This window comes from Pseudescherichia vulneris NBRC 102420 (assembly GCF_000759795.1).
GTDB classification, from domain to species: domain Bacteria; phylum Pseudomonadota; class Gammaproteobacteria; order Enterobacterales; family Enterobacteriaceae; genus Pseudescherichia; species Pseudescherichia vulneris.
The window spans coordinates 115,344-169,583 of sequence record NZ_BBMZ01000014.1 but is presented as its reverse complement, the minus strand read 5'-3'; the positions used below and the strand labels follow the sequence as shown (position 1 = coordinate 169,583).

Below are 54,240 nucleotides of genomic sequence, written 5' to 3'. Positions count from 1 at the left end.
TGATGATGATACCCAGCGCAAGGCAGAGTGCGGCGGCGAGAAAAACGCCGATCCACATCACGCCTATCCAGCGGCCGCGTTGGGTACGCTTCAAATAGCTGGCGATGAGGCTAACGATCAGCGCCGCTTCGAGTCCTTCGCGTAACATAATGAGAAATGGCACAAACATGCGGTAAACCTTTGAATGTTAATCAGCGTCAAATGATGCAAAGAAAAGTAAATTTCAATGATAGTGATTATCATTACGCCAGCCGTAAACACAAGTAATTTCTGCGCGGAAGTTTCTCAGAATGTTACGCAGGCGAGGCCGCGTACTGGGAGGTGAATTAAAGGTTGCAGAATTGTAATTAAGAAGTGAGAAAACGCACCGGAAAGCGGCTCCGGTGCGTGTATAACGATTAGTTTGCTACGCGGGGTTCCGGCTTGGTGTGGTAGTGCGCATCCGCCTCGGCAAAGCGCGCCTGCATGCTTGCCGACGGCGCTTTGTCCAGCAGGCTGAAGAGCACAATACCGATGCTGCCGAAGATAAAGCCTGGAATGATCTCGTACAGGCCCAGCAGTTCGAAATGCTTCCAGACGATGACGGTGACCGCACCGATGATCATCCCCGCCAGCGCGCCGTTACGGGTCATGCGTGACCACAGTACCGAGAAGAGCACCACTGGACCAAAGGCGGCACCAAAACCAGCCCAGGCATAGCTCACCAGACCCAGCACGCGGTTTTCCGGGTTAGCCGCCAGGGCGATAGCCACCAGCGCGACCACCAGCACCATGACACGTCCGACCCACACCAGTTCGGTCTGGCTTGCGTGTTTACGCAGAAACGCTTTGTAGAGATCTTCCGTAATCGCACTTGAGCAGACCAGCAGCTGGCAGCTCAGGGTCGACATCACCGCTGCCAGAATGGCAGAGAGCAGCACGCCGGCAACCCACGGGTTAAACAGCACCTGTGCCAGTTCGATGAACACGCGCTCGGCGTTCTGGTTTACCGCCCCAGCCTGCCCCGGGTTGTTGCTGTAGTAAGCGATACCGAAGAAGCCTACGGCTACCGCACCGGCCAGGCAGAGGATCATCCAGGTCATGCTGATCCGGCGAGCGTGAACGATGGTGTGGTGGGAATCCGCCGCCATAAAGCGCGCCAGAATATGCGGCTGACCAAAGTAGCCCAGGCCCCAGCCCAGCAGCGAGACGATAGCCACAAAGTTCAGCCCTTTGAGCATGTCGACGTTTTCAATGCTCTTCTGCTTGATCACCATCAGCGAGTCGTCGAAACCGCCTACGGAGACCATCACCATCACCGGAGTGAGGATCAGGGCAAAGATCATCAGGCTGGCCTGCACGGTGTCGGTCCAGCTTACAGCCAGGAAGCCGCCCACGAAGGTATAGAGGATGGTGGCTGCCGCACCGGCCCACAGCGCCGTTTCGTAGCTCATGCCGAAGGTGCTCTCAAACAGACGCGCCCCTGCTACGATGCCGGAGGCACAGTAGATGGTGAAGAAGAGCAGAATAACCAGCGCAGAGATGATGCGCAGCACGCGGCTACGATCTTCAAAGCGGCCGGTGAAGTAGTCCGGCAGCGTCAGGGCGTTGTTATTCACCTCGGTGTGCACGCGCAGGCGGCCCGCCACCAGCTTCCAGTTAATCCATGCCCCCAGCGTCAGGCCAATAGCGATCCAGCTTTCAGAGATACCCGAGATAAAAATTGCCCCAGGCAGGCCCATCAGCAGCCAGCCGCTCATATCGGACGCACCCGCAGAGAGTGCGGTTACCATTGGCCCCAGGCTACGCCCGCCGAGAATGTAGTCGTCAAAGTTTTTTGTCGATCGCCAGGCGACAAAGCCAATCAAAATCATGCCAAAGATGTAAATAAGAAACGTCACCAGCATCGGGGTGCTCATTGCCATTCAAAAGTCTCCAGATCTCTTCGTCAGCAAACGTCATATCTGCTGCCTTGACCTTTTCCGGAACGGGGAAAAGGTATCGTTGTTGTATTGGGCGACCGTATCCTGCCGGAAGCGATTTCTAACCACAATCGATTTAACATGGCATTCACATGAATTACATCCCAGTTACGATACCATTTTCTAATAGGTTGCACTCGCTCACGCTTTGCAAGGTAACACCGTGCAAAAGTGTTAAGCACCGCATGGTTCCTGGGTTTTAAGAGTGCTAGCGCTAATTCTGAGAGCGGGATCGCCTTTAACAATCCATTCATTTTTCAGCTTGTTGACCGCGTCACAATTAACATGGTTGCACAAAGTTGCAACATGGTAGATATTCCTCGCTAACGAGTAGAGTGACGATAATAACGAGGAGTAGATGCATGGGTAGCACCACGATGGGGGTTAAGCTTGATGACGCCACGCGGGAACGTATTAAACAGGCCGCGACGCAGATCGATCGCACGCCGCACTGGCTGATTAAGCAGGCCATCTTTAACTATCTTGAGCGCGTAGAGAGCGGTGACGCGCTGCCGGAGCTACCGGGCCAGACCAACGGTACAGAGAGCGAGCACGCCGACGCCAGCGTACCGAAAGACGAGCCGCATCAGCCCTTCCTGGAATTTGCCGAGCAGATCCTGCCTCAGTCGGTGAGCCGTGCGGCCATCACCGCCGCCTGGCGACGTGCGGAAACCGACGCCGTGCCGATGCTGCTGGAGCAGGCGCGCCTGCCGGAGCCGGTTGGCGAGCGGGCGCAAAAGCTGGCCTACCGCCTGGCAGAAAAGCTGCGTAACCAGAAAACCGCCACCGGCCGTGCAGGGATGGTGCAGAGCCTGCTACAGGAGTTCTCCCTCTCCTCCCAGGAGGGTGTGGCCCTGATGTGCCTGGCCGAAGCGCTGCTGCGTATTCCGGACAAGGCCACCCGTGACGCGCTGATCCGTGACAAAATCAGCAACGGCAACTGGCAGTCGCACATCGGACGTAGCCCCTCACTGTTTGTTAACGCCGCGACTTGGGGCCTGCTGTTTACCGGCCGCCTGGTCTCTACCCATAATGAAGCCAGCCTCTCGCGCTCGCTGAACCGCATCATCGGCAAGAGCGGCGAGCCGCTGATCCGCAAAGGCGTCGACATGGCGATGCGTCTGATGGGCGAACAGTTTGTTACCGGTGAAACCATTGCCGAAGCGCTGGCGAATGCCCGCAAGCTGGAGGAGAAAGGGTTCCGCTACTCCTACGATATGCTGGGCGAGGCGGCGCTGACCGCTACGGATGCGCAGGCCTACATGGTCTCCTATCAGCAGGCAATCCACGCCATTGGCAAAGCCTCCAACGGCCGCGGCATCTATGAAGGTCCGGGCATCTCCATCAAGCTGTCGGCGCTGCATCCGCGCTACAGCCGGGCGCAGTATGAGCGGGTGATGAGCGAGCTCTATCCGCGCCTGAAGTCCTTAACCCTGCTGGCGCGCCAGTACGATATCGGGATCAACATTGACGCTGAAGAGGCGGATCGGCTGGAGATCTCCCTCGATCTGCTGGAAAAACTCTGCTTCGATCCGGATCTGGCGGGCTGGAACGGCATCGGCTTCGTGATCCAGGCCTATATGAAGCGCTGCCCGTTTGTCATTGACTACCTCACCGATCTCGCCTCCCGCAGCCGTCGCCGCCTGATGATCCGTCTGGTGAAAGGGGCCTACTGGGATAGCGAAATCAAACGCGCCCAGGTTGAGGGGCTGGAGGGCTACCCGGTCTATACCCGCAAGGTCTACACCGACGTCTCCTATATCGCCTGCGCGAAAAAGCTGCTCAGCGTACCGAATCTGATCTACCCGCAGTTTGCGACCCACAACGCCCACACCCTGGCTGCCATCTACCAGCTTGCCGGGGAGAACTACTATCCGGGCCAGTATGAGTTCCAGTGCCTGCACGGCATGGGCGAGCCGCTCTATGAGCAGGTGGTGGGTAATATTGCCGACGGCAAGCTGAACCGCCCCTGCCGTATCTATGCCCCGGTCGGCACCCATGAGACGCTGCTGGCTTACCTGGTCCGCCGCCTGCTGGAGAACGGCGCGAACACCTCCTTTGTTAACCGCATCGCCGACACCACCCTGCCTCTTGACGAGCTGGTGGCCGATCCGGTGAGCGCCGTTGAAAAACTGGCGGCTCAGGAGGGTCAGATTGGCCTGCCGCATCCGAAGATCCCCCTGCCGGTGGATCTCTATGGCGAAGGCCGGGTTAACGCCGCCGGGCTGGATCTGGCGAACGAGCACCGTCTGGCGTCGCTCTCCTCTGCCCTGCTTAACAGCGCACTGCATACCTGGCAGGCCGGGCCGCTGCTGGAGCAGCCGGTAGAGGACGGCGAGATGGTTGCCGTGATCAACCCAGCCGAGCCGAAAGATATTGTCGGCTACGCGCGGGAAGCGACCTCTGCGGAAGTAGAGCAGGCGCTGGAGAGCGCGGTAAATACCGGCCCTATCTGGTTTGCCACCCCTCCTCAGGAGCGCGCCGCCATTCTGGAACGTGCCGCCATGCTGATGGAGGATCAGACCCAGCAGCTGATCGGTATTCTGGTGCGTGAAGCGGGTAAAACCTTTAGCAACGCCATTTCCGAGGTACGCGAAGCGGTGGACTTCCTGCGCTACTACGCGGGCCAGGTGCGAGACGATTTCGACAATGAGACCCACCGCCCGCTGGGCCCGGTGGTCTGTATTAGCCCATGGAACTTCCCGCTGGCCATCTTTACCGGACAGGTTGCCGCAGCCCTGGCGGCAGGTAACAGCGTGCTGGCGAAGCCGGCAGAGCAGACGCCGCTGATTGCCGCCCAGAGCGTGGCCCTGCTGCGGGAAGCGGGCGTGCCTGCCGGCGTGGTTCAGCTCCTGCCAGGCCGGGGCGAAACCGTTGGCGCACAGCTGACCGCCGACAACCGCGTGCGCGGCGTGATGTTTACCGGCTCGACCGAGGTCGCGACCCTGCTGCAACGCAGCATTGCGCCGCGCCTTGACGCACAGGGTCGTCCGACCCCGCTGATCGCTGAAACCGGCGGTATGAATGCAATGATCGTTGACTCCTCGGCGCTGACCGAGCAGGTGGTGGTCGATGTCATGGCCTCGGCGTTTGACAGCGCGGGCCAGCGCTGCTCGGCGCTGCGTCTGCTCTGCCTGCAGGAGGATATCGCCGACCATACGCTGAAAATGCTGCGTGGCGCGATGGCAGAGAGCCGAATGGGTAACCCAGGCCGCCTGTCGACGGATATCGGCCCGGTGATCGACGCCGAGGCGAAAAATGCCATCGAGCGCCATATTCAGGCAATGCGGGCGAAAGGCCGTCCGGTGTTCCAGGCGGTGCGGGAAAACAGCGAGGATGCGAAAGAGTGGCAGACCGGCACCTTCGTTGCGCCAACGCTGATCGAACTGGACAGCATCGACGAGCTGAAAAAAGAGGTCTTCGGTCCGGTGCTGCACGTGATGCGCTTCAGCCGCAGCCAGCTGGATGAGACCATCCGCCAGATTAACGCCTCCGGCTACGGTTTGACCCTCGGGGTGCATACCCGTATCGACGAAACCATTGCTCAGGTTACCGGCAACGCCTACGTGGGCAACCTCTACGTCAACCGCAACATGGTGGGTGCGGTCGTCGGCGTCCAGCCGTTTGGCGGAGAGGGGCTCTCAGGCACCGGGCCTAAAGCGGGCGGGCCGCTCTATCTCTACCGTCTGCTGGCAAGCCGACCACAAAATGCGCTGGGTGTTACCCTGGCACGCCATGACGCGGTGCGTCCGGTGGATGCCCGACTGCGCAGCGTGCTGGCCCAGCCGCTGGAGGCGCTGAGCGCCTGGGCGACCAGCCGCCCTGAGCTGGTGGAACTCTGCCAGCAGTTTGGCGAACAGGCGCAGAGCGGTACCCAGCGCCTGCTGCCTGGCCCGACCGGCGAGCGCAACACCTGGACGCTGCTGCCGCGTGATAGCGTGCTCTGCATGGCGGACAACGAGCAGGATGCGCTGGTGCAGCTGGCGGCAGTGCTGGCGGTAGGCAGCAAGGTATTGTGGCCGGAAGATGGGCTGCATCGCGATCTGGCGAAGCAGCTGCCGCCTGCGGTGGCAGAGCGCATCGCCTTTGCCAAGCCGGATACGCTGCTGGCTCAAGCGTTTGACGCGGTGATCTACCACGGTGATTCTGACCAGCTGCGGGCGATCTGCGAGCAGGTTGCCGCCCGCGATGGGGCGATCGTTTCGGTGCAGGGCTTTGCCCGGGGCGAAACGGCGATCGTGCTGGAGCGTCTCTACCTGGAGCGCTCCCTGAGTGTCAACACCGCGGCAGCAGGTGGCAACGCCAGCCTGATGACAATCGGCTAAGGCTATGATAATAAGGCTCCGGTAACGGGGCCTTATTTTTTGCGGAGACAATATGAAACATTTACTTATTGCAGGCGTGGCTTTGCTGCTGAGCACCGGCGCGCTGGCGGACGAGTGTGACAATGCCAGCACCCAGTCCGATCTAAACAGCTGTACCGCGCAGCAGTATCAGGCCGCGGATAAAAAGCTCAATGAGACGTATCAGGCCGCCATGCAGCGTGCGGCGGCACCCCAGCGCGAGCTGTTGAAGAAGGCACAGCAGATGTGGATTAGCGTGCGCGATGCCGACTGCGCGTTGATCGCCTCCGGTACCGAAGGGGGAAGCGTGCAGCCGATGATCCATAACCAGTGTCTGCACGATAAAACCGCCGAACGCGAAGCCTTTTTGGCCTCGCTGATGCAGTGCGAAGAGGGCGATCTCAGCTGCCCCCTGCCGCCTACGAACTGACCGCGTAATGCTACTCTTCGTTTAACGACGCCGTCGCCGACGGCGCTTTTTTTCTGCTGAGCTTAAGCTCGCTCACCAGCACCCCAAGCACAATCAGCGCCCCGCCAAACAGGGCCAGCAGCGGCAAACGCTCCCCTGCCAGACGCCCAAAAATACCCGCCCACACCGGTTCGCCGGTATAGATCACCGTTGCCCGGGTCGGGGATACGCTGCGCTGTGCCCAGTTCATGGTGACCTGAATAATCGCACTGAAGATACCCAGCCCGGCGGCCACCAGCAGCAGCGCAGGTGAGAATGACGGCACCGATTCGCCCGCCGGACCTGCGGCGGCAAAGGCCACCACCGAGGCGGTGGCGAGCTGAATGACGGTGACCCGCCGGATATCCACCTTGCCCGCCCAGGCGCTGATGAGAATAATTTCAGCGGCAATGGCTACCGCGCTGACCAGGGTGATCCACTCCCCCTCCCCCATCGCCAGCATATTACCCTCCGGCCCTGCCAGCAGGACCAGCCCGGCAAAGGCCAGAGCGATACCTACGCAGGACATTAACCCCGGCAGCCTGCCGAGGCAAAGCCACTGCAATAGCGGCACCAGCGGAACATACATTGCGGTAATAAAAGCGGACTTGCTGCTGGAGATGGTTTGCAGTCCCCAGGTTTGCAGGCCATAGCCGAAGGCGATTGAGACGCCGATTGCTACCCCGGCCTTGACCTCAAGCCAGGTGATGCCGCGCAGCACCTTAAGGGAGAGCAGCGCCACCGCGATAGCTGCCGTGGCAAAGCGCAGACCGACAAAAAAGAGTGGGCCGCTCAGGGTCACCGCGTACTGAACGGCCAAAAACGTGCCGCCCCAGAACATGGTGATGAGGATCAGAAGTGCCTCTTGCGGCTTAACAGAGAATTTATAGCGAGAGAAAAACGGGGTCATTTTACCACCAGCCCAGGACGAAGCCCCGTAGTGTGCGATGGTAGAGAAGGCAGTTCAACGGCTTAGCTGAAAAAAGGCATAAAAAAACCGTCGGGCGAACCCGACGGCGGGACAAACGTAAGAGAGGTCATACTATTAACTTATCTTACGCTGCGATGGTACTGGCATCTAGCGGTTACCGCCGCCGCCTTGGCCGCCACCACCATGGCTACTTTTGCCCCCTTTTTTGCCAGCTTCGGATGCGCGCTCAGGGTCGTTTTTGAAGTTACCCCCGCTGTGCTGGCCACCTTTACGACCTGCTTCTGATGCTTTTTCACGATCTTCTGCGAAGTTACCAGAACCACCACGATGTTCTGCCATTTCTGACCTCCAGAATCAATACATTAGACATCATACTGCATTCAGTAAAAGAGAATTCTTTCACCTCACGGCGTATAAAGAGTAGATATTTCGTCGCCGCGTAAAAATAAGCTTAGTGCAACCCGCATTGACGGCCAGCGGACAGTAATATTCTGCAACAGGATATCAGGCAAAAGTAGGGTTTACGCACCCTTCAATTCATAAGTCTTTCTTATCTCTTGCGAAATGAAGCTGACCAAAAGTGTGTCAATTTGCTACAGTTTGTGAGCTCGCTGGCGTCGGCGGGCTTCAGGCCCGCCGTTCACCAGGTACACACAACGTTAGTGATTATTTTTCAATACTTTAATGGTATATCTGCCATCTGCTTTGCGATACGCGCCATGGATATCGGTCTCAAATCCAGGATAGTGTGAGCCGATCTCGCAGAGCATCTGAATAAACTCCAGCACCGGACGGTTATCTTCCGTTAGCATTTCGCCCGGCATAACCAGCGGCACGCCCGGCGGATAGGGCAGGATCATATTGGCATTGACGCGGCCAATCATCTCATCGATATAGACCTCCTCGATGTCACCGTTAATCTCTTTCTGCCACGCCGCCCACGGGTTCATCACCATTTTTGGTAAGGTCTCAAAGGCGCGGTACATCAGCTCAGGCAGATTATGCTTACCGATCACCTCGTGCATTCCCTGGGCCAGCTCCTGAATACGCATCTCCTTATAGAACTCAGGATCGAGGGCATAGAGCGCTGGCATCATCTCTTTAATACGCTGGTTACTGTCGTACTCACGTTTGAAGTCTGTCAGGGCGCGCAGCAGGCTCAACGCCTTGGTTTCATCAATACCGATGCTGAACAGGAACAGCAGATTGTAGGGGCCGGTCTTCTCAACCACGATACCGTGATAGTCGAGGTACTTCGAGACGATCCATGCTGGAATACCGCGCTCCGTCATTTCGCCCTGCTTATCCATTCCCGGCGTTAACAGCGTCACCTTCACCGGATCCAGATGCATATGGTTGTCATCAATGTTCCTGAAGCCGTGCCAGCCATCCTCCCCTTTCAGCGGCCAGCACTCGGTGGTGCTGATATCCTCTGGCTGCCAGACATCAAAGAACCAACCGTCGCTCTCGGCGCGAAGCTTTTTGATCTCCTGACGGAAAGAGATAGCGCGATCGATAGCGTCCTGCATCAGCCGTTTACCCGCGCTCCCTTCCATCATCGCCGCCGCGGTCTCAATGGAGGCGACGATACCGTAGTGAGGCGACGTGGAGGTGTGCATCATAAAGGATTCGTTAAACGTCTCCTCGTTAAAGTCACCTTTAATATGGATCATGGACGCCTGAGAGAATGCCGCCAGCAACTTATGGGTCGACTGCGTTTCATAGATCACCTTGCCCTCAGTGCGCTCGCCGCTCATGCCGCACAGCCCTTTGTAGATAGGGTTGAAATTGGTATAGGGCACCCAGGCGGAATCAAAGTGGATCGATTTCACCTCAAGGTTTTGCTTAATATAGTCGGTGTTATACAGCAGGCCGTCGTAGGTGGAGTTGGTGATCACCGCGTGCACCGGCCAGCTTGCCCCTGGCGTAGCGTCAACCTTCTGCTGGATCGCCCTACGTGAAAACTCGCTCTGCGGAATGCCCCCTAAAATGCCGAAGGCGTTACGGGTAGGCCGCAGGTAGATCGGCGTGACGTCGCTCATCATCAGCAGATGCGTCAGGGATTTATGGCAGTTACGATCGATCAGCACCGTGCTTTTCACTGGCGCGGAGTACATGCCGACGATTTTATTGGCCGTAGAGGTGCCGTTGGTCACCATATAGCTACGTTCGGCGTTAAAGGTGCGGGCGATATACTCCTCTGCTTCTTTATGCGGACCGGAGTGATCCAGCAGCGAGCCTAGCTCCGTCACCGATACCGAGATATCTGACTTCATGGTGTTGGCACCAAAGAAGTCGTAAAACAGGCTACCCACCGGACTCTTCTGGAACGCGGTTCCCGACATATGGCCGGGTGTACAAAAAGTGTATTTTCCGGCGTTCACATAGTTAAACAGCGCCTTCGTCAGCGGCGGCAGAATTTTATCGTAGTAGGCTTCCGTCACCTGCTGAATTTTATTGGCAATATCGCAGGCCACATCGAGGGCATACTCAAAAAAGTGAATGTTGGCCTCTAAGTCACGCAGCGTCAGATCGAGCGCGCTGTTTTTATTGGCAAACATATACATCGGAAGCCGATCGTTGAGCGCGCTGATCTGCTGGGTCAGACTGAGGTTGTAGCTATCCCAGTCAATGACAACGCCACAGATTTTGGCGTTATTGTTAATGAGCCCCAGCAGATCGTCGGCATCCTCGGGATAGAGAATACGGAAATCCATGGCACCTAAGCGCTGGCCCAGCTCCTGCAGTGCGGTCTCTTTAAAAATAACGCCAGGATGATTCATTATTGCTATGGTTTTCATCTTAATATCCTTATTTATTAATTACTGTGTGTTTATCTTGCTTATCAATAAAAATTCCCCAGAATGACCAGCCCGCAAAGGTAGTGAGCGCGCCGAGCATCATCGCCTCTTCGCCAGATGCATAGAGGGCATAGAAGCTGTAGACGGTGCCAATCAGGGCGGTACAGGCATTGATTCGGAACTGGGACTTAGTGACCCCGGCCAGGCGCTGCATGGGAATAAGCGCTGCCATTGAGAGCACGTAGGGAATAAGGTTGGTAATGACCGCCAGATTAACCAGGCTGTTAAACTGTTTATTCAGAGAGGGGCTAATGGTCATTAGCGCCAGCAGGGTCTGGATGATGCCAAGAACAATCATGCCAACCACGGGTGCGTCGGCTTTTGTCACGCGGGAGAAAATACGCGGGAAATAGCCGATATCCGCCGATGATTTAAAGACGCGGCCGACGGTAAACTGCCACCCCAACAGGGAACCGATACAGGCCAGGGTCATCAGCAGCATCACCACTTTACCCACGAAGGGGGTAAACATACTGGCGTAAGCGAGGCCAAACGGTGCGGTGGAGTTCAGCAGGTCGGCATTAGGAACAATGCCGGAGATGACGTTGGTCGACAGGATATAAATGACGGCGCAGGCCAGGGTCCCGCCGAATACGGCAATAGGGACATTCTTTTGTGGGTTCTCAACCGCGTCCATGTTGGCGCAGGCAGATTCCAGTCCGAGGAATGCCCATAGCGTCATGGAAATAGAGGTAGAGACCGCAGAGAAGAAGCTGCTGTGGTTAGGGTTCCAGGCGCTGATATAGAGCGAGGGCTTAAACCAGAACCAGCCAAAGATGCTCAGGCCGACCACAGGAATAATCACGCCCCAGACGGTCACGGAGCCAATGCGCCCGGTGATCTTTGCCCCGCCAAAGTTACAGATGGTGGTCACCCATATCACGCCGATGGTGGCCACGCACGCACCCACCGGCGAGAGTACGACGCCGAAGAAATCGCTGCCGTAACCCACTGCAGAGATAGCAATCGCGATATTGGCAATTAACAGGCTAATCGCATAGGTATAGTTAGAAATAAAATTTCCGGACTGACCAAATGCATATTCTGCGTAACCACCCATGCCGCCGCTTTTCTGACTAAACAGGCCACACTTAGAGAAAGCGTAGGCCAGCGCCAGCGATCCTAATGCCGTGACCAACCACGACAGAATAGATATTGTTCCTACCTCAGCTAATTTCGTCGGCAGCATAATAATTCCCGAACCCATCATATTAACCGCGGTTAATACAGTGAGCTGGAGTACACCCATTTTATTTCCAGGCTGACTCATAATGCCCTCTTACAGATATAAAAATAGATTGGCAGTAATCGTTAATTACTGTCCTGTTGATAATGCGTCTGTGTTACTGCACGGTATGATTAACGGCACGGCGGAGTTGACTTTCCGCCAGCGAGTGCCTCTGTTAGTGCGTATCCTTCTGCTTGGCGTAACGGCTGGGCCAGATCTGCGCAGGATCGACACCAATGGCGTCGGCAATAATGCGTTCTGCTTTTGGATAGGCGCGTGAGAGCACGTTTTTTAAGGTGTCCGGTTTGAGACCGGCTTGAATCGACAGTTCACGTATCGAGTAGCCGCGCTTGTGAAGCGCGGCAACAATGTCGATACGACACCAGTCCGTCTGCGTGGCTTCAACTTTACTCATAATTCATCTAACCTCTTCTTCAACCCTATGGGATAATCCCGAACGTTAATCACCAGGTGATAACGTGGTAGTATCATTGATCTCTTTTGAGATGAATAAAAGCGTTATCTGAAGAATTTGTGATTCTAAACTCGTTTTGTGATCTCTATGAAGATCAGACTACCTACACCGTCGCGGATGGACTAAAAATGGAAGGCGAAGAGACAATTTCATACCGTACAGCCGGGCAGGAGACGCTGGCGGACAGGCTAAGACTGCTGATTGGTCACCGTAGCACCCGGGCGGCGGCCGAAGAGTGGCAGCTTCCCTACTCCACGCTGAATAACTACATCAGCCGAGGAACCGATCCTTCATTTAACGTGGCAATAAAAATTGCGGAACGGGAGAACGTCTCCCTGGAGTGGCTGGCCTACGGCGGCGCTGACCGTAACTCGCGGAAATTACAAGAGACCGAGGCGAAATGGCATACCACGCCCAAGCCGGTAGACGATCCGCTGCAGTTTGCCTGGTCGATGGTCTACTCGTCGCTGGATGATAGCGAGCGTGAGGCGCTGCTGCGCGTGATTCATAAAGAGGGTGTGCAGGGGATCATGAGCCATGCCGAAGTCTTTGGCCCGCTGGCCCGACAAATCGCCTCGCTCTCCACCACTGAAAAGGCTCGGTTTATGCAGGAAGCGATGGCGATTATCGATAAGATCAAGCGCGACGCCTGAACAGGCGTTTATTAGCGCTTCGCGTAACCCCAATTAAGATCATTTTGATCTCATTTTAGAGAAAAACGCTTGCTTTTACTGGCTGCCTGGCCGTAGATTGTTGTGAAATCAGCGATACACAAGGAGCGGCTATGAGCGAAGAGAGAGCAGTGTTTGAGCACGCGTTAACGGGTGAGCGGGAAGTGCGTCGTGAGAAGCTGGCGCAGCTACGCGAAGAGGGGATCGCTTTCCCAAACGATTTTCGCCGGAACAGGACCGCAGACGCGCTGTATGCGCGCTATGCAGAGTGGGATACCGCGACGCTACAGGCCGAAAATATTCAGGTCGCCATTGCCGGGCGCGTAATGTCACGCCGTATTATGGGCAAAGCAGCCTTCCTGGTGTTGCAGGACTGCGGCGGTAAGATTCAGATCTATGCCGCCCAAACCTCTCTGGGGGAGGAGCCGTATCAGCAGCACATTCGACGCTGCGATCTGGGCGATATCATTGGCGTCGAAGGTACGCTGTTTAAAACCCAAACCGGCGAGCTGACCCTGCACGCCACGCGGATCGTCCCCCTCACCAAAGCGCTACGGCCGCTCCCCGATAAGTTTCATGGTCTGGCGGATCGTGAGATGCGCTATCGCCAGCGCTATGTAGACCTCATCGTCAACGATAGCACGCGTCAAACCTTTGTTACGCGTTCAAACATTCTCAGCGCCATTCGCGCCTTCATGCAGGCCCGTGGCTTCCTGGAAGTAGAGACGCCAATGATGCAGGCCATTCCCGGCGGCGCATCGGCAAGACCGTTTATGACCCACCATAACGCCCTTGACCAGCAGATGTACCTGCGTATTTCACCAGAGCTCTATCTTAAAAGGCTAGTGGTCGGCGGCTTCGAGAAAGTATTCGAGATCAACCGCAATTTCCGCAACGAGGGCATATCCGTCCGCCATAACCCTGAATTCACTATGATGGAGATGTACGAGGCCTATGCCGACTACAACGACCTGATTACCTTTACCGAATCGCTCTTCCGGCACGTTGCCCAGACGGTGCTAGGCACGACGACCGTGCAGTACGGCGACTGGACGTTTGATTTTGGCCGGCCCTTTGACCGCCTGACCATGACCGAGGCGATCCTCCGCTACGGGGAAGACATTGTCTCTGCGGATTTGGCAACGCCGGACGCGGCGCTGCGTCTCGCCGAGCGCCTGGGGATTGAGATTGAGGCGGGCTGGGGACATGGCCGTGTCATTACCGAACTCTTCGATGCGGTCGCCGAAAAGCACCTTATTCAGCCTACGTTTATTACCGAGTACCCGGCAGAGGTCTCCCCGCTGGCGCGGAGAAACGATACCAATCCGGAGATCACCGATCGCTTTGAGTTTTTCATTGGCGGCAGAGAGATTGGCAACGGCTTCTCCGAGCTTAATGATGCGGAAGATCAGGCCAAGCGCTTTAGAGAGCAGGCAATGGCGAAAGAGGCCGGGGATGACGAAGCGATGTTTTATGATGAGGACTATGTGACGGCGCTTGAGTACGGGTTACCTCCCACCGCCGGGTTAGGTATTGGTATCGATCGCATGGTGATGCTATTTACTAATGCCCCCTCTATTCGCGATGTGATCCTTTTCCCGGCGCTGCGTCCGGTTAAACAGCCATAAATCATCAAAAATAGATCCAACAGGAGGAGTGAATTGTGCAGCATTATTATCCACTACAACGTCAATACCGGCTGCCTGTGTACGCTTAATGAAAAAGGAGAATTTACGCTCGCCACCACGTTAACGGGTTGCAAAGTATTATCTGGCGATCTCCTTAACAGTAATATGGAGTGTTACGGCCAGACGACGGTGTATAATTTATCAGCAAACCTCTCACTGGAAATCGATATTAAATATCGCACCCGCTCAGAAGTGCATGCGGTAAATTTGTTACAGAAAATGACATAATAAATTCCCCGTTTTCTCTGCCTTCCGGGATTAGTTTGCCGCTGTGGCATGCTAATCCCGTTGCAAAATAAGCGCGATCCGATTTGCACTCTCAGCCTGACGGCATATCTTTAACTATACCCTGATGGCAACCTAGGAGTGAAAAGATGGCAAAGGTTCTGGTTCTTTATTATTCCATGTACGGGCACATTGAAACCCTGGCGCACGCCGTGGCTGAAGGCGCAGGAAAGGTGGAAGGCGTTGAGGTAGTGGTTAAGCGCGTACCAGAAACCATGCCGCAAGAGCTGTTCGAGAAATCAGGCGGTAAGGCACAGACGGCCCCGGTCGCCACTCCACAGGAGCTGGCTGAGTACGACGCCATTATCGTGGGTACGCCGACGCGGTTCGGCAACATGTCCGGTCAGATGCGCACCTTCTTTGACCAGACTGGCGGCCTGTGGGCGTCCGGTGCTCTCTATGGCAAGGTTGCCAGCGTATTCAGCTCTACCGGTACAGGTGGCGGTCAGGAGCACACAATTACCTCGACATGGACTACGCTTGCACATCATGGGATGGTGATTGTGCCGATTGGCTATGGCACAAAAGAGCTGTTCGATATCTCTGAAGTTCGCGGCGGTACGCCATACGGCGCGACGACCATTGCGGGTGGCGACGGTTCCCGTCAGCCCAGTGAAGAAGAGCTGGCTATTGCCCGCTATCAGGGCGAGTACGTGGCTGGCCTGGCCGTTAAGTTAAAAGGTTAACCCTAACAGGAGAAGTAAGATGCCAAATCAGGAAGCAAAAGCTCATCACGTCGGCGAATGGGCAAGTATCCGCAATACTTCGCCGGAAATTGCCGAAGCCATTTTTGAAGTTGCCAACTACGACGAGAAGCTGGCAGAACAGATCTGGGAAGAGGGAAATGACGAAGTGCTGATCCGTGCCTTCAAGAAAACCGATGCAGATTCACTCTTCTGGGGTGAACAAACCATCGAGCGTAAAAACGTTTAAGTCCCTCGCCTCCCCTGCCTGTGCAGGGGAGCATTTATCTTTCTACCAGCCTAATGCCGTTCTGATTTGTTGCCGATAGCGCGTATCAATCTGTTCCGGTACCTGTTGAATATAGTTTTTCGCATGTTCTCCCTCTTCTCCCGTCAGACCACGCAGATAAGCGATAGCCGCTTCCGGCGTCGGCACTTTACCCTCAATGTTATCAATGCGTGCCGGCAGCGCCGTCCAGATAATGGCATCGATGCCGCGCGCGCGTGCCCAGTCGGCGAGCAGCCCTGTGGTCTGAGAAGAGAGCGTCAACGACCCCACGCCGTCCACGCGCTCCTCTGGGATCCCCTCCCGCTCGCGCAGCGCCTGGCACGCCTCGCTAAGAGAGTGGGTCGCCAACGTCGCCCAGAGCACCGGAACAGGCGTTGCGTTAATGCAGATGGCGGTAGCCAGTTCACCGCCGTCGCTGACGCGCGAAAACTCAATGGGCAGCTCAGGGCCATCAGCGTGCCACTCACCCGCCACCGGCAGCGCGCCGGACTTCCAGACCAGCGATCCCCACCCCAGACAAACAATTTTCATCGATATTGCTCCTGTATATGCTTACACCCCACACTAAAGCTTTAACTATGAACATGATAAAGCGCAACCCGGAAGCGACGTATTTTGCTTTACCTTGGCTGGCAAGCCTTCTATAGTAACGCCTGTATATATAACCAGGCTTCGAGGGTAGATGTGTGTTTGTTGAATTAGTGTATGACAAGCGAAACGTGGCCGGGCTGCCGGGCGCGCGTGAAATTATCCTGGACGAGCTGACGCGTCGGGTTCACCGCATCTTCCCGGACGCCGAGGTACGCGTCAAACCTATGCAGGCCAACGGGCTAAACAGCGACGCCAGTAAAAGCGACAGAGAGAAACTGAACCGCATGCTGGAAGAGATGTTTGACGAAGCCGACATGTGGCTGGTAGCAGAATAAAAACCGCTTCGGCGGTTTTTTTATATATGTCATACTTAAGTGTATAGTCCCATTTTAAATATTCACCATCACAATAATATAAACTTAACTTATTAATCAGCTTCCATCCATCATTCTGAACAGCGGGAAGAAACAGAGATGAAAAAGAGAGTCATGATCTTCGCCCTTTTTATTTCCTTTACCAGCAGCGCCGCCAGCTTCGACTGCACAAAAGCAAAGTCAGCAGATGAAAAGGCGGTGTGTGCTAACCTGGCGCTCAACGACAAAGATGTTGAGATGACAACGACATACCGCCTTCTACGTGGCCTGTTTGCCATGGGTGTACAGGGTGATATGCAGGATGCCCAGCGGGCGTGGCTTAACACTCGGCGGCAGTGTGGCGGCGATATTACCTGTTTGACTAACGCCTATAATAGCCGTTTACAGCAGCTCAACGCGATGTATCGCACTATTAATAAGCCCCTTTAAGTACACTTTCTTTTAATACCTTCCAGAAAAGTAACAGTATTAAAAAGTGCTGGCACATTGTTACTCGTTGAAATTAATTAGCCCGACTATCGGATGCTATATCCCTGTATTATTGCTGCCGCAAGGAAATGCAGCACAGCCTGGCTGTGCTTTATCGAAATAAGTCTTTTAACAAAAGGTATTATGATGAAAAAGTTAGCTACGATGCTGGGTGTCTGTACATTGCTGGTCTGCGGCGCGGCCAGCGCAGCGAACGGTCAGGTTGTGGCAAATGCCAAATCCGCCTGCCAGGATAACCCAACCCAGTGCTCTCAGGCAAAATCAGACGCTAAAGCTACTGCGCAAAAGCAGGCCCAGGCGGCGAAAGATGCCTGTGCTAACAATCAGACCGCTTGCGATAACGCGAAAGCCAACGTCAAAAACGCGGCTAAACGTTAAGCCCCTCTTCACGCGGCGGGTTTTACCTGCCGCGCTTTCTTACTGATTTAACGGCTATCAACCATGTCCGAAACAGAATCATCGACCATAACCGAAGCTATGCTGCTGAACGACGGCATTGCCGAAGCGCTTGAGCGTGCAGGCCTCTGGCGTCGAGCGGCCACCCGCTGGCTGCTTATTTTCGATCGCGTCGAGACAGACCGCGCACGGGAGCGGATTGCTCTGCGCCGGGAAGCTTGCCTACGAATGGCAAGCAGCACTGCAGGAAGTGAAGGCGGTGAAAAATGCCATAAGCGCCTCCGTATGCTGCTGGCAACAAAGTAGAGCCGTACTCTCCTCCGGCTTTCTGCTGTTCACGCTTTAGACCGTGATCCTTTTCTCCTTTTAAGAAATTACCTGCGCAAACCGTAGACAGTTTAACAACTCGGCCTTATCGTTAACATGAATAATAAATCATTATTGAATAAATATTCAATGTGGAGAAAACGATGAACGCTACCTTTGTTAAATCCGTACTGCTCGCTTCTATGATCGCCGCTTCCGGTTCGCTGTTTGCTGCTGATAACGGACTGATTGCTATCATTACCCCTTCCCACGATAACCCCTTCTTTAAAGCAGAGGCCGACGGCGCGGCGGCGAAAGCCAAAGAGTTGGGCTACACCACCCTTGTCGCCTCGCATGACGATGACGTAAACAAACAAAACCAGCTGATCGAGACCGCCATCGCCCGCAAGGCGAAAGCAATTATTCTCGATAACGCCGGGGCGGATGCCACCGTCGGGCCGCTGGAGAAAGCCAAAGCCGCAGGCGTTCCGACCTTCTTGATCGATCGCGAAATTAACAAAACCGGCATCGCCGTGGCGCAGATCGTCTCTAACAACTATCAGGGCGCGCAGCTGGGTGCCGAGAAGTTCGCCAAGCTGCTGGATGGCAAAGGCACCTACGTCGAGCTGCTGGGTCGCCAGTCGGATACCAACGCCAGCGTCCGCTCCCAGGGATACCACGACATTCTGGACGACTATCCGGACATGAAGATGGTGGCGCAGCAGACCGCTAACTGGAGCCAGACCGAAGCCTTTAACCGTATGGAAGCTATTCTGCAAACCAACCCGAACATCGCCGGCGTGATCTCCGGTAACGACACCATGGCGTTAGGGGCCGAGGCCGCGCTGAAGGCCGCCGGTAAGACGAATGTTATCGTCGTTGGCTTTGATGGCAGCGACTACACCCGCGACTCCATTATTAACAAAGGCAATATCAAAGCCACCGTTCTGCAACCGGGCTGGGAGCAGGCCCAGATGGCCGTTGTACAGGCAGACTACTTCCTGAAAAACGGCAAAGCGCAGAAAGACGAAAAACAGCTGATGGATTGCGTCCTGATCGATGAGTCAAACGCTAAAAAACTCAACATGTTTAAACTCAGCGAGTAAGGCGGAGGCGCTATGGGCGTAAAACAATGGGGTGTCGCGCTGATAGGGTGCACCACCCTGTTGCTGACGGCCTGCACGGTGGTGGATCTGGATGAAAACGGCAAGCCAATCATGCCTGTCGATCCAAATGCGAAACAGAATTTCGACAATCTGACCCCGCAGCAGATCGCGCAACAGACCTGGCAATCCCGCGTTATGGATGCCGCTAACCAACACGCGCTGGATGCCAGCGCGTTTGCCAGCCAGCTAAAAGCCACCAGCGGCGCACCCAGGAGTGTTTTTGTTCGCCTGACCAGCCAGGTGACCGCCGTCGACGTCAGCAACGCGCGCGAGCAGAAGCTGACGTTCACGGTCGACAACCAGCCGCTGACAATCCAGCTTGGGCCGGTGATGCGCGGCAACGCCATTCGCGATGCTACCGGCTTTAAGTTTGAAGACTTTACTAACCAGGTTCAGTTCGCTCAGCTCTCTCGCGCCTATAACCGCGAAGCCGCGAAGCATCTGCCGAAGATTGACGCCAGCTGGAGCGGTAAACCGGCCACCGTGCTGTTTGCCGTGACGCTGGCCAACGGCAAAGCCCAGGACGCCGCCGCGCTGGATGTCAAACAGGAGGCCCCGTAATGAGCGTTACCCCGGTGGATGACATTATCCTGCGCACGCGCGGTATCTCGATGCTCTTTCCCGGCACCGTGGCGCTGGATAACGTTGACTATAACGTCTGGCGCGGCAAGGTTAACGTCATTATTGGCGAGAACGGGGCCGGTAAATCGACGCTGATGAAGATCCTGGCTGGCGTCCAGCAGCCTAGCCTTGGCGAGATCCTGCTTAACGGCGAGCCGGTGCACTTCCCAAGCACCCGCGCGGCGGCGGCCCACGGGATCGGCATGGTGCATCAGGAGCTAAACCTGTTTGAAAACCTTAACGTGGCCGAGAATATTTTTCTTGGCCGCGAGCTGCAAAAAGGGGTCGCCCCCATCAATGAGGGCGAGCAGGAGCGCCGCGCCGCCGAGCTGCTGCAGCGCCTCGACCAGCCCATCTCCCCGCGTGAGCTGGTGGGTAACCTCAAGGTCGGCCAGCAGCAGCTGATAGAGATCGCCAAAGCGCTGGCGGAGGATGCCGATATTCTGATCCTCGACGAACCCACCTCGGCGCTGAGTAAAACCGAAGTGGAGATCCTGTTTCGCGTGATCCGTGAGCTAACCCGCCAGGGGGTGACGATTATCTATATTTCGCACCGTCTGGAGGAGCTGATGGCTATCGGCGACGTCATTACCATCCTGCGCGACGGCAAGTTCCAGGCGGAAGCCAGGGTAAAAGATATCGACGTGCCGTGGATCGTCCGCGAGATGCTCGGTAGCGATCCGGTAAGTAACTTTCTCGACGCGGGTCGCACCTTTGGGCCGCCGCTGCTGGAGGCGGAGCACATTACCTGCGTTAACGCCGCGGGCAATACGGTGGTTAACGACGTCAGCTTTAAGGTACATGCCGGAGAGATCGTCGGTATTTATGGCCTGATGGGAGCCGGACGCACCGAGCTATTCGAGTGCCTGCTGGGCACCGAGCGTAACTACTTCGGCAAGCTGTGGCTCGACAGCAAGCCGGTGCCCCAGCGGCTGGCGACCGCCGACCGCATTCGGATGGGGATGAGCCTGGTGCCGGAAGACCGCAAGCGGACCGGGATCTTCCCTATCTCCTCGGTGGCGAGCAACCTGACCATCGCCAGCCTCTGGCGACGCCTGCAGCGCGGGCTCACGATTGCCAGCAAAGAGGAGGATGCCGTTGTGGCGGGCACCATCGGCGATCTGTCGATCAAGGTCTCCTCCCCGGAGGTCGAGATCCAGGCCCTCAGCGGTGGCAATCAGCAGAAGGTGGTGATTGGCCGATCGCTGCTGACCAATCCCAAAGTGCTGTTTCTTGATGAGCCGACGCGGGGCATTGACGTTGGTGCTAAGGCGGACGTGTTTCGCATGATGGTGCAGCTCTCGCAGCAGGGTATCGCGGTGGTCTTCTCCACCTCGGATTTAAAAGAAATTATGGCGGTTTCCGACCGTATTCTGGTGATGTCCGGCGGCAAACTCACCGCCGATATCGTTCGCGATCGGGCCGAAGAATCAGCGCTGGTCACAGCAAGTGCTCAGGGGTTTTAAGATGAAAACAGTCCAGTCGGCTACGTTAACGCCGCGCGGTGCAGCATCGCTGTCCCGCGAGAACATCCTGCTTATTCTGTTGAAGCTACGCACCTTTATCGCCCTTTTTCTTATCGTCGGCTTCTTCACGGTGATGGTGCCAGGGTTCCTGTCGGCAGGCAGCATGGTGATCATGATCAAGCATATCGCCATCAACGCGTTTCTGGCGCTGGGGATCACCTTCGTGATTATCACCGCCGGGATCGACCTCTCTATCGGCGCGACGCTGGGCCTGTGCGGGATGATTGCCGGGTGGATGATCACCAAAGGCATCGTGCTGCCGATGTTTGGTATCGCCATCTTTCCTAGTGTCTGGGTGATCGTCCCCGTGGTGCTGCTGATCGGTGCGCTGATCGGCGCGGCCAACGGCTGGATCATCACCCGCTACAACGTCGCGCCCTTTATCTGCACCCTTGGCACCATGTACGTCCTGCGCGGGGCGGCCATGCTGACCTCCGATGGGCAGACCTTCCCTGGGCTGTCCGGGAACCCGCTGCTGGGCAACACCGGCTTTGATGAGATTGGGGCCGGAACGCTGTTCGGCATTCCATGGGCGATCTGGATGATGATCGTGCTGGCGCTGATTATCGCCTACGTCGCCCGCCGCCTGCCCTTTGGCCGCCACGTCTATGCCATTGGCGATAACGAGCGCGCCGCCGAGCTCTCCGGCGTTAAGGTCAAGCAGGTTAAGATCCTGGTCTATATGCTCTCCGGCCTGTGCGCGGCGATTGCCGGGATCGTGGTTTCCGCGCAGCTGGTGGCCAGCCATCCGGCCAACGGCACCGCCTTTGAAATGAACGCTATCGCGGCGGTTGTACTTGGCGGTACCTCGCTGGCGGGCGGGCGCGGCACCATTCTCGGCACGCTGATCGGCGCGTTCGTGATCGGCTTCCTTGCCGATGGCCTGGTGATGATGGGCGTCAGTGAATTTTGGCAGATGGTGATTAAAGGCATCGTGATTATCGTGGCGGTCATCATCGACCAGATGCAGAACCGTATGCAGCAGAAAGCCGCCGTAGTGGCGCAGAAAGCGGTGATGGAGGGCAAGTAGCCCTGCGCCTCTTCCCGGGCGTCACTGCCCGGGATAAGCGGGTTACTTTTTCATCAGGCTGCGGGCGGTGGCGAAGTCGGTAATTAACACGTCGATATAGTTTCCCTCCAGCGCCCCGCGAATGGCGTTGCTTTTTTCCAGTCCTCCCGCCAGGGCGATAACATGCTGGCAGGCACGCATCTGCTCCAGCTCCATGCCGATAACCGGATCCTCCTCCTGGCTCAGCACCGGATTGCCGGCGGCGTCGTAGTAGTGCAGGCAGATATCCCCCACCGCCCCGCGCTCAGCCAGCAGGGTCAGCATCTCTTCGTTGTAGTAGTTGCCTGAGTTTTTTAACAGCTGGGACGGCTCCAGCTCGCCGATGCCAACGATGGCGACGTCCACCTCGTCAAATTTTGCCACCGCCGCCGCCACGTCCGGACTGTTCACCAGCCGGGCGCGCTCCTCCACCGAGTGCTCGATGCTCTGGGAGGGCAGCAGCCACGCTGGGCAGCCCAGGTGCGCTGCCAGCTGCTGAGTAAGGATGGTCGCCTGCACGTTGCCGTTGGGGCCGACGCCGCCCAGCAGCTGGATCACCCCCGCCGCGCGGATATTCTGCGGGTGCATCTCGTCCACCATGCAACGAATGGTGCTGCTCCAGGAGGAGATGCCTACCAGATCCTCCGGCCGCAGGCGCGTTTCAACATAGTGCGCCGCCGCGCTGCCGATGGCATGTTTGAGCTGCCCGTTGCTGGCGTTCTCGCCGATATCCACCACGATGGCCTGGCGAATGCCAAAGCGCTCTTCAATGGCCTTCTCCAGCTCGACGAAAATATTGGTCGGTTGGACGACGGTGATCTTAACCAGACCCTCTTTCTGGCAGCGCGTCAGCGCGCGTGAGACAAAAGATTGTGACAGGTGCAGCAGCGAGGCAATTTCAGACTGCTTTTTGTTTTCGCTGTAATAGAGCGTGGCGATCTTCACCAGCAAGCGTTGTTCATCCTGCTTCGACATAGCGTTCCCCTTGATTTTCTGTCCGTTATTTTTATGCATACCTGAATAGATAACAAGCACGCCTTGCTTTCGCCTGCTGAACCAACTGTGATCGTTTTCTCCTTTCTCAGAAAATAGGCTGTGCGCGTGATGACAAAGGGAAAAGTAGCGCATATCTTACACTAATGAATAATAAATCATAAATGAATATATATTCAAGTCGATGACTGGAGAGAGAGCAATGTCCCGAATTCCGCAGAATCTGACCATGGGCGTTATTATTGGTAACCGTGGATTTTTCCCCAGCTACCTGGTGGCTGAAGCGCGCGAGCAGGCCACGGCGCTCTTTGCCCGCCTGGGCATCAACACCATTATGCTTGATGATACGCAGACCGAGCTGGGCGGGGTTGAAACTCGTCAGGATGCGAAGATCTGCGCCGAGCTGTTTCGCACCCACCGGGATGAGATCCACGGCGTGGTGGTGCTGCTGCCTAACTTCGGCGATGAGAAAGCGGTAGCCGAGACCCTGCGGCTGTCGGGCCTCAACGTGCCGGTGCTGATCCAGGCCGAAGAGGATAACCTCGATAAAATGGGACTCGCCACCCGCCGGGACAGCTTCTGCGGCAAGATCTCCCTGTGCAACAACATGCGCCAGTACGGCATCCCGTTTACGTTAACCACTCAGCACGTCTGCGCCCTCAGCGGCGAAGTATTTGAAAAAGATCTCCGTCGCTTCGAGCAGATCTGTCGCGTGGTAAGCAGCATGCGCGGCGTGCGCGTTGGGGCTATCGGCGCACGCCCGGCGGGATTCAACACCGTACGCTACAGCGAGAAGCTGCTTGAGCGGCTGGGCATCGCCGTGGAGACGCTGGATCTCTCCGAGGTCTTTACCCGCGTTAAGCAGCTGCGCGATGACGATATCCGCGTCGATGAGAAGCGTCGCCTGCTGCTCGACAACGCCGACGCCAGCGGCATCCCGGCGGATAAAATTGTCACCATGGCGAAGCTGTTCGTGGTCATCAGTGAGTGGGTGATTGCCAACGATATCGATACCACTGCCATCCAATGCTGGACCTCGTTGCAGGAGAACCTGGGTATCAACGTCTGCTCGATCATGAGCATCATGTCGGGACAGCTGATGCCCAGCGCCTGCGAGGTGGATGTCATGGGGGCGCTGTCGATGTACGCCCTCGCCAGCAGCAACATGAGCCCCGCCTCTATTGCCGACTGGAATAATAATTTTGGCGACGATCGCGACAAATGCGTCCTATTCCACTGCGGCAACTTCGCCTCGGCCAGCCTTGAGGATCCGCATATGGGCACTGCGGATATCATCGGCACCACGGTTGGGAAGGAGAACACCTGCGGGGCGGTGCATGGTCGCCTAAAGAGTGGCAATCTGACCTACTTCCGCCTGAGCACGGACGATCTCACCGGTGAGATTAAAGCTTACGTTGGCGAAGGTCAGTCGGTGGACGATCCGCTGGATACCGTCGGCTGCCGGGCGGTGATTCAGGTTCCGCATCTGGAGAATCTGCTGGCGTGGATCTGCCGTAACGGTTTCGAGCATCACGTCGCCATGAACCACTCCGCCAGCGCCGAGATTTTACAGGAGGCCTTCACCCGCTACCTCGGGGTCAGCACCTATCTGCACCGGTAGGGTGATGAGTTATGCCGGGCGGCGCTGCGCTTGCCCGGCCTACGACCCGAAGAAATTTATAGGCAAAAAAGGTGGAGTTTACTCCTCAAACCACGGGTCAATGGGATCGTCATAGAGAGTCCACCGCTGCGGACCTTCAGCCATCTCCCGATCCGTTAGCAGGGCCGCATCCAGCTGCGCCCGGAGCCGCGCCTCGTCCATCTCCATGCCAATAAACACCAGCTCTTGTCGGGCATCGCCGACCTCTTCCAACCAGTTAGCCATAATAAACTGCAACGACTCCTCATCTTCTGGCCAGCGCTCCCGAGGGATGCTTGCCCACCAGCTTCCGGCTAGCCCCTGACGCGCCACGCCCCCCGCATGGGACCACGAGCCGGCAAACTCTGGTCGGCTGGCCAGCCAGAAGTAGCCTTTCGAGCGCACCACGCCTGCGAGTTCATTCTCCATCACCTGTGCGAAGCGGGCCGGATGAAAAGGCCGACGGGCGCGATAGGCAAAGCTGGTGATGCCATACTCTTCGGTCTCCGGGGTATGCTCCCCGCGCAGCTCTTTGAGCCAGCCCGGCGACTGGGCGGCTTTAGCAAAATCAAACAGGCTGGTATTTAACACCTCCTTGAGAGGCACCTGACCGAATTGCGCGGTTATCACTTTCGCTCCCGGGTTCAGGGAGTGCAACATGCCCAGCAGCCTGTGCTGCTGCTCGTCGTTAATCAGATCGATCTTGTTAATCACCAGCACATCACAAAACTCCACCTGCTCGATCAGCAGATCCACTACACTACGCGTATCCTCCTCCCCTAACGACTCACCCCGGGAGTGGATGCTCTCTTCAGAGCCGTAGTCGTTAAGAAAATTAAACGCATCGATAACGGTAACCATAGTATCGAGGCGCGCAACGTCCGCGAGGCTTCGCCCCTCATCGTCGGCAAAGGTAAAGGTTTCCGCCACCGGCAGCGGCTCTGCGATACCGGTGGACTCGATCACCAGCTGGTCAAACCGCCCTTCTCGCGCCAGGCGGTTCACCTCAACCAGCAGATCCTCCCGCAGCGTGCAGCAAATACAGCCGTTACTCATCTCCACCAGTTTTTCGTCGGTGCGTGACAGCTCGGCTCCACCCTCTCTGACCAGCGCGGCATCGATATTGACCTCGGACATATCATTGACGATCACCGCGACGCGCCTGCTCTCCCGATTATTCAGGATATGGTTAAGCAGTGTGGTTTTTCCTGCGCCTAAAAAACCGGACAGTACGGTGACCGGTAATCTTTTTTCTTCGCCTGTTTGAATGCGTGTTTCTGCCATTTTGCTCACCCTGCGTTATTTTTTGTATGTTATAACATAACAATTAAGAGCGACAAAGAGGATATTAAATTGACATCAATTGTATTTAGATCAATATTTACATCCATGTAACGAGACGGTTAGCTTGCTGTTTCTAAACCGAACTCTGACTGAAAATAGTGACGAGATGGAACACGATAAAATCGAGGCCTGTGGCATGCCGCCGCAGAGCGAAGCACCTGTAACAGTGGATCAGTTCCTCTGTTTCGCCCTCTACTCTGCATCTCTGGCCATGACCAAGCTCTACCAGTCGCGGCTTAAACCTCTGGGGCTGACCTACCCGCAGTATCTGGTTCTGCTGGCGCTATGGGAAAAGGATAACGTGACGGTCTCTGAGATTGGTGCGCGCGTGCAGCTCGACTCCGGTACCCTGAGCCAACTGCTGAAGCGGCTTGAAGAGTCGGGATTGATTAGCAGACGGCGTGACGTGGGCCGCGATGAGCGCAAGGTTCTGATCTCGCTCACCGAGCAGGGAGAGGCGTTAAAGATCCGCGCTGCCGGCGTCCCGGCAGATATGATTTCCGTGATGGATACGCCCATTGAAGAGCTATCTGACCTGACGGTGAGGGTAGCTGCGCTGCGGCAGAAATTGATTAACGCCATCCCTTAAGGACAGGTCGGAGTAAACGTTTTGGAAAATTTACAGCTTGAGAGCAGTGACGATATTCACGCGCTAATAGGACAGATGGCGTCACAGATGCTGAACACTGGTACACCGCTGCAGGCACAAAACATGATGGCGTTTCTGCAGGATCAGGCAGAGCAGACCGCTGACGGCATGCGTAAACAGGACTACGCTATGGCCATGCGCGCCATCGCCGACAGGGTACGATGATCCCTGCGGCGGACTTTCTGTGGAAACGAGTGCAGATAGACGTCGCGTTCAGGCTATCAGTGGATCATCTTACTGCTGGGAGGATAGTCACTACCTGTCTGAAAGCTGCTGTACTCCGAGGATTGCGCCATAAGGCTGCTTTGCACCTCAACGACGGCGTTGGTACACGCCTGCTTTCTGAACGCCATTTTTTCTGAGACGGCCATAAGCTGAAGTTTTTCCATCAGGCTGTATGGTGTTATGGGATCGCCTTCGCTCAAAAGAGCAAGAATGGCTTCTCCCAGCACAATATCGGTCAATCTTTTATCATTAAATCTATTCATATCTGTGCCAGTTGCTTCTTTTGCCGGATATTCTAAAACGGTACGACGCTAAACAATTTCGCCCGCAATGTACAGGGTTTTCATCTGTAACACCCTGATTTCATGCTCGTATTCCCCACAGCGATCGTGCGGCTTTCGTTATGGCGATACCGTGAAAGATCTATGCGGGCAAAAAAGGTATCCTCGACATTGTAGCCTGCCTCCCCGTTTCTGCCAGCCTTAAGAATCATTCTCAGGTAAGCACTACCCTCGCCAGGGCAACCAGTGCCGATGACTTTAACGAGCGAAGCATGTTACTTGCTTACCGGGAATTTTTTATACAGCGTTGATAGACCGACATCGTAAATAATAGCGACCTGCTGACGGGACTGACCAGCGGCAATCAGCCGTCCCGCCTGTGCCCACTGTTCGGGAATAAGCTTAGGGCGACGTCCACCCACTCTCCCTTCGGCCCGTGCAGCAGCCAGGCCTGCCCGGGTACGTTCGACGATCAGTTCGCGCTCCAGCGCGTTTCGTTGCAATGCCGTGTTCTGTTCATTTGTTGACACGCGTACATAGCGGGCGGTAAACCCGGCTGGATTGATGCACCTTTGCCTACCACTGAAGAACTTGTGGCACAAGCGGAACAGACTCGCCAGGCGCTACTAAAAAGGGTTGATGAGGTAACAACTGACTGGCGCGTTGAACTGGCACTTGAAGATATCAGCGAGGGAGCAAAAGCAAAATTGTCTGCGTGGATGAATTATAAACGTGAAATTAAAGCCGTGAACGTGTCCACGGCCCCTTTTGTTAAGTAGCCTGATAGACCGGAGGAATAGGCCATTTAATATTTGGTGCGGCGTCAGGATCTAGTGATTGCAATTCTTTAATATAGGTCAACCAGAGTATCAGGCTGATTTTATCTTTATCACTGATAATGTCTAACTGCAGCTCTGTTTGCCATAGGCTAATCGTTTTTTGCGCCTCAGCCAGTAATGCCGATTGTTTTTGCTCTGCTTTTTCCACATCGGCTGCGTGCTGCGCTTCTGCATCCGTCACCCACTCATTCGTGTTCCATGTATCATATGGTGTGGCAGGAGCCAGTTTGGTGGTGTTTATCGGGTATTCGCCAAGCAGATAAATTGTTATAGCTTCGCCTGATTTGGTGCTGTACACCGTTTCACCACGATGATCGGGCACGTATTCCCACGAGGTAGAATTAACCGTCCGGCTAATGGCAAAGCCCATTTTGCTTTTTCCCGGAGCGTCTGAGCATGAGTTAGCAGGTAGGCCGACACCAACGGGTAAATATTCTTTAGATGATGATAAATACTCCCGCGTTTCACCATCATAATTGAACACAGTCATATCACCGGAAACAGTGGCTATAAAATCGCTGTTTAATTTTGCAGTCGCCATTACGCTGCCCTCACAATATAGTTAAACGCAATGTTACGCGGGCGTAACGTTATCCAGGCACCATAAGGGGTACTTAATGCAGTCGGGATCTGGGTAGCAGACATACTGTTATCCGTCAAAGTTACACCAAGCTCCCCACCATTTGAGGGAATTCGCGCGCCAATCGGCTGCTGGTGCGCAACTGAATCAGCAGAAACGAACGGTGTACCAATAGTTCCCCCTGTTGTTGTCTCGTCAACTCCAAAATAGTCCAGTGCAGCAGTCCTGATCCCTGTAGCTTGTTGAAATGATAATAGACCCCGTTCACTATCAACTCCGCGCCCGTCATCCCAGCCACGGATAAACTCTCCACGCAAATCAGGTAATCTAAGCGCCGGGTAGGCCAGCGCCAGTTTAGGATATTGAGCGGCTGTGAACGCAGCTCCGTTGCATTTAAGCCATCCGATTGGTGGCGTCGCAGACGACCAGGGAATGGGGGCACCAACCGGCAACGCAGAGCCTTCCCCTAAACCAAGGTATGAGAGAAGCCCGGACACTGACTTACCGCTAAGATTGGTCAGCGTGGCGTCCGCGGGCTGGAAATCTTTCCCCAGGCCGCTCACCAGCTTGGCAATGAACCCAGCCATGTCGCCGTCGTCCAGCACGTCCTGTCCGGTTTTATTGGTGACGTACTGCGCCAGCGCCGCCGAAATAAAGCTGGCCTGGCGAATCGCTTTATTCACCTGCGCGCTGGAGGCTTTGCCAGATTGAAAACCGGTAAACAGCGCCGGGAGCGATGCCCACTCTGCCTGCGCCGTTACGTTAGCACCTGCCCCTGTTGCGAAGGGCTTAAAGTCATTTGTTGCCATTAGAGTTTTACTCCCCATGCGCCGCTATCGAAGCCGACGATATAGTCGTTATCCATGTCGAAGCCGAAAAATTTCGAACCAACGGATGGTGTGAGAATGGATGGTGTCAAAATATCGCCAGCCCAGACGCCGGCGGCCTTGACGGTTAAATATCCCTGTTTGATTGCGGCAATAAGCTCCAGCGAGACGTCTGCTATATCGGTCTCTGGAAAAACCCATACCGCGATGGTCATATCCTGGTTATCGACAATCTGCATCCGCAGCCCGGAGCCAGCGGTGGCCGCATCAAGAATGGCGGGCAGCGAGTCGTTCTGCCCATCCCAGCTGTTGATGGCAATTTTGGCCTTCAGGATGATGCGGTAGGTCTCATCGCTAAGGGTGGTGTAGCCCGCGTCGGGATCGTAGGGTCCTTGCCATACGCCCTGCTCATACCCTAAGCCATCGGTATCCCAGCAGAAGTAGACCCCGGATATCGGCTCGCTAACCTGCCGCGACCTGCCGATCCACAGCCCCAGAATATCGAGCTGCGCGCCTGTCGCCTGGTCAATGTCAAACGCCTCAATCAGGCCTGCGACCGCAGCTGAGGTGTCAATCAGCGGCCGCGTACTGAGGTCGATATGGTTCATAAACCGAGGTCGGGTGGCGTGATAGTTGGTGATGAGTTCAGTGTATTTACTCATGATGCCACCGTTATCGCGATATTGGCCGTGCTGCAGGAGGCCGATTCGTTATAGGCAATGGCAATATTTGCTGCCGCCACGCTGCTGGCCGATCGGCCAATCCGCAGCGAATTGATGTCGTAAAACCGGCTGCTCCCTCCGCTGACGACGCCGAGGTTAGCCGGGGAGTAAACGCGGCTCAGCAGCACGTCATCGCCAATGCTCAGGCTGTTCACGTAGTCGGCGATAGCCTGTTTAATCTGCTCCCCTACTTGGGTGGTGTAGCCCGGAAAGACGCTTAGCGTTATCGCCGCGTAAACGGGCACGTTGGTTGAACGCGAGAAGAGGATAACGTGCGGGTTGCCGTAGAGATCGGCAACGGTAACCGAAGTCGATCCGAACGTGCTGACCCCCTGCCCCTTCTTGCCGCGCAGGGTCTGCGCAATCGCCGTCACGTCACCCCCATCGACAATCGCCGACAGAGAGTGCGCCGGTAGCCCGTTGCTATCCGCTACGCCGGTATCGTTTTCATACAGCTTATGGCGAGTCACCCCGGCCACGTTCGCAATCGCCCCCTCCAGCGCCTCGAAGGGGGTAATGGATGAAATGGCCACGCTCTGCGCCTGGCGGATGCGGATCTGTGCGTCCCGCTCTGCCTCAACGCCCAACGTGGCCGACATGGGGTTCGATACCGTAAACCAGCCCAGCGTGGGAGTGGCGATGCGAGTGATGCTGCCCGCTAGCGCCTCCACAGCCCCGGCGGTCGCACAGGTAGCGGTGACGGTCACGGCTCCGCCGCTGCCAATGGTGACGCTGGCGGGTAGAGACCAGGCAACGCCCCGGGTATCTTTTACAGAACCGTTAGTAATCGTGGTTCCCGTTTGACCAGTGAGCATAACGTCCACCGTCGAGTGGGTAGCCGCTTTACGTACGATCCCGTTAATTTTAACGTTACGCGTCAGGGCATCGTTCATGGCGGTGGCTGGCGAGAAGGAGTTATAGACCTGAATAGCCGTGTTGTTGGCATCGTGTACTGCCAGTGCGACAAGCGCTACCATCTGCCCATCTTTGCTGTCCGGCTCAAGGTACGCATCCGTACCGTAGATCTGCTGAAAATAGCCAGTAATGTCAGCGAGAATTGCCTGATAATCAGGCGCGCTGATCCCCTGGTCAGTTACCCGTGCGGATAACCCCAGCGTGTCGAGATTAAGTGCCATTATGCCTCGCTTGTGACGGTGGTGATCCCGTAGCGGGTGTCAATTGTTGCGGTGAATATCACGCGGCGGGATGAGGTGTTAAGGGTGGTATCGAACGCCTGAATGGCGTTTACGCCCTGGGTTTCCAGTATGCGCTGGCGAATGGCCAGACTGTAGATGTCCGGGCTCTGCTTGCCCAGCACGGACTGGATCCACGGGGTTCCCTCGGTGACATCAAGAAACCACTCGCCATACCAGAGCATAAAGCGGGTTTTAACCGCCTGCGCCACCGCCTCCGGTGAATTGACGAGCCAGGTGTCATCACCGCTGCCGAAGGTGTAGTCGCCGTCACTATTTTCCTGTCGGTACTGCATTAGTTGGGTCCTCCCGTGTTGCCGCCGCCGGTCTGCACCCCGCTGTGGGTGTGCGTCATCAGGCTTTTCCCTCCCGCCTTCACATCGTTAGATACCGTGACGGGGCCCAGCAGCGTTGCCGTACCGCCCGCAGCTCCCATTCCCTGCGACAGGCTGCCGTTGATGGTGACGTTGCCGTTAAGGGTGATCGTCGGTGAGGTCACGATGGTGCCCCCCTGCGCGGTAGCGGTAAGTTTCCCAGGCGTAGTGAGGGTGATGTCATGACCGGCTGCCACCTCGACGAACGCTGCGCCATCGTCGGTACGCAGCTGTGCAGCGCGGGTGCTGATATTGCCGATCTTTTGCGCCTGCGACATCGGGCCAACAAAGCAGATCGCATCAGAAAGATCGTGCATACGATCGTCTACCGGCTCCTGTACGCCGCCGCTCTGCCACCAGAAATCGATGCAGCGATCGTTAAAAATCAGCTCGCACTCGTCGCCGGGCCTGACCGGAAAGGTCAAGGTGCAGCCGCCACCGCGGGGAAACGCCACCGGTACGTCCACCAGCAGAGGGTAGTTTTGCGTTGTCCGCCTGCCGTCGATATCAATATGCACATAGCGAATGGCTGGCTGTACTACCGCGGTGACGGCGTCAGGATTGAAAGATTGAATAATGCCCGGCATGGCGACGCGGAGCTGGTTTTTGATGCTCTCCCGCTCGGATTTAAAGGCGTCGGAGAGGTCGCCGCTGCGGGTCTGATCTGATATGGACATAGGATAAACTCCAGAAAGCAAAAACCCGCCGGGCGGCGGGCTGTTTATCATCAGGTAAGCGCTACCTTACGCGCTGTCTTGCGGCGTCTTGTTCGGGGACGGATCCTCTACGCCAGGCGGTCTGCAGACCATCTCCATGTACCACTGCTGGCCCCGGGTGTCGCCGGTATAGATAATCTCGCGCACGCTATAGACGCCATTCGACACAAGCGGATAAGGTATGTGCTGGTCAAGCTGCACCAATCCTAACAGGCGGATATTGGGGTTAATCAGCATCTTCACCTTTATGCCGTCATCGATCGCCGTCGGGGAGCCAATCAGCCCGGTAGCGCTGCTCAGCAGGATAGCCTCATGCACGTACTCACGATCGGCAACCATCTGCCGCTTGCCATCCACGAACTGCCATGTGGCGTTGCACTGTGCGGCCAGGTTATCCATCAGATGCCGGGTCATGCCAAACAGCACCCGGCCACGCGGATAGACCGTACCGGGCATTTTTGGCGTCAGCCCCTCCGTAATGCCCTCGATGGACCAATCCTTCATGAGTAGGCGGTTATAATCTGCCAGCGTGTAGCCCGCTGACAGTGTCTGTGCGGTGGTGGTGGTGATAAGCGCTTTGATACTGTCCGCTGCCTTAATCTGCACCCAGGTGGCGAGCTTATCCTCCTCCCTTCCGGTCTGCGTTGAGTCGATTTGACCGCTAAAGATCATACCGTAGTTGCGCCCGTCGCTCTGCCCGACCGCTGTTGGGTCAACCTCGCGCACTTTACCCACGCTGCTGGCCGCTACGTCCGGGGCGATGCCGTCATACCCCGCTACAAGCCGAAGGTAAGTAAACTCCCTCCTGGCGATCCGGTTTACCGTTTCCGCTTTAAGATTATAAATTTTAACTTCTGCCGTCCGGGACGGGCTGCTGCTGCTGTTGTACCAGCGAATGGTGAAAGAAACTTTAAATTCGCTAAAGTCGATCCACTTCCCTTTGTCGTCCTTGAGCTGCAGTTCGAAGTGACGCATCCAGTTCTGTGCCATGCTGCTTACTCCGTGATAACCACCAGGTGACTGCTGCTGCCCAGATCGGTTTGCGTGGGATAGTCCTGACCGTTGGCATCGCAGACGACGATCAGCTTAATGCCGGGCTGCAGCCAGGCATACTGCGCCAGCAAATCCACCCCAGTGACCAAAGGCAGGCCGGAAACTAACGCTTCCCCCCTCTCATCCTGCAGATCCATCACCCAGCAGCTGCCCCGCCAGAGGATACGCACCTGCCAGGTCGTACCGGCAAGGGTGATGCTGAACTGCTGGTTATCTGCGGTAAGGGGGATCTCTTCAATTGTCATCGTTGCCCTCCCGACGCTAACGCGATGCTGCCTGCCGGTTTCGTGGTTTTGGTGCCGGTATTGCGCACCTCAGCGGTGTTAACACCCGTCTTCATCTCACTTTTATCTACCACGTAGACCTCTTTGGACTGGACGAGAATGACCTCTTTCAGCGTCAGGTCAGCAAAGAGGACGTTTTCGCTCGCGTTATCCGTGGTCACCTTCAGCGTGGCGATCAGCATATTTTTATACTGTCGTTTTCCGGTGGTGACGTTGAAAGGTATTCGGCTTGCCTGCAGATCCAGCAGCTGCTGGTAGGTCTCCTGTGGGCTTAGTCCCAGCAGACGGGTGGCAGTAAGGCTGCCGGCAAAGTCCAGCAGCGTGCCGCCGCCGGCAAAACCGACATTCATCGTCAGCTCTGCCGGTTTTTTGTAGGCGTGATCGGCAATCACCGCGCCATCCTCAATGGGATGCTCGGTAATGGTCAGCGTATCGGTGTGAATTTCAGAGGTGACGACGCTGGGGATCATCACGCCGATTTGCCGCGTATGCTGATGAAACAGCGTTGAAAGATAATCCATTAGCCCACCTTTACCTGGTTGACGCGCATAAACTGGGTGTTGGCGGCGTTCTGGTGAAGCTCCACCTCGGCCCCGATCTGCTGCGCGTTGTTGCCATAGATGTAGTAGCTGTTGTGCTGATCAAGCTGCGGCCCGGCAACGTTCGTCGCGACGGCAGTGGCTCGCTCCCGCTCAATGAAATCGCGGGAGTAGAGACTCTGGCTATTCTCCGGGTGGAGAACGTTGACAGTGTCACCCCAAAATGGATTTTTGAGATATTTACCGACGTTTCGAGGATCAACGTGCCAATGCTCTTTCATCCAATCAGCAAATTCGTTCGCACTCTTTGTGACCCCAGGCAGCGCATCAGGCTTATCGTTGCCCTGCTTAAACAGGCTCTTACCGATGTCGACGGCGTCGGACCAGCGGTTTTCACCCACGGCTTTCAGCAGTTCGGCGAGCATGTTAAGCATCTTGTTGAACTCACCCAGCTGCGCAATCGCATTGCTGAAGTCCCATTTCAGCGACCACGTGCCCAGATCAATGTTAAGCAGCCCGGCGACGGCGTGTACGAGACTGCTGATGGCGGTTTTAAAATCGCTGATAAGCGCTATCGCATTATCAATTACGGGCTGCCATTCACCCCAGTTGATAAAGCTCTGACCGCCCTCGGCCCATTTTTTGTAGTCGTCCCACAGCAGCGCAATGGCCGCCGCCAGGGCGAGGATAAGCCCGATAGGCGACAGCAGAAACGCGCTGTTCAGCCCGCCGAGAGCGAGGGCCAGCCCGCCCAGCAGCGTGATGAGATCCTGGGTCTGCCCATCAAGCGCCCCCCACCACTCCGCAAGATCTAACGCGCTTTCGAGGATCCCCAGAAACAGCGGTATGAGGGTATCGCCCAGCGCCACGATCCCGTCGACAATCCCGAGCAGCGCCTGCTCAATGCGCGGATAATTATCGAGAATGAAGTGGCTTAGGGTGTCGAGCCAGCCAGCCATCCCCCCGGCAAGGCGAGAGCCGATTTTCTCCTGCACCATGTCAACCACGACGCTGACTTCCCGTAGGGAGGTCATAAACCGGTTAGCATCTGTAGCCGCTTCATCAGCGTCAAAGCCGATGGTCTTCGCCATAACGCTATGCTGCGCTGAGAAATTGCCTGCCCCGCCGCGCATCGCCGCCAGGGTATCATCACTGATACCCAACGTTTTTGCGTTCTGGCTGGCGAGAGGCAGCGGCATCGCGCTGAGCTTCTGGCCTACTTCGGTAAAGATAACAGCCGTATCCCGTGGGTCACCGGACGCATCGCGCACCTGAATATCCAGCTGGTTGAGAAAATGCTCTGCGCCAGGCGCCTGCTGCACAAAGCGTGACAGGTTCTCAAGCGAGCCGCGTGCCTCATCAACGTTGCCTCCCACCTGCGATATTCCATAGCCGATGGATTCGATCCCCTCTACGCTCGCCCCCGTGCGCCGGGAAAGGGCATAGAGATTATCCAGCCCGGTCGCGGTAGTGAGCGTAAAATCATAGAGGGATAGCGCAGCGTCTTTTACCGCCAGCCCCAGCTTAAGCGCACCCTCTGCCGCCCCGGCCAGCATGGCACCCAGGTTTTGCCCGCCGCCCTCCCCGGACGGCACGCCAAGAGAGCCAAGGAGTGCCACAATCATATTAGGATTCATTACTCTCCCTCCATTTCTCAATGCGATAGTGGTTATCCGCTTTGACGGCCAGATGGTCATTCATCAGCGCGACGTCACACAGATCGATCGATCCGTCTTTCAACGCGCTGTAGGGGATTAACCCGGCGTCAACCGGGTCAAGAAGGTATGAAAGCCCATCCGGCAGGCTATTGAGCGTCAGGCTTGATGCGGGTCCGGCGTCGCGCTGGTAGGGAGTGCGGGCAAAAAATTTCCCAGCGAGTCGGCGACCACCCGCGCCACCAGCTGGAGCAGGGTGAAGAGGTCGATATCGTCAAACATCAGCTCGCCACCGGTAAACACCGCCGTCCAGCCCTTGCCGTTCTGGCGAGCAACGACGCCAAGACAGGGGTGGATAATGGCACTGGTATCCTCTTCGCTCAGCGAGGAGAGTTCATCGGCAAGGCGCGGCAGCACCTTTTCAAAAACCGGTGCCAGCGCATCCAGCTGCGCACCATCCATTTTTCCTTCAGCAGGCAGCAGCGCGCGCAGGCTGCCCACGTCCGCCATCATGCCAGCCAGCACCGGCAGCAGTTTGCGGGTAACCTTCAGCTGATCGAAGACGCTGAGTTTTGCCACGCGATACGCGTGGCCTTTGATTTCAAACTCCATGGATTAAAACTCCCCAAGCAGCTGATCAATTTTGCCGCAGTTAAACTCCCACTTCACCACGCCAACATCTTTGGCATTGGAGACGTCCGGCTGTTTCGAGAACGCCACGCTGCGAGCCGTCACCGTTTCGCCGCTGGCCTTGTTGCGGATCACGATGACGTTTTTGCCCCAGGCCGCGGTGGAGAGGCTCTGAGCGTTATACATCAGCGACAGCTTTCTATTGACCGGGGAGGTTTTCAGCAGGCTGACGGCAATGGTGCCGCTCTTATTGGCGTGCAGGCTGTGCATCACTTCACCATCCAGACCTACGGTCATGGTGTTTTTTGATTCACCCATCGACACGACGATCCCCTCGTCGGCGTTAGCCGAGCCGTAGCCAAAATCGATTTCGCCGGTAGGTCCAACGAGAGAAGCGGTAACATCCATAAAAGAGTAAGTAGCCATTGAATTTTTCCTTATCGAACAACGTTAATTTGCACATCGGCGTAGTGCACGGCACCCGCCAGTTTGCACGCAACCTGAATGAGTGGCGCTTTGCGCGCCTCGCGATCGGCCTGGGCCTGCTCAGCCAGCGGCTGGGCGTATACGTAATAGCCTTTGGTCAGCGTCTCCCCGGATGCTAACTGGCCGACCGGGCCACCGCTCCAGATGCCCGGAGCGACCAGACCGTTGGTCACCGCCTGATCCATCGACTGTTCCACGTTGGCGAGCAGGCGCGTTACGCCCGCATCGGTCTGGGGTACCTTGCTGGTGCTGGTATAGAGCATGTTGAACAGGTTGGTCTGGACATAGTTCTGTAGCCAGTCCAGCCCGTGGCGCTCATCAAAGAAGTCGCCGTTGGCCATCACGCCCTGCTGCAGAATGGCCGCGTCGTTCTGGTAGTAGACAAAGACGTTGCAGTTTTTGGCATCCAGCGCCGCGGCCTGGTTCACGGTCAGCGCCTCATAGGTGACGCCCGGCTCCTGCTTGAACTTCAGGGTGATAGTGGTGTTGCTGCCGTTGAAGTTAACGGTAAACGCCCGGCTAAAGGCCGAGAGCGCCGCATAGTTGCTGCTGGTCGAGAACTGTACAAAGGTGCGGGCATACTTCGCCGCTTTCAGCCGGGAAGCGAGATCGGTAGTCGACGCGGCATCAAGGGTTTGCGGATCGCTGACGGTGATCGCCAGAATGCGGCTCAGGCTGGCGGACTCGATCGCTGACGCGACATTCAGCCATTCGGCGTCGTCGATAGTCTCACTGTCCGCCACGCCCAGGCCGTACCAGTTGGTATACTGCAGCACCGCGTTAACCGCCTCGGTGAGCGTCTCCGTCTCGCCGCTCTCGGTGGTGTCGAGGGTTTTCGCCCAGCGGCCAACGTAGACCTCCTGTGGGGTCGGCGACTGCGCGAAGTAGACGGTCGCTGCCTGATATTCCGGGCTGTCCAGGCCGAAATCATTGCCGATATCCTCAGCCGACGCGTAGAGACGGATACGCTCGCTGACCGGGATGATCGTTGAGGAGCCGAGGATCAGCAGCGCACCGAAGTTGCGGCCAGCGGCCGCGCGCGGCGACATGATCACGTCGACGTTAACAACGTTAGATACAGGTAATCCCTGTGGCATAATTTACTCTCCGAAGTAGTGTGTAGATGCAGATTTAAGTGTCCGGATGTTGTAGGTCCGGGTGTTTTTGCGGGAGAGCGTTACGCTAAGGTCGTAACGCCGCACCCGCTGATTATCGATAAGCTCAGGCAGGCTCTTGATGGCGCCGGCATCAACCAGCGACAGCCCGGATACGTTCAGTTCGGCGTTGTTCTGCTCGATAAACATTCCGGCGCGAAAGTTTGCGGAGGTGGTGGCGCTAAGCGGGCCATAGAAGCTGCAGCTCACCGCGATCTCTTCCCACGTCCACTGCTCAGACTGCTCGTCTGAAACCTGGACATTAGATTGACTTAAGGGCCGCGGTACGGCAGCGATGCTGAATTCACACCAGGTCGTGCCGTCGGGTTGGTCGGGTGGCTGCGGCGCATTCCACAGCGGCAGAACCTGTTCGGCCGGCAGACCGGCAACGCCGCTTATCCACCGGCCAATCTCTTGCTCTAAGGCGTCGTCATACGCAGGGCCGTCTCCCACCGGTGTCAGGTAGCCGCGCGTGGTGCTGTCATTACTCAAGGTAAGTTCCTCACTTCTGGCTGGTTTGCCGTTGAATTTCGATATCTCTGATATCGGCTTTATCCCGGTTGCACTGGCCTAACGCGGCAAGCAGAGAGAGGTTCAGATCGAGGCTTTGGCCCCAGCGCAATCTACCGGGCGGGATGGCGGGCTGGGGCGTTTCAGCGGTCAGGCTTGCCGGGAGCGGCGGTGCGGGTACCCAGGCTGGCTGCGTAGTGCCGCAACCGACTATCTGCATCAGCAGGAATAGCGCGCTGAGCGCACTCATCATTCGCAATAGCCGAGTGGACATCACGCGCCGCGTTTTGAACGTCCTGCGTAATCTGGTTTTTCGCATGCTGATTGGCCTCGGTGACGGTGTTGATAAGCGCTACGGTACGCTGAAGATTTGTGACGACCGCAGCGGCACTGCTTGCCCGGCGCTCGGCGTTATCGGCCCGATTTTTCTCGCTGGCGTACTGCCCGCCGTAATGAAAAACGGCGAAGCCAGCCGCCAGCAGTGCCAACGCTGCGCCAGAAAACAGGATTACCAGGCGGCTCATGGCAGGCCCTCCAGACAGAGCGCCTGCTCATTGCTGCGGCGCGTTTTCAGCCCGGCCAGCGGCACGCCTCCGGCATAGATCCAGCGGGTAAATTGCGCGCAGGCTTCGGACACTCTCTCCTGGCGTAGCAGCCTGAAGAGCGTGGAGCGTTGCATCGCGCCGCAGCCAACGTTAAAGGTCAGCGAAGTGACGGCGGAAAAGGTGTTATCGCTCAGGCGTTTTCCGGCGGCCCAGACGTTGACGCACCGCTCTGCCGCGAGGATGTTTTTCTCCCAGTCGGCCGCAATCTGCGCATCCGTTTTCTGTACGCCAGCGTTGACATTATGGGTGTTGCCGATGCCGTCAGTGAGCACCCCTGCCGGACAGAGATAGGGTTCCCGACGGCAGGACTCGGCGTTACCGATCAGCCTCAGACCACGCTCGTTGGTTCGAACATGCCCGGCGTTGAGCACCATCGTGATAATCATTCCGACAGAGCAAGCAACACCGGCCGCCCCGCCCGCTTTTTTAATCAGCTGGGTCATGGCCTATTCTCCTCATTGCTTCGGTAATCACTTCGGCCGTTGCTGGTCGTTGATGGGCTGGTCTGGTTGCCATCTCGCTGAGATAAGCCGCCAACAGCCGGGTACGTTTCTGTTCCTCTGCCAGTCGATTACGCTCGTCGCGCCGCTTCGCGTAATACGTCTTAATCGTGAACCAGGCTGAGATAGCGGCTCCGACGATAAAAACGTAATCCTGCAAAGAGAGAAGCGAAAAAACACCGAGCATCGACGACCACCAATAAGGCAGGTGGTGACCATCTGTAGGGTTCATACGCTGTATTTCCACGCCCGCAGAAAAGAGGACGCTATAGGGGTAAGAGAGGGGTCAGGCCCGCGGGCTCTGTTGATAACGGGATCGTCTGATAGTGATGCCCGGGGCCTGAAATAAAAAAACCCGCACGATGGCGGGTTATTTTAGGCGGAGACCAGAGAGGCATCCGCCTTAATTATGTTGTCGCTGTTTGTCGCAGCGGGTAAAACTTCACAAGCTTATCTGAATTCAACCAACACCCGCGCAACTTTGCAAACGAAATCTTTGCGGATTTTTATCAAACTGAATGCACATAGGATAATAGAGCATAAATTCAGCTACTTGCAGATAGGCATCAATGCGATTTTCGCAGGTGCGCAGGCTCCATTCAGGGTGTTTTGCGTGCAACTGGCGAGCCATCTCTTTTTTACTCATCCGGTGACGGTAGCGATCGTTAATAACCTTAAACAGGCCGTCGTGCCCGCCACGCACCAGCACCTCGGCGATGACGTTATCTATTATTAACCCTTCGCTATCCGTACAGAACGCCAGGCTGGATTTATGCTTGCCGCTCAGCAGATCGAGAAAATAGGTTTTTAGCTCCTGCTCATCCATGCCGGAGGCTTTTAAATGTGATAACACCTGCTGAATAGCTGTTTTTGATATTTTAGTCGATGCCAGCAGGGCATTAAACATATTGCCGGTCCGGCCATGGCCAATAACAGACCACCGCCCCCACATGCGCAGCTTGCCCTGGATCCAGACCGATTCCAGGGTTAACAGGCGTGCTGATTCAGCGGATTTTCCGGTAGTGTTTGGATAGATCATAGTAATATCTCCTCTTGCAGATATGCGGTATACAAAACACGCCCGGTGCGGTATGGCGCGGGCGTGTCAGAATTAACTGAGGGATAAGATGTCGCGGGATAAATATGCTCTGCGGGCAGAGTGATAATAAAAAGCGCGACATACATTATCCTTATTAGTGCCGCATTTGCTCAGAAACAGCGCGTCGGGGTGTTCATGCCCGCCGCTGGGTTACAGCTCTGGATCGTCTTCCAATTCCACGGTATAGCCAGCCATTTTTACCAACTCGATCAGCGCCTTAAGTGAGGCAACATGCTCGTCGTCGTAGATGACTCTTGCTGACGTAATCTTACCGTTTTTGCAGGTGAACAGTACGCGGCCGTCCTCAGGAAGATATCTTCCGGCCTCCGTCTTATCGAGCATGTTCACCTCCAGGTAATAATACTGTACAAATCTACAGTAGTTATACCCTCACCTCCCAATAAGTGCAAACTTTTAGATAAAAGAAATAAAAAAACGTGCTCTATTTTCCTTTTGTATCCATAGAGTTAACAAAAAATAAGCAGCACTGGTTATTTTGGTGGCGCGCGGGCGATTAGCGATGGCGGGAGAGGCGTGCTGTTGCCGGGCAGAGGAGGATCCCCTGCCCGGTGAAGATTTAGGCTCTGGCGTTTTTATCTGAAAGGGCGTAAAAACGCGGATCGACGTTGATAAGCGTGAAGTGCGTCACGGGCATATCGTCGTGGCGGTGAATTTCCACCAGGTTCGACTGCAGCAGCGCAAACACCCGCTTCTGTAACTGGGGCAGCGTGATCGTTATATCACCGTGCTCCCGGTTAATAGCGGCAAGAATAGCCTGATACGACAACGTTCGGCCCTGCATAATGGCCACCAGCGCCTGCGCCGACAGGGTATTTTTTGCCGTCTCAGTTTCTGGCTCTACCGCAGCCATGGCAGGCGCAGGATGTTTTTTAGGCGTAACGGGGATACGCGGCTGTACCACCTGTACCCGATGCGGAGCGGGTACAAACACGGAGCGACTGCAGGCGCGGGCTCCGGCGTTCATCCGCCAGAGGATGGTTTCAGTCCAGTCGCAGCCGTCATCAACATAGGCTGAGTTAGGGGTTAAGATGGTTTCGGTCATGGGTCTCTCCTCGTTCTGTTTAGCGCGGGTCAGACGCGTTTAAAATTTCTCAGTGCTGTAAAGCTCGGAATACTTCCGCTGTGGCCTGCGCGGCCTTTCTGCCGCCAGCCGCAGGCGCGTTTTCTCTGCGGCAATATGCCGATCGATAGGCAGGAAGTGGCCATGGGTAAACTGTTGATAGATAACGGTACCGGCCGCGGCAAAGCGGCATTTGCCAAGGATAATTTCGGCCACGCCTGCGGCAGGCGTTTCAGGGTTGTAGACTTCATCCCGATAGAGAAAAAGAATGCTGTCCGCGTCCTGCTCGATTGCGCCAGAATCCCGCAGATCGGACATCACGGGCCGCCGCTGCGCCGCCGGGCGGGAGTCCACCGCGCGCGATAGCTGGCTGAGCGCGAACGTGGGCGTATGCAGGCGCATCGCCATGGTTTTCAGATTGCGGGAGATATGAGCCACGGCGAGATCGTTGCGCTCCGCCTGCGGTTTCTTTATGAGCCCAAGGTAATCCACCACAATGGTGGCCAGCTGCGGATAGCGTCGCTTATGGGTTTCGGCAATAGCTCTGATCTGCTCAATGGTCAGATCCGTCGCGTCTACAATCCAGATATCCCGACTCGCCAGCCTGCTGATTGCGGCCGTCAACTCAGCCCACTCATCGTCATGCATCTGCTTTGGATTGCGTAAACGAGAGACCGGCATCGCCTGCGATCCTGCCAGAGCACGCTCGGCGATCTGCAGTGCGGCCATCTCCATGCTGAAGATCAGCGCCCCGCCGCCTGCGGTGGTGACGCCCTCAACGATCTTGAGCGCCAGTTCGGTTTTCCCCATACCGGGACGCCCGGCCACCACGATCAGATCCTGCGGGTTAATCCCTCCCATGGCGTCGTCCAGCGCGTGAATACCGGTCAGCAGATTAGACGATGAAGCGCTGCCATCCAGACGCTTGAGCAGCGTATCCTGGTAACGAGGCAGGAGATCGGCAATATGCAGAGGCAGAACGTTCCCGGTATCAGCGGTCATATCCAGCAGCTTGGCTACGGCGTTATCAATGAACAGATCCCGCTGCGCCTGGTTGACGGCGGTGCGGATAGCCTCGGCGCTCTCCTGTAGCAGGCGAGCTACTTCGCGGCTGCGCCACGCTTTGACCATTTTCCCCGCGTATCCCTTCAGGTTCGGAACCGTGGCTGGAAGCCGGGCTATCTCGGATAAATCGGCAAGGCTGGAGCCTCCCAGCGCTTCACTGATAAACAATATGTCGATCAGTCCGCTGCCCAGCGCCTGCTTTTTGATTTCACGGAAGGTACGGCGATAAAAAACCGTGCAGAAAGCCTCATCCGGGGTGCCTGCCAGAACGTCAAATGCGTCCGGCGTCGCGCCACCGTTGAGCAGCCCCGCCAGCACGCAGGCCTCCAGCTCTTGCGGCGTCATAGCGCCCCCTCGCGCGTTTTGCGCAGCGTCTCGGGCTTCATCAGGTAGTCAAAGCTGGCGCGCCAGCCGGTGCCGTTTTCGCCGCCAAAATAGAAATCCGGGGCGGTATTACAGAATTTTTCAAAATAGCCCAGAAACGCGCCGGTACTGTTACTCAGCATGTGGGTAGCCAGGCGGCTGATCATGCCGCGGCGATCGGCATCGAGCGTGGCGACAGGCAGCAGATCGGCAAAAATGTCGTTATAGCCGTCAATCACCGCCTTAGGATCAATGATCGGATCAAAAGAGTGACTGATTCTGGTGTCGCCACCTGACACAGGGGGTGTGCTTTCTGACGGCATAGGGCGCGTTTGTGCCGCTACAGGGGGTGTGCTTTTTGGCGACACAGGGGAATCGAGATTTAATGTATAAACATTTGATGCATTACCTTTCCCATTGTTTGTCCCGATGCGGTTAACCTTCGCCAGCAGCCCCAGCGCGATTAACGCGCCGATATGCTCGCGAACCGCGCTTCTACTGCATTCACAGTGATCGGCAATGTGCCGGTAAGATGGCCAGCATTCGCCGCTATCGTTAGCGTTATCGGCTAATTTAATCAGGACCAGCTTACGCAGCGGGTTGCCTGTTTTAATCGCCATTGCTCTGGCCATAAGCGTCATGCTCATAATCACAGCCTCTGAGCAGTAGCCATTAGCGGGTATTCAGCGTGCATTACGATCTCTCCTCTCTACCAATGAAGCGCCGGATGGGCAAAAACAGGTGATGAGGAGCTATTCTTTGCACTACCCCTCGCCAATAATATTAGTTATGCTAATATTATTGGTCAATAACGTTGACCTTAGAACTTCATTAATTTTGCGAATACTATGCACTCATGAGAAAGAAAACCCTTGATGCAGCTGAGGCTGACGCAGCCAAACGTCTTCGTGACATTTGGAACGAGAAGAAAGTGACTTTGCGCCTAACGCAGGAGCGGGCCGCAGAGGCGCTTGGCTTTAGCACGCAGGCGTCGATAAGCCATTACCTCAACGGAACCACGCCGCTTAACACCGATGCGACGCTGAAGTTTGCTGCGCTACTGGGGGTTAAGCCGGAAGAGATCCGCCCGGATCTGGCTGAGGCGATGAACTACGTGAGAAAGTCAGGGGAGTATGTTGAGGACCGCACCGGACCAGGCTGGACGCTGCTGGGCGCTGAGCATACGGAGCTGGTTAACCTGTACGACAGGCTGCCGCAGAGTGAAAAAGAGAGGCATTTAGCTGATTTAAAAGAAAAAGTAGCTGGCTTCGACAGGCTGTTTAAAGAGCTGCTGGCTACTCGTAAACAGTGACCCAGCCTCCCTGCCCTTGTTCCGGCGCTGAGATTTATTTGCGCTTACTAATCAATACAATACAATAAATATTGCCAATGTTAATATATTAGCGTTGACCAATAATATTATTAATACTAATATTCACTCTATCAACCCTGCACTTACCCTGCGGCAGTTGCTCAGATAACACGTTCTGACAGCCTGGAAAGACGGGCAATAGCGAGGCGGAGAAAAGTTGCCGCATAGCCACTCCGATGACTAATTAATGGCTCTTCAGGCGCATTTTGCGCGCAAGCGCAGCAAGACGCTGAGTGCGGCAATAAAGTGTAAACAGCACAAAACCCCGGCAATTAAACACTGCCCGGCAAGCATAAAGAGCAAGAATAACAGCAACTAGAGTCCACTCGCTTCCGCCTCCGGTCAGCAGGCGATGTCCCCCCTGCAAAACCGCCAGCGCTAGCAAGATGAGGTAGAGTGATAAGAACCCCATCAGTCCGGCGGTAAAGCCCCGAGCCAGCAGCACGCATGCGCGTATTAGCGCAACTATTATTACCAGCGACGGCGCAAAAAAACTCAGTGCATGTAGCGGCGGTGATAAGCCAGGCAGAGCATGCAGAAAGGGCAGCAGGTTTAAGGCAAAGGCTACCAGGAAAAGGGGTAATAGCGTTGCTACCGTGTAGGGGTTCTGCCGAGGAAGTTCACTAAACGGGCGCGAAAAATAACGCTCCAGTTCGGGTGTGGAATGGTGCAATAGACTGGCATCATCGCGTGCGATAGCGCTTTCGATCTCCCGTCCATGCTGTAGGAGATCGTAAAAAATGCTGCCGGTTACCAATGGTAAAAATCGCATTAAAACACCTCCATGGGCTGAATGCCGTTGGTGCAAGTAGCGAGGCATAAAAAAACCCGCTCAAGGGCGGGTTTTTCAAAAAGCACCAGCTATGTTTATGCTGCCTTACGACTACGCTGCTTACCTTGCTGTTCCTTGCCTGAAACAGTAGCATGTTTGAACGCGCCAGGAGCAGCCTTCATCAGAACTTCAACAGCAGCACCCATACCTGCAAATGCTTTCATTGTGTCGAACGTGGCTTGTGGCTTGGTCGCTTTTTGACTTTTCATGGTTACCTCGGAGACCCGAATGTCTCGTAATGTCTTCAATTGAAAGGTAGCCAGTAACGGTGACCTTTACCAATTGACTCTATCGATTAGTAACATCTGCATGTTACCCTTCAGATAAACACATACTCAATCCTACAGTTACTGGCGGGATCCCGTCTACCCAAATTGAGCAAATTTGATAAATACGTCTTCGAGTGCAGATACTGAATTTGACATTATGTAACCGCAGCCTTCAATTACAAAACCAAATGAGGCATAAAAATCTTGGAGCTCGGGTACAGGCTCAACTATTTGAACAATTTCACATTCAGCTGCTCTACAGAAAATATAAGTGCTCATAAGCGTAATCAATACCATTCGCCCGTTTAGCGGATGATCTTCATCGTCACGCGTGAACCTTTCTATAAGGTGAATTTGGAAGAGCTTTTCTTTAACCTTATAAATACATATTGCAGCACCCGCTGGTATTACCTGAACAGCACCTTGCATAACTAATTTTATGCAAAATTCAAATTTATCAGGATCGTTGCCATAGGTGTTTAGAGCATAGTCCCACTCTAGCTGACCATACCCGCCACATAAAACACGATAGTCCTCATCGCTGATTGGACCTATCGCTAACGGTAAACCAGCATGATCAATAACGAGTTGAGTGTTGCTACGGACAGATTGTCCGATCTCATCCAGGGTTAGCATCAGCACCTCATCTTCCGTGATAGCAAGAGGCTAATTGTACTCTCACCCTCAGGGCAAAGACCGTTCCGCCTTGGTAAAAGTTAAAAATCTCTCGGCGCTTCGCATTTTGGCTCACCCACTCAAATAATAATAAGTGCACCCTATGCCCATTCAGGGTCGATCGGTCGCAATCACTATCAGGATCCCGGTCAGCACCAGCACGGCGGCAATAAGCATCCGGATACCAGGCACCTCCCCCAGGAACAGCGTGCCTCCCAGCGCGGCCAGACAGGGCACGCTGAGCTGCAGGGTGCTGGCCGTTGAGGATGAGATGTCGCGGACAATGACATACCAGAGCACATAGGCCAGGCCAGAGGTGATCCCGCCTGAAACCAGGGCCAGCAGGATGCCCCACTTATCCGCTAAGGCGTGATCTGGTGAGAGCAGAAACAGCGTGGCGACAATTGGCACGCTCAGGAGAAAGTTGCCGGCGGTAGCACCGGTTGGGTCGGATACGCGCTTGCCTCGCACTGAATACGCGCCCCACGCCAGCCCGGAGGCGATCATCATAACGGCAGGCACAGCTGAGGGCATGCTGGCTCCCGGCAGAAGTAAGATAGCGATACCCGCAACGGCGACAGCAATACCGGACAGCTTTCGCGGTCCCGTTTTTTCTCCCTGCCATGCTCCCCACAGCACCATACAGACCTGAACAGCACCGAAAAGCAGTAGCGCCCCCGTGGCGGTATCGAGGTGGACATAGGCCAGCGAGAACAGAAAAACATAGGCGGTGAGCAGACCCGCGTTCACCACGTTCCAGCGAATATTCCGCCAGCCACGTAGTGTCAGTTGGAGGAGGAGCAGCACAACCGCCCCCGCCAGCAGACGTAGAACGCTGAAGGTTTCAGGATCGGCATGCCCTTCCCGCAACGCAATGCGGCACAGGACGGAGTTCGCGGCAAAGGCCATCAGGGTAAAGGCAATAAGTAGAAATTTTTTCATCAGTTTTCTTCGCCGCCGCTTTCCTGTGCCCTATGAGGAGCATGCTGTTAGTTAGGCACTTACCGGGTTCAACCTTTCCATCACCTCGTCCGACAACGTTAACTGTTCGCTGGCCAGGTTCTCCTGCAAATGCTGGGGCGATGACGTGCCGGGGATTAACAGAATGTTGGGTGAACGTTTCAGTAGCCAGGCCAGTGCAACCTGCATCGGCGTTGCCTGTAACTCGGTGGCGATGTCATTGAGTTGTTCCGACTGTAACGGCGAGAACCCCCCGAGCGGGAAGAACGGTACGTAGGCGATGCCCTGTGCAGCCAATTCGTCGATGAGCGCATCGTCCTGCCGGTTGGCAAGGTTATACATATTCTGAACGCAGACAATCGGCGTCATTTTTTGTGCATCGGCGATCTGTTTGGCGGTGACATGACTGAGACCAATATGCTGGATCAGTCCGCGATCTTTCAGCTTGATCAGCGTTTCCAGCTCTCTTTCCAGCGAACCTTCCTGCGGATGATGCACATTAAACATGCTGCGCAGATTAACCACGGGTATCACGTCCAGCCCCAGGTTATGTAAGTTATCCTCTACCGCCTGCGTCAGCTCTTCCGGACTGAATGCTGGAAGCCATCCGCCCTTCTCATCACGGCGCGCGCCCACTTTCGTTACGATGCAGAGATCGTCAGGATAAGGATGCAGCGCTTTTTTTATCAGCCGGTTGGTTTCATGCGGGCCGTAGAAGTCACTGGTATCAATGTGATTAACGCCAGATGCGATGGCGTCACGCAGAACCTGAATCGCCCGCGCTTCATCTTTAACAGGCCCAAAAACACCTGGACCAGCCAACTGCATGGCACCATAGCCTAAACGGTTTACTTCACGGTCGCCCAGGCGGTAACGCATTGTGGGTTTTGACATGGTGATCTCCTGTGTGAGTGTGCATTGATTGTACGACCAAACTTTCTATGCGACTATTCGGACAAATGAAAACGTATTCCTACCCCAAATTACTTTTGGCAACGATCTGTGGATTGGGCTGCATATTTGCCTGCATCGCATGGCGCTCCACGGTTGATGAAAGCACATTTTTGGCCCAGCAAACTCAATCCCTGCTGGCTGCAATAACGTTAATACTTGGCTCCGCGTTCTTTTTTAGCATCAAAAAATGGGGGAAAGGCCCGCCATTTTACGGCATCAAAAATAACCTCAAGGTCTTTGCCGGATCGCTACTGATGGCGATTTTTTTTAGCTATATCCTGGTTATTACGGTGGTCTGGTTGATACCAGGGACAATAACGGCTTACTCGGCTCCCTATGTGTTTTCAGGGAGCGGCCGTCATAGCTGTAGTGGCGCTGACGTTGACGATCCGGATCTAAATAGACGCATTAAAGTGTGCGAACCCGTAGGCAATTACTTTGGTAGAGGAACCATGGTCGTCACTAAGCGTAGTAATGCTTTAGGTATGACCGTGATTTATGCCGCGACAAAATCGTGAACCGACACGAATTAGATTAACCGAGCGGCAGTGTAGTGTTTAACTCATCGATCGGTACCTGCTTACGGCGTCTTGCGATCGGCGCTATAGGCCACGGCTTTCATCGCGTGCAATGCCTCCAGACGTGCCCTGAGTGCCGCGTCAATATTGTCATAGGCGGTGCTGCCCAAGGGTAGACGCAGGGGTGGGCTTTCCGCATCAGCTGCGGCAATCATCGCCGTCACGCATTTTTCCGCATCACCTTTAATGACAAACTCGCCAGAACGTAGCGCTTCCCGCATTTTTCCTGCTGCTGTCTCTTGGTACTCAGGTAAAGCATCAGCCATATCCAGTCCGGCACCAAACTGGGTTGCCGTGGGGCCAGGCTCTACGAGCAAAAAGTCGATGCCAAACGCGGCAACTTCCTGGCGAACCGCTTCGACAAAGCCCTCAATGCCCCATTTACTGGCGTGATACAAACTGAAGTTGGGATAGGCAATCTGGCCGCCTTCCGAAGACACCTGCACAATGCGCCCGCCTCCCTGCTGTCGTAAAAAGGGGATTGCCGCACGAATCAGCTGAATTGAGCCCATAAGATTGGTGGTTAACTGCCGCTCAATTTGTGTATCGCTCAACTCTTCCGCTGCACCAAATAGCCCGTAAGCTGCATTACTTACCACAATATCTATCCGCCCCGCCTGAGCAAACGCTGCTTCGACGGCGGGCCTGATGGTGGCCGTCATGCTGAGATCGAGCACCCTTACCTGCAAACGATCGCCGTACTGCGTGCGCATATCAGCTAATGCAGCTTCACGCCGAACGGTTGCCACTACCCTATCACCGCGGGCCAGTAGTTTTTCACACATCAAACGCCCAAGGCCGCTAGACGCGCCGGTAATTAGCCAGGTTTTCATGATTGTCTTCTCCGTTTAGTGAACCGACGTTCATCATATACCCGATGATTGGTGGCATAATCTCCGCAAACTGGCATGGGATAGTGGGAAATATTCAACAATGAAACGCCCTTCCTGGAACGAACTGCAGGCCGTGAAAACCATTGCTGAGCAGCGTAGCTTTCGTCGTGCCGCGGAGGTGCTCGGGCTCAAACGCTCTTCGCTCAGCCATACGATCAAAGGTCTGGAGGCGACGCTTGGTGTACGACTTTTCCATCGTACAACGCGGAGCGTGGCGCTGACCGAAGCAGGTGAAATGCTTATTGCGCGCATAACGCCGCTGCTGGCAGAGATGGATGAGCTGCTGAATGACGTCACGGCGAGCGGTCATCAGCCGTATGGCACACTGCGTATCAGCGCCAGCGATGCAGCGATCCGCCTTCTGCTGGAAAGAGTATTGCCGACGTTTATTCAGCAGAAACCGGGAATTGAAATTGACTTGGTCGCACAGGGTCAGCTGGTAGATATTGTCGCGCTAGGGTTTGATGCGGGCATTCGACTGATTGAAGATGTACCGAAAGACATGGTCGCCATTCTCCTGAGTGGTCCGCTGCGCTTTGTCACCGTGGCAGCGCCCGATTACCTGGCAGAGCGGCCGAAAATCCAGCACCCCCAGGATGTGATGCAGCACATCTGTTTGCGGCAGCGCTTGCCAGGCGGCAAACGCTATCGCTGGGAGTATCAGCAGCATGGGCAGCAGCTTGCACTGGATGTACCTGGCAGTCTGACACTCGACAGCAGTGCATTAATGGTAGAGGCTGCCGTTGCCGGATTAGGCATAGCCTATGTTCCGGAACTGTATGCGCAGCCGTGGCTGGCTAACCAGCAACTGGTGACGCTGTTGGACGACTGGGCAATTGCATCGCAAGGGATCGCGCTCTACTTTCCGCAAAATCGACATATGCCCGTTGCGTTGAGGTTGTTTGTCGATGCGGTAAAAGCTGCACCACGCGCCTGAAGTAAAATCCATCTTTCCAGACAGCATTTTTAGGTCGCGTAAATTGGGGATGGAATTCCCAAAAGAAAAAAGCCCCGCGATATTGCTATCGCAGGGCTGTTCCGCATTTGGCGGAAGCGCAGAGATTCGAACTCTGGAACCCTTTCGGGTCGCCGGTTTTCAAGACCGGTGCCTTCAACCGCTCGGCCACACTTCCGGAATGAGGCGCACTATAAACACCTCGATGCGCCGTGTAAACCCCTGTGATATCTGTTTGCCTGAAAAACAAGCAATATGCTGCTAATCGGCTGAAAGAACAGCATATTGACCATTAAATCAGCACAATACTTAGTGTTTGGTGATGTAGAGATCTTTTGTATAGACGTAACCGAGGTTGCTGGGATCGAATCCGCCTACCCATGGTTTAACTAAACGCGCTCTGACATAGTGATAAACCGGGATCGCCGGCACGTCCTGAGCCAGAATCGCCTCCGCCTGCTGATAGTCCTTTCCACGCTCGTTAGCGTCCTTGGCCTTTGCCGCACTGTGCATCAGCTCGTCATAGGCTGGATTGCTGTAGAGGGAGGTATTCTCGCCGTCACCGGTGCGGAACGTATTCAGGAAGGTCGCTGCATCATCGTAGTCCGCTATCCACGCATAGCGCACGGCGTCGAAGTTGCCGGTGTGCATGGTATCGAGCATGGTTTTCCACTCCTGGTTTTGCAGCTTCGCCGTCACGCCAAGATTTTTCTGCCACATCGAGCTGGCGGCAATGGCGATGCGCTGGTGGGTCTCCATGGTGTTATAGAGCAGATTAAAGGTCAGCGGATGCGCCGCGTTGAACCCGGCTTCGGCCAGCAGCTTTTTCGCCTCGGCAATACGTTTATCCCGCGGCCAGGCGGCGTAGTCCGGCGAGGCGATCTTCACGCCGCCAATCTCCGGCTGGCTGATGACCCACGCCGGGCGCTGCCCTTGCCCCATCACCTTGTCGGCAATGATATCTTTATCCAGCGCCATATTTAGCGCCCGACGTACCCGCGCGTCGTTAAAAGGCGGCTTGGTGGTATTAAACTGGTAATAGTAGGTCGCCAGCTGCGGCGTGATATGCACCTCTGCGCCCAGGGTTTTCTTTAGCTGGGCAAACTGGTTTACCGGAATGGTGTTGGTCATATCGATCTCGCCCGCCTTGTAGCGGTTGACGTCGGCAGTCTCGGAGCTGATAGGCAGATAGGTGACGCTGTTGATTACGGTATGCTTGTCGTCCCAGTAGCGCGGGTTGCGCACCGCAACAATCTTCTCGTTCACCACCCAGTCGGTGATTTTGTACGGCCCGCTGCCGACAAAGTGCTCCGGCTTGGTCCACTTATCGGCAAAACGGCCAATCAGCACCTTATCAACCGGCACCAGCGACGGGTGCGCCAGCATCGGCAGGAACGACGCCGTGGGCTGGTTGAGGGTAACCTGCAGCGTGGTATCGTCCAGCGCCTTCACGCCCAGCGTATCCGGGGCCTTTTTGCCCTGCGCAATATCCGCTGCGTTAACGATATGCATATTGCCTGGATAGGTCGCGTACGGGGAGCCGGTAGCCGGATCCACCAGACGCTGCCAGCTCCAGACCACATCCTGAGCGGTAATAGCCGTCCCGTCGGACCAGGTGATGCCTGGACGCAGGTCGAAGGTCCAGACGGTGTTGTCCTGATTCTCCCACTTCTCTGCTAAGCGCGGCTCTACGCTGCCATCTTTTTTGATTGCGATCAGCCCATCGAATAAGTCGCTGATAATATCGAATTCGACGTTGCTTTCTACCTTGTGCGGATCGAGGGAGGCCGGCTCGCTGCCGTTATTGCGCACCAGCGTTTGCTGCTCCGCCAGCGTGGTTCCCGCCGGGACCTGAGCCGCCAGTGCAGCGGTACTTATGCTTATGATGCCCGTTGCCAGCAGCGTGAGGGCAAAACGGTGACCTGTCTGTGGTTTCATATCATGCCTTAATAGTGTACTGATTAACGTTACCTCTGACACTCTTAGCGCCCGCCAGAGAAGAAGGCAATACTTTTCAGGCACCTATAAGAGGTTGATCTGTTTCGTTCGGGCAAAAATGCGATCGCACTACCAAAAGTGAAATTTAAAGCAGGCTCTGCTGTCGGTAAGTTATTGTTGTTTGGGTAAAGATGGGTAAAACCGCTTTAAGCTACCGCTCTGTTTACCTATCCTTCATCCTTAATTACATCTGTCATAAGAGAGTGACTCATGGATCGTATTGTTAGCGCTTCACGCGGGCGTACATCGCTGCTCAGCACGCACAAAGTGCTGCGAAACACCTATTTTATGCTCAGCCTGACCCTGGCGTTCTCCGCGATCACCGCGACCGCCAGTACGGTGCTGGGTCTGCCGTCACCGGGGCTGATCCTGACGCTGGTGGGCATGTACGGCTTAATGTTCCTGACCTATAAGCTGGCGGATAAGCCTGCCGGTATTCTGGCCGCCTTCGCCTTTACCGGTTTCCTGGGCTACATCCTCGGGCCGATGCTTAACGCCTACCTCTCAGCGGGCATGGGCGATCTGATTGGCCTGGCGCTGGGCGGCACCGCCCTGACCTTCTTCTGCTGCTCGGCCTACGTGCTGACCACCCGTAAAGATATGTCTTTCCTGGGCGGGATGCTGATGGCGGGGATCGTGGTAGTGCTGATCGGCATGGTAGCTAATATCTTCCTGCAGCTGCCTGCCCTGCATCTGGCGATCAGCGCGGTGTTTATCCTGATTTCTACCGGCGCAATCCTGTATGAAACCAGCAACATTATTCACGGCGGCGAAACTAACTATATTCGCGCCACCGTTAGCCTCTACGTCTCGCTGTACAACATCTTTGTCAGCCTGCTGAGCATCCTGGGCTTCTCCAGCCGGGACTAACCGAACAAGCAGCCCCTCAAGCCCCGCTTATGCGGGGCTTTGTTTTTTGCTACACTGCAGCGGTTTTTAGCTGACCCGTGAATGATTATGTTGAGCTT

Annotated in this window: 66 protein-coding genes, 1 tRNA gene and 1 pseudogene (2 of these 68 running past the window's edge); 24 read left to right on the top strand and 44 right to left on the bottom strand. The window is 55.7% G+C overall.

Annotated features, from left to right (window positions below; genetic code table 11):
• Together efeU and putP are read right to left on the bottom strand one after the other, a co-directional pair.
• Positions 1-169 carry the 5' portion of an iron uptake transporter permease EfeU gene (gene efeU, locus EV102420_RS13620; protein ID WP_042392609.1) on the bottom strand. The gene continues 665 nt to the left of window position 1, outside the view, so the window shows 169 of its 834 coding nt (coding positions 1-169); its start codon is at positions 167-169; the stop codon falls past the left edge of the window.
• 229 nt (positions 170-398) lie between these two features.
• Positions 399-1,904 (bottom strand): sodium/proline symporter PutP, encoded by a 1,506-nt coding sequence (gene putP, locus EV102420_RS13615; protein WP_042392607.1) that lies wholly within the window; start codon positions 1,902-1,904, stop codon positions 399-401.
• Positions 1,905-2,323: 419 nt separating this feature from the next.
• Here putP and putA point away from each other — a divergent pair, with 419 nt between their 5' ends.
• Positions 2,324-6,286, top strand: a complete 3,963-nt coding sequence (putA, locus tag EV102420_RS13610) for a trifunctional transcriptional regulator/proline dehydrogenase/L-glutamate gamma-semialdehyde dehydrogenase (RefSeq protein ID WP_042392605.1) — start codon at positions 2,324-2,326, stop codon at positions 6,284-6,286.
• A gap of 52 nt (positions 6,287-6,338) precedes the next feature.
• Entirely contained in the window at positions 6,339-6,734 is a 396-nt protein-coding gene (locus EV102420_RS13605; RefSeq protein ID WP_042392603.1) for a lysozyme inhibitor LprI family protein, read from the top strand.
• Positions 6,735-6,744: 10 nt separating this feature from the next.
• Here the strand turns inward: EV102420_RS13605 and EV102420_RS13600 are convergent, their stop codons facing one another.
• The 5 genes from EV102420_RS13600 to EV102420_RS13580 form a co-directional block, all read right to left on the bottom strand.
• Complete coding sequence (locus EV102420_RS13600; protein WP_042392601.1) at positions 6,745-7,662, bottom strand: DMT family transporter; 918 nt, start codon at positions 7,660-7,662, stop codon at positions 6,745-6,747.
• A gap of 168 nt (positions 7,663-7,830) precedes the next feature.
• Positions 7,831-8,022, bottom strand: coding sequence for a con-10 family general stress protein (locus EV102420_RS13595; protein ID WP_042392600.1), 192 nt, complete (start codon positions 8,020-8,022; stop codon positions 7,831-7,833).
• Between the two features lie 320 nt (positions 8,023-8,342).
• Positions 8,343-10,484 (bottom strand): lysine decarboxylase, encoded by a 2,142-nt coding sequence (gene cadA / locus EV102420_RS13590; protein WP_042392597.1) that lies wholly within the window; start codon positions 10,482-10,484, stop codon positions 8,343-8,345.
• 10 nt (positions 10,485-10,494) lie between these two features.
• Positions 10,495-11,814, bottom strand: a complete 1,320-nt coding sequence (gene potE / locus EV102420_RS13585; RefSeq protein ID WP_042392595.1) for a putrescine-ornithine antiporter — start codon at positions 11,812-11,814, stop codon at positions 10,495-10,497.
• A 133-nt stretch (positions 11,815-11,947) separates the two neighbouring features.
• A complete protein-coding gene (locus EV102420_RS13580) occupies positions 11,948-12,187 on the bottom strand; it encodes a helix-turn-helix domain-containing protein (RefSeq protein ID WP_042392593.1) in 240 nt (79 codons plus the stop codon).
• 119 nt (positions 12,188-12,306) lie between these two features.
• Here EV102420_RS13580 and EV102420_RS13575 point away from each other — a divergent pair, with 119 nt between their 5' ends.
• From EV102420_RS13575 to EV102420_RS13555, 5 genes are all read left to right on the top strand, one after another.
• Entirely contained in the window at positions 12,307-12,900 is a 594-nt protein-coding gene (locus EV102420_RS13575; protein WP_131406016.1) for a helix-turn-helix domain-containing protein, read from the top strand.
• Between the two features lie 131 nt (positions 12,901-13,031).
• Complete coding sequence (lysS, locus tag EV102420_RS13570; protein WP_042392589.1) at positions 13,032-14,546, top strand: lysine--tRNA ligase; 1,515 nt, start codon at positions 13,032-13,034, stop codon at positions 14,544-14,546.
• Between the two features lie 33 nt (positions 14,547-14,579).
• Complete coding sequence (locus tag EV102420_RS13565; protein WP_042392587.1) at positions 14,580-14,834, top strand: hypothetical protein; 255 nt, start codon at positions 14,580-14,582, stop codon at positions 14,832-14,834.
• A gap of 146 nt (positions 14,835-14,980) precedes the next feature.
• A complete protein-coding gene (wrbA, locus tag EV102420_RS13560) occupies positions 14,981-15,577 on the top strand; it encodes an NAD(P)H:quinone oxidoreductase (protein WP_042392586.1) in 597 nt (198 codons plus the stop codon).
• A 19-nt stretch (positions 15,578-15,596) separates the two neighbouring features.
• The gene (locus tag EV102420_RS13555) at positions 15,597-15,824 is read left to right on the top strand and encodes a YccJ family protein (RefSeq protein WP_042392585.1); all 228 of its coding nucleotides are present in this window, start codon (positions 15,597-15,599) and stop codon (positions 15,822-15,824) included.
• A 42-nt stretch (positions 15,825-15,866) separates the two neighbouring features.
• Here the strand turns inward: EV102420_RS13555 and EV102420_RS13550 are convergent, their stop codons facing one another.
• Complete coding sequence (locus EV102420_RS13550) at positions 15,867-16,394, bottom strand: hypothetical protein (protein WP_042392582.1); 528 nt, start codon at positions 16,392-16,394, stop codon at positions 15,867-15,869.
• A gap of 155 nt (positions 16,395-16,549) precedes the next feature.
• Between EV102420_RS13550 and EV102420_RS13545 the strand changes: the two genes are divergently transcribed.
• The 8 genes from EV102420_RS13545 to EV102420_RS13510 all read left to right on the top strand — a co-directional run bounded on the left by EV102420_RS13545 (position 16,550) and on the right by EV102420_RS13510 (position 22,362).
• Positions 16,550-16,789 (top strand): DinI family protein, encoded by a 240-nt coding sequence (locus tag EV102420_RS13545; protein ID WP_042392580.1) that lies wholly within the window; start codon positions 16,550-16,552, stop codon positions 16,787-16,789.
• A 138-nt stretch (positions 16,790-16,927) separates the two neighbouring features.
• Positions 16,928-17,257, top strand: a complete 330-nt coding sequence (locus tag EV102420_RS13540; RefSeq protein WP_042392578.1) for a lysozyme inhibitor LprI family protein — start codon at positions 16,928-16,930, stop codon at positions 17,255-17,257.
• Between the two features lie 186 nt (positions 17,258-17,443).
• The gene (locus tag EV102420_RS13535; protein ID WP_255211681.1) at positions 17,444-17,695 is read left to right on the top strand and encodes a late histone H1; all 252 of its coding nucleotides are present in this window, start codon (positions 17,444-17,446) and stop codon (positions 17,693-17,695) included.
• Positions 17,696-17,758: 63 nt separating this feature from the next.
• Positions 17,759-18,019, top strand: a complete 261-nt coding sequence (locus EV102420_RS13530) for a PerC family transcriptional regulator (RefSeq protein ID WP_072015261.1) — start codon at positions 17,759-17,761, stop codon at positions 18,017-18,019.
• Positions 18,020-18,183: 164 nt separating this feature from the next.
• Complete coding sequence (locus EV102420_RS13525; RefSeq protein WP_042392572.1) at positions 18,184-19,125, top strand: D-ribose ABC transporter substrate-binding protein; 942 nt, start codon at positions 18,184-18,186, stop codon at positions 19,123-19,125.
• Between the two features lie 12 nt (positions 19,126-19,137).
• Positions 19,138-19,746, top strand: coding sequence for a DUF2291 family protein (locus EV102420_RS13520; RefSeq protein WP_042392570.1), 609 nt, complete (start codon positions 19,138-19,140; stop codon positions 19,744-19,746).
• Positions 19,746-21,272, top strand: coding sequence for a sugar ABC transporter ATP-binding protein (locus tag EV102420_RS13515; protein ID WP_172462255.1), 1,527 nt, complete (start codon positions 19,746-19,748; stop codon positions 21,270-21,272). Before EV102420_RS13520 ends, EV102420_RS13515 begins: the two co-directional genes overlap by 1 nt.
• Before the next feature lies 1 nt (position 21,273).
• Complete coding sequence (locus tag EV102420_RS13510) at positions 21,274-22,362, top strand: ABC transporter permease (protein WP_042392568.1); 1,089 nt, start codon at positions 21,274-21,276, stop codon at positions 22,360-22,362.
• Between the two features lie 42 nt (positions 22,363-22,404).
• On the opposite strand, the gene EV102420_RS13505 is transcribed toward EV102420_RS13510, so the two are convergent.
• Complete coding sequence (locus EV102420_RS13505; RefSeq protein WP_042392636.1) at positions 22,405-23,355, bottom strand: sugar-binding transcriptional regulator; 951 nt, start codon at positions 23,353-23,355, stop codon at positions 22,405-22,407.
• Positions 23,356-23,575: 220 nt separating this feature from the next.
• On the opposite strand from EV102420_RS13505, the gene EV102420_RS13500 reads away from it, so the two are divergent.
• Positions 23,576-24,994 (top strand): L-fucose/L-arabinose isomerase family protein, encoded by a 1,419-nt coding sequence (locus EV102420_RS13500; protein ID WP_042392566.1) that lies wholly within the window; start codon positions 23,576-23,578, stop codon positions 24,992-24,994.
• 78 nt (positions 24,995-25,072) lie between these two features.
• On the opposite strand, the gene zigA is transcribed toward EV102420_RS13500, so the two are convergent.
• Positions 25,073-26,296, bottom strand: coding sequence for a zinc metallochaperone GTPase ZigA (gene zigA / locus EV102420_RS13495; RefSeq protein ID WP_042392564.1), 1,224 nt, complete (start codon positions 26,294-26,296; stop codon positions 25,073-25,075).
• A gap of 166 nt (positions 26,297-26,462) precedes the next feature.
• Between zigA and EV102420_RS13490 the strand changes: the two genes are divergently transcribed.
• Positions 26,463-26,945, top strand: coding sequence for a MarR family winged helix-turn-helix transcriptional regulator (locus EV102420_RS13490; RefSeq protein ID WP_042392563.1), 483 nt, complete (start codon positions 26,463-26,465; stop codon positions 26,943-26,945).
• 21 nt (positions 26,946-26,966) lie between these two features.
• The gene (locus tag EV102420_RS22360; RefSeq protein ID WP_131406015.1) at positions 26,967-27,170 is read left to right on the top strand and encodes a hypothetical protein; all 204 of its coding nucleotides are present in this window, start codon (positions 26,967-26,969) and stop codon (positions 27,168-27,170) included.
• A 56-nt stretch (positions 27,171-27,226) separates the two neighbouring features.
• Here EV102420_RS22360 and EV102420_RS13485 read toward each other — a convergent pair whose 3' ends face one another.
• Positions 27,227-27,493, bottom strand: a complete 267-nt coding sequence (locus tag EV102420_RS13485) for a hypothetical protein (RefSeq protein WP_042392561.1) — start codon at positions 27,491-27,493, stop codon at positions 27,227-27,229.
• 293 nt (positions 27,494-27,786) lie between these two features.
• A pseudogene (locus tag EV102420_RS21455) lies at positions 27,787-27,999 on the bottom strand (helix-turn-helix domain-containing protein); the annotation flags it as partial.
• Between the two features lie 48 nt (positions 28,000-28,047).
• Between EV102420_RS21455 and EV102420_RS13480 the strand changes: the two are divergent.
• Entirely contained in the window at positions 28,048-28,290 is a 243-nt protein-coding gene (locus tag EV102420_RS13480) for a tail fiber assembly protein (RefSeq protein ID WP_072015260.1), read from the top strand.
• Here EV102420_RS13480 and EV102420_RS13475 read toward each other — a convergent pair.
• The 24 genes from EV102420_RS13475 to EV102420_RS13365 all read right to left on the bottom strand — a co-directional run bounded on the left by EV102420_RS13475 (position 28,283) and on the right by EV102420_RS13365 (position 44,433).
• Complete coding sequence (locus tag EV102420_RS13475; RefSeq protein WP_042392559.1) at positions 28,283-28,891, bottom strand: tail fiber assembly protein; 609 nt, start codon at positions 28,889-28,891, stop codon at positions 28,283-28,285. The genes EV102420_RS13480 and EV102420_RS13475 overlap by 8 nt on opposite strands.
• On the bottom strand, positions 28,891-29,739 hold the full coding sequence (locus tag EV102420_RS13470) for a tail fiber protein (protein WP_042392558.1): 849 nt from the start codon (positions 29,737-29,739) through the stop codon (positions 28,891-28,893). The genes EV102420_RS13475 and EV102420_RS13470 overlap by 1 nt, the downstream gene beginning before the upstream one ends.
• Entirely contained in the window at positions 29,739-30,419 is a 681-nt protein-coding gene (locus tag EV102420_RS13465; protein WP_042392556.1) for a baseplate wedge 1 family protein, read from the bottom strand. Before EV102420_RS13465 ends, EV102420_RS13470 begins: the two co-directional genes overlap by 1 nt.
• Positions 30,416-31,615 (bottom strand): baseplate J/gp47 family protein, encoded by a 1,200-nt coding sequence (locus tag EV102420_RS13460; RefSeq protein ID WP_042392554.1) that lies wholly within the window; start codon positions 31,613-31,615, stop codon positions 30,416-30,418. Before EV102420_RS13460 ends, EV102420_RS13465 begins: the two co-directional genes overlap by 4 nt.
• On the bottom strand, positions 31,615-31,968 hold the full coding sequence (locus EV102420_RS13455; RefSeq protein ID WP_042392552.1) for a contractile injection system sheath initiator: 354 nt from the start codon (positions 31,966-31,968) through the stop codon (positions 31,615-31,617). The genes EV102420_RS13460 and EV102420_RS13455 overlap by 1 nt, the downstream gene beginning before the upstream one ends.
• A complete protein-coding gene (locus EV102420_RS13450) occupies positions 31,968-32,723 on the bottom strand; it encodes a Gp138 family membrane-puncturing spike protein (protein WP_042392550.1) in 756 nt (251 codons plus the stop codon). The genes EV102420_RS13455 and EV102420_RS13450 overlap by 1 nt, the downstream gene beginning before the upstream one ends.
• A 66-nt stretch (positions 32,724-32,789) precedes the next feature.
• Positions 32,790-33,752, bottom strand: coding sequence for a baseplate hub protein (locus EV102420_RS13445; RefSeq protein WP_042392548.1), 963 nt, complete (start codon positions 33,750-33,752; stop codon positions 32,790-32,792).
• 5 nt (positions 33,753-33,757) lie between these two features.
• The gene (locus tag EV102420_RS13440; RefSeq protein WP_042392546.1) at positions 33,758-34,060 is read right to left on the bottom strand and encodes a phage baseplate plug family protein; all 303 of its coding nucleotides are present in this window, start codon (positions 34,058-34,060) and stop codon (positions 33,758-33,760) included.
• Entirely contained in the window at positions 34,057-34,620 is a 564-nt protein-coding gene (locus EV102420_RS13435; protein ID WP_042392545.1) for a phage baseplate protein, read from the bottom strand. The genes EV102420_RS13440 and EV102420_RS13435 overlap by 4 nt, the downstream gene beginning before the upstream one ends.
• Complete coding sequence (locus EV102420_RS13430; protein ID WP_042392542.1) at positions 34,620-36,275, bottom strand: hypothetical protein; 1,656 nt, start codon at positions 36,273-36,275, stop codon at positions 34,620-34,622. Before EV102420_RS13430 ends, EV102420_RS13435 begins: the two co-directional genes overlap by 1 nt.
• Positions 36,265-36,441, bottom strand: coding sequence for a DUF6889 family protein (locus EV102420_RS22755; RefSeq protein ID WP_072015259.1), 177 nt, complete (start codon positions 36,439-36,441; stop codon positions 36,265-36,267). Before EV102420_RS22755 ends, EV102420_RS13430 begins: the two co-directional genes overlap by 11 nt.
• A gap of 11 nt (positions 36,442-36,452) precedes the next feature.
• Entirely contained in the window at positions 36,453-36,905 is a 453-nt protein-coding gene (locus tag EV102420_RS13425; RefSeq protein WP_042392540.1) for a phage tail assembly chaperone, read from the bottom strand.
• 3 nt (positions 36,906-36,908) lie between these two features.
• Positions 36,909-37,349, bottom strand: coding sequence for a DUF3277 family protein (locus tag EV102420_RS13420; RefSeq protein ID WP_042392539.1), 441 nt, complete (start codon positions 37,347-37,349; stop codon positions 36,909-36,911).
• Between the two features lie 11 nt (positions 37,350-37,360).
• Positions 37,361-38,506: a DUF3383 family protein gene (locus EV102420_RS13415; protein ID WP_042392537.1), complete on the bottom strand. Its 1,146-nt coding sequence runs from the start codon at positions 38,504-38,506 to the stop codon at positions 37,361-37,363.
• 3 nt (positions 38,507-38,509) lie between these two features.
• On the bottom strand, positions 38,510-39,055 hold the full coding sequence (locus EV102420_RS13410) for a phage neck terminator protein (protein ID WP_042392536.1): 546 nt from the start codon (positions 39,053-39,055) through the stop codon (positions 38,510-38,512).
• Between the two features lie 10 nt (positions 39,056-39,065).
• Positions 39,066-39,332, bottom strand: a complete 267-nt coding sequence (lysC, locus tag EV102420_RS22975) for an Rz1-like lysis system protein LysC (protein WP_441842707.1) — start codon at positions 39,330-39,332, stop codon at positions 39,066-39,068.
• Positions 39,217-39,597, bottom strand: a complete 381-nt coding sequence (locus EV102420_RS13400; protein WP_042392531.1) for a DUF2570 family protein — start codon at positions 39,595-39,597, stop codon at positions 39,217-39,219. The genes lysC and EV102420_RS13400 overlap by 116 nt, the downstream gene beginning before the upstream one ends.
• Positions 39,594-40,121 (bottom strand): lysozyme, encoded by a 528-nt coding sequence (locus EV102420_RS13395; RefSeq protein ID WP_042392530.1) that lies wholly within the window; start codon positions 40,119-40,121, stop codon positions 39,594-39,596. The genes EV102420_RS13400 and EV102420_RS13395 overlap by 4 nt, the downstream gene beginning before the upstream one ends.
• The gene (locus tag EV102420_RS13390; RefSeq protein WP_042392634.1) at positions 40,105-40,419 is read right to left on the bottom strand and encodes a hypothetical protein; all 315 of its coding nucleotides are present in this window, start codon (positions 40,417-40,419) and stop codon (positions 40,105-40,107) included. Before EV102420_RS13390 ends, EV102420_RS13395 begins: the two co-directional genes overlap by 17 nt.
• Before the next feature lie 219 nt (positions 40,420-40,638).
• Positions 40,639-41,217: a DUF1133 family protein gene (locus EV102420_RS13385; RefSeq protein WP_042392528.1), complete on the bottom strand. Its 579-nt coding sequence runs from the start codon at positions 41,215-41,217 to the stop codon at positions 40,639-40,641.
• Positions 41,218-41,427: 210 nt separating this feature from the next.
• A complete protein-coding gene (locus tag EV102420_RS13380) occupies positions 41,428-41,619 on the bottom strand; it encodes a hypothetical protein (protein WP_042392526.1) in 192 nt (63 codons plus the stop codon).
• Between the two features lie 235 nt (positions 41,620-41,854).
• Positions 41,855-42,340, bottom strand: a complete 486-nt coding sequence (locus EV102420_RS13375) for a hypothetical protein (RefSeq protein ID WP_042392523.1) — start codon at positions 42,338-42,340, stop codon at positions 41,855-41,857.
• A 39-nt stretch (positions 42,341-42,379) separates the two neighbouring features.
• Entirely contained in the window at positions 42,380-43,768 is a 1,389-nt protein-coding gene (locus EV102420_RS13370; RefSeq protein ID WP_042392521.1) for a replicative DNA helicase, read from the bottom strand.
• Positions 43,765-44,433 (bottom strand): helix-turn-helix domain-containing protein, encoded by a 669-nt coding sequence (locus tag EV102420_RS13365; RefSeq protein ID WP_042392520.1) that lies wholly within the window; start codon positions 44,431-44,433, stop codon positions 43,765-43,767. Before EV102420_RS13365 ends, EV102420_RS13370 begins: the two co-directional genes overlap by 4 nt.
• Before the next feature lie 209 nt (positions 44,434-44,642).
• Between EV102420_RS13365 and EV102420_RS13360 the strand changes: the two genes are divergently transcribed.
• A complete protein-coding gene (locus EV102420_RS13360) occupies positions 44,643-45,098 on the top strand; it encodes a helix-turn-helix domain-containing protein (RefSeq protein ID WP_042392519.1) in 456 nt (151 codons plus the stop codon).
• Between the two features lie 244 nt (positions 45,099-45,342).
• On the opposite strand, the gene EV102420_RS13355 is transcribed toward EV102420_RS13360, so the two are convergent.
• The 5 genes from EV102420_RS13355 to EV102420_RS13340 form a co-directional block, all read right to left on the bottom strand.
• Positions 45,343-45,930: a hypothetical protein gene (locus EV102420_RS13355; RefSeq protein ID WP_042392518.1), complete on the bottom strand. Its 588-nt coding sequence runs from the start codon at positions 45,928-45,930 to the stop codon at positions 45,343-45,345.
• A gap of 95 nt (positions 45,931-46,025) precedes the next feature.
• Positions 46,026-46,199 (bottom strand): hypothetical protein, encoded by a 174-nt coding sequence (locus EV102420_RS22505; protein WP_165570666.1) that lies wholly within the window; start codon positions 46,197-46,199, stop codon positions 46,026-46,028.
• Between the two features lie 156 nt (positions 46,200-46,355).
• Entirely contained in the window at positions 46,356-46,895 is a 540-nt protein-coding gene (locus EV102420_RS13350; RefSeq protein ID WP_042392633.1) for a hypothetical protein, read from the bottom strand.
• A gap of 150 nt (positions 46,896-47,045) precedes the next feature.
• The gene (locus EV102420_RS13345; protein ID WP_042392517.1) at positions 47,046-47,876 is read right to left on the bottom strand and encodes a DMT family transporter; all 831 of its coding nucleotides are present in this window, start codon (positions 47,874-47,876) and stop codon (positions 47,046-47,048) included.
• A 51-nt stretch (positions 47,877-47,927) separates the two neighbouring features.
• A complete protein-coding gene (locus EV102420_RS13340) occupies positions 47,928-48,788 on the bottom strand; it encodes an aldo/keto reductase family oxidoreductase (protein WP_042392516.1) in 861 nt (286 codons plus the stop codon).
• 65 nt (positions 48,789-48,853) lie between these two features.
• Between EV102420_RS13340 and EV102420_RS13335 the strand changes: the two genes are divergently transcribed.
• Positions 48,854-49,366, top strand: coding sequence for a hypothetical protein (locus EV102420_RS13335; RefSeq protein ID WP_042392515.1), 513 nt, complete (start codon positions 48,854-48,856; stop codon positions 49,364-49,366).
• A 62-nt stretch (positions 49,367-49,428) separates the two neighbouring features.
• Here EV102420_RS13335 and EV102420_RS13330 read toward each other — a convergent pair whose 3' ends face one another.
• Positions 49,429-50,259 carry an SDR family oxidoreductase gene (locus EV102420_RS13330; protein WP_077776536.1) on the bottom strand — a complete coding sequence of 277 codons (831 nt, stop codon included), beginning with the start codon at positions 50,257-50,259 and terminating at the stop codon, positions 49,429-49,431.
• Positions 50,260-50,359: 100 nt separating this feature from the next.
• Here EV102420_RS13330 and EV102420_RS13325 point away from each other — a divergent pair, with 100 nt between their 5' ends.
• A complete protein-coding gene (locus tag EV102420_RS13325; RefSeq protein ID WP_042392511.1) occupies positions 50,360-51,256 on the top strand; it encodes a LysR family transcriptional regulator in 897 nt (298 codons plus the stop codon).
• Between the two features lie 108 nt (positions 51,257-51,364).
• Here EV102420_RS13325 and EV102420_RS13320 read toward each other — a convergent pair.
• Positions 51,365-51,452 (bottom strand) — tRNA-Ser (locus EV102420_RS13320).
• Between the two features lie 131 nt (positions 51,453-51,583).
• Positions 51,584-53,212, bottom strand: a complete 1,629-nt coding sequence (locus EV102420_RS13315; protein WP_042392508.1) for an ABC transporter substrate-binding protein — start codon at positions 53,210-53,212, stop codon at positions 51,584-51,586.
• 270 nt (positions 53,213-53,482) lie between these two features.
• Between EV102420_RS13315 and yccA the strand changes: the two genes are divergently transcribed.
• Together yccA and tusE are read left to right on the top strand one after the other, a co-directional pair.
• Positions 53,483-54,142 carry an FtsH protease modulator YccA gene (gene yccA, locus EV102420_RS13310; RefSeq protein ID WP_042392507.1) on the top strand — a complete coding sequence of 220 codons (660 nt, stop codon included), beginning with the start codon at positions 53,483-53,485 and terminating at the stop codon, positions 54,140-54,142.
• Positions 54,143-54,229: 87 nt separating this feature from the next.
• Positions 54,230-54,240, top strand: partial view of a sulfurtransferase TusE gene (gene tusE, locus EV102420_RS13305; protein ID WP_042392631.1) — the 5' portion only. It continues 319 nt past the right edge of the window; only the first 11 of its 330 coding nucleotides appear in the window; it begins with the start codon at positions 54,230-54,232; the stop codon falls past the right edge of the window.

Excerpts from the sequence above, each read along its gene's own strand:
- putP (WP_042392607.1), bottom strand. The coding sequence starts at position 1,904 with ATGGCAATGAGCACCCCGATGCTGGTGACGTTTCTTATTTACATCTTT.
- putA (WP_042392605.1), top strand. The coding sequence starts at position 2,324 with ATGGGTAGCACCACGATGGGGGTTAAGCTTGATGACGCCACGCGGGAA.
- EV102420_RS13605 (WP_042392603.1), top strand. The coding sequence starts at position 6,339 with ATGAAACATTTACTTATTGCAGGCGTGGCTTTGCTGCTGAGCACCGGC.
- EV102420_RS13600 (WP_042392601.1), bottom strand. The coding sequence starts at position 7,662 with ATGACCCCGTTTTTCTCTCGCTATAAATTCTCTGTTAAGCCGCAAGAG.
- EV102420_RS13595 (WP_042392600.1), bottom strand. The coding sequence starts at position 8,022 with ATGGCAGAACATCGTGGTGGTTCTGGTAACTTCGCAGAAGATCGTGAA.
- cadA (WP_042392597.1), bottom strand. The coding sequence starts at position 10,484 with ATGAAAACCATAGCAATAATGAATCATCCTGGCGTTATTTTTAAAGAG.
- potE (WP_042392595.1), bottom strand. The coding sequence starts at position 11,814 with ATGAGTCAGCCTGGAAATAAAATGGGTGTACTCCAGCTCACTGTATTA.
- EV102420_RS13580 (WP_042392593.1), bottom strand. The coding sequence starts at position 12,187 with ATGAGTAAAGTTGAAGCCACGCAGACGGACTGGTGTCGTATCGACATT.
- lysS (WP_042392589.1), top strand. The coding sequence starts at position 13,032 with ATGAGCGAAGAGAGAGCAGTGTTTGAGCACGCGTTAACGGGTGAGCGG.
- wrbA (WP_042392586.1), top strand. The coding sequence starts at position 14,981 with ATGGCAAAGGTTCTGGTTCTTTATTATTCCATGTACGGGCACATTGAA.
- EV102420_RS13555 (WP_042392585.1), top strand. The coding sequence starts at position 15,597 with ATGCCAAATCAGGAAGCAAAAGCTCATCACGTCGGCGAATGGGCAAGT.
- EV102420_RS13550 (WP_042392582.1), bottom strand. The coding sequence starts at position 16,394 with ATGAAAATTGTTTGTCTGGGGTGGGGATCGCTGGTCTGGAAGTCCGGC.
- EV102420_RS13540 (WP_042392578.1), top strand. The coding sequence starts at position 16,928 with ATGAAAAAGAGAGTCATGATCTTCGCCCTTTTTATTTCCTTTACCAGC.
- EV102420_RS13535 (WP_255211681.1), top strand. The coding sequence starts at position 17,444 with ATGAAAAAGTTAGCTACGATGCTGGGTGTCTGTACATTGCTGGTCTGC.
- EV102420_RS13530 (WP_072015261.1), top strand. The coding sequence starts at position 17,759 with ATGTCCGAAACAGAATCATCGACCATAACCGAAGCTATGCTGCTGAAC.
- EV102420_RS13525 (WP_042392572.1), top strand. The coding sequence starts at position 18,184 with ATGAACGCTACCTTTGTTAAATCCGTACTGCTCGCTTCTATGATCGCC.
- EV102420_RS13520 (WP_042392570.1), top strand. The coding sequence starts at position 19,138 with ATGGGCGTAAAACAATGGGGTGTCGCGCTGATAGGGTGCACCACCCTG.
- EV102420_RS13515 (WP_172462255.1), top strand. The coding sequence starts at position 19,746 with ATGAGCGTTACCCCGGTGGATGACATTATCCTGCGCACGCGCGGTATC.
- EV102420_RS13510 (WP_042392568.1), top strand. The coding sequence starts at position 21,274 with ATGAAAACAGTCCAGTCGGCTACGTTAACGCCGCGCGGTGCAGCATCG.
- EV102420_RS13505 (WP_042392636.1), bottom strand. The coding sequence starts at position 23,355 with ATGTCGAAGCAGGATGAACAACGCTTGCTGGTGAAGATCGCCACGCTC.
- EV102420_RS13500 (WP_042392566.1), top strand. The coding sequence starts at position 23,576 with ATGTCCCGAATTCCGCAGAATCTGACCATGGGCGTTATTATTGGTAAC.
- zigA (WP_042392564.1), bottom strand. The coding sequence starts at position 26,296 with ATGGCAGAAACACGCATTCAAACAGGCGAAGAAAAAAGATTACCGGTC.
- EV102420_RS13490 (WP_042392563.1), top strand. The coding sequence starts at position 26,463 with ATGGAACACGATAAAATCGAGGCCTGTGGCATGCCGCCGCAGAGCGAA.
- EV102420_RS13485 (WP_042392561.1), bottom strand. The coding sequence starts at position 27,493 with ATGAATAGATTTAATGATAAAAGATTGACCGATATTGTGCTGGGAGAA.
- EV102420_RS13475 (WP_042392559.1), bottom strand. The coding sequence starts at position 28,891 with ATGGCGACTGCAAAATTAAACAGCGATTTTATAGCCACTGTTTCCGGT.
- EV102420_RS13470 (WP_042392558.1), bottom strand. The coding sequence starts at position 29,739 with ATGGCAACAAATGACTTTAAGCCCTTCGCAACAGGGGCAGGTGCTAAC.
- EV102420_RS13465 (WP_042392556.1), bottom strand. The coding sequence starts at position 30,419 with ATGAGTAAATACACTGAACTCATCACCAACTATCACGCCACCCGACCT.
- EV102420_RS13460 (WP_042392554.1), bottom strand. The coding sequence starts at position 31,615 with ATGGCACTTAATCTCGACACGCTGGGGTTATCCGCACGGGTAACTGAC.
- EV102420_RS13455 (WP_042392552.1), bottom strand. The coding sequence starts at position 31,968 with ATGCAGTACCGACAGGAAAATAGTGACGGCGACTACACCTTCGGCAGC.
- EV102420_RS13450 (WP_042392550.1), bottom strand. The coding sequence starts at position 32,723 with ATGTCCATATCAGATCAGACCCGCAGCGGCGACCTCTCCGACGCCTTT.
- EV102420_RS13445 (WP_042392548.1), bottom strand. The coding sequence starts at position 33,752 with ATGGCACAGAACTGGATGCGTCACTTCGAACTGCAGCTCAAGGACGAC.
- EV102420_RS13440 (WP_042392546.1), bottom strand. The coding sequence starts at position 34,060 with ATGACAATTGAAGAGATCCCCCTTACCGCAGATAACCAGCAGTTCAGC.
- EV102420_RS13435 (WP_042392545.1), bottom strand. The coding sequence starts at position 34,620 with ATGGATTATCTTTCAACGCTGTTTCATCAGCATACGCGGCAAATCGGC.
- EV102420_RS13430 (WP_042392542.1), bottom strand. The coding sequence starts at position 36,275 with ATGAATCCTAATATGATTGTGGCACTCCTTGGCTCTCTTGGCGTGCCG.
- EV102420_RS13425 (WP_042392540.1), bottom strand. The coding sequence starts at position 36,905 with ATGGAGTTTGAAATCAAAGGCCACGCGTATCGCGTGGCAAAACTCAGC.
- EV102420_RS13420 (WP_042392539.1), bottom strand. The coding sequence starts at position 37,349 with ATGGCTACTTACTCTTTTATGGATGTTACCGCTTCTCTCGTTGGACCT.
- EV102420_RS13415 (WP_042392537.1), bottom strand. The coding sequence starts at position 38,506 with ATGCCACAGGGATTACCTGTATCTAACGTTGTTAACGTCGACGTGATC.
- EV102420_RS13400 (WP_042392531.1), bottom strand. The coding sequence starts at position 39,597 with ATGAGCCGCCTGGTAATCCTGTTTTCTGGCGCAGCGTTGGCACTGCTG.
- EV102420_RS13395 (WP_042392530.1), bottom strand. The coding sequence starts at position 40,121 with ATGACCCAGCTGATTAAAAAAGCGGGCGGGGCGGCCGGTGTTGCTTGC.
- EV102420_RS13385 (WP_042392528.1), bottom strand. The coding sequence starts at position 41,217 with ATGATCTATCCAAACACTACCGGAAAATCCGCTGAATCAGCACGCCTG.
- EV102420_RS13380 (WP_042392526.1), bottom strand. The coding sequence starts at position 41,619 with ATGCTCGATAAGACGGAGGCCGGAAGATATCTTCCTGAGGACGGCCGC.
- EV102420_RS13375 (WP_042392523.1), bottom strand. The coding sequence starts at position 42,340 with ATGACCGAAACCATCTTAACCCCTAACTCAGCCTATGTTGATGACGGC.
- EV102420_RS13370 (WP_042392521.1), bottom strand. The coding sequence starts at position 43,768 with ATGACGCCGCAAGAGCTGGAGGCCTGCGTGCTGGCGGGGCTGCTCAAC.
- EV102420_RS13365 (WP_042392520.1), bottom strand. The coding sequence starts at position 44,433 with ATGAGCATGACGCTTATGGCCAGAGCAATGGCGATTAAAACAGGCAAC.
- EV102420_RS13360 (WP_042392519.1), top strand. The coding sequence starts at position 44,643 with ATGAGAAAGAAAACCCTTGATGCAGCTGAGGCTGACGCAGCCAAACGT.
- EV102420_RS13355 (WP_042392518.1), bottom strand. The coding sequence starts at position 45,930 with ATGCGATTTTTACCATTGGTAACCGGCAGCATTTTTTACGATCTCCTA.
- EV102420_RS22505 (WP_165570666.1), bottom strand. The coding sequence starts at position 46,199 with ATGAAAAGTCAAAAAGCGACCAAGCCACAAGCCACGTTCGACACAATG.
- EV102420_RS13350 (WP_042392633.1), bottom strand. The coding sequence starts at position 46,895 with ATGCTAACCCTGGATGAGATCGGACAATCTGTCCGTAGCAACACTCAA.
- EV102420_RS13345 (WP_042392517.1), bottom strand. The coding sequence starts at position 47,876 with ATGAAAAAATTTCTACTTATTGCCTTTACCCTGATGGCCTTTGCCGCG.
- EV102420_RS13340 (WP_042392516.1), bottom strand. The coding sequence starts at position 48,788 with ATGTCAAAACCCACAATGCGTTACCGCCTGGGCGACCGTGAAGTAAAC.
- EV102420_RS13335 (WP_042392515.1), top strand. The coding sequence starts at position 48,854 with ATGAAAACGTATTCCTACCCCAAATTACTTTTGGCAACGATCTGTGGA.
- EV102420_RS13330 (WP_077776536.1), bottom strand. The coding sequence starts at position 50,259 with ATGAAAACCTGGCTAATTACCGGCGCGTCTAGCGGCCTTGGGCGTTTG.
- EV102420_RS13325 (WP_042392511.1), top strand. The coding sequence starts at position 50,360 with ATGAAACGCCCTTCCTGGAACGAACTGCAGGCCGTGAAAACCATTGCT.
- EV102420_RS13315 (WP_042392508.1), bottom strand. The coding sequence starts at position 53,212 with ATGAAACCACAGACAGGTCACCGTTTTGCCCTCACGCTGCTGGCAACG.
- yccA (WP_042392507.1), top strand. The coding sequence starts at position 53,483 with ATGGATCGTATTGTTAGCGCTTCACGCGGGCGTACATCGCTGCTCAGC.